Annotated in this window: 63 protein-coding genes (2 of these 63 running past the window's edge); 35 read left to right on the top strand and 28 right to left on the bottom strand. The window is 62.8% G+C overall.

The features are described from left to right. A protein-coding gene (locus tag I554_RS0108760) for a DMT family protein (protein WP_024577776.1) crosses the window boundary here: on the bottom strand, positions 1-319 show its 5' portion. 38 nt of this gene lie to the left of the window's left edge; the window shows 319 of its 357 coding nt (coding positions 1-319); it begins with the start codon at positions 317-319; its stop codon lies beyond the left edge, outside the window. A gap of 422 nt (positions 320-741) precedes the next feature. On the opposite strand from I554_RS0108760, the gene I554_RS0108755 reads away from it, so the two are divergent. The 3 genes from I554_RS0108755 (at position 742) to I554_RS26310 (ending at position 2,978) form a co-directional block, all read left to right on the top strand. Beyond that, positions 742-1,587: a lysophospholipid acyltransferase family protein gene (locus tag I554_RS0108755; protein ID WP_024577775.1), complete on the top strand. Its 846-nt coding sequence runs from the start codon at positions 742-744 to the stop codon at positions 1,585-1,587. Positions 1,588-1,598: 11 nt separating this feature from the next. After that, complete coding sequence (locus I554_RS0108750) at positions 1,599-2,540, top strand: aldo/keto reductase (protein ID WP_024577774.1); 942 nt, start codon at positions 1,599-1,601, stop codon at positions 2,538-2,540. A 153-nt stretch (positions 2,541-2,693) separates the two neighbouring features. Continuing rightward, complete coding sequence (locus tag I554_RS26310; protein WP_244432733.1) at positions 2,694-2,978, top strand: DUF559 domain-containing protein; 285 nt, start codon at positions 2,694-2,696, stop codon at positions 2,976-2,978. Between the two features lie 46 nt (positions 2,979-3,024). Here the strand turns inward: I554_RS26310 and I554_RS0108740 are convergent, their stop codons facing one another. Both I554_RS0108740 and I554_RS0108735 read right to left on the bottom strand, forming a co-directional pair. Beyond that, positions 3,025-4,266, bottom strand: a complete 1,242-nt coding sequence (locus I554_RS0108740) for a DUF1501 domain-containing protein (protein ID WP_024577773.1) — start codon at positions 4,264-4,266, stop codon at positions 3,025-3,027. A gap of 2 nt (positions 4,267-4,268) precedes the next feature. Further along, the gene (locus I554_RS0108735; protein WP_024577772.1) at positions 4,269-5,768 is read right to left on the bottom strand and encodes a DUF1800 family protein; all 1,500 of its coding nucleotides are present in this window, start codon (positions 5,766-5,768) and stop codon (positions 4,269-4,271) included. Between the two features lie 100 nt (positions 5,769-5,868). On the opposite strand from I554_RS0108735, the gene I554_RS27570 reads away from it, so the two are divergent. Beyond that, positions 5,869-6,078, top strand: coding sequence for a cysteine-rich CWC family protein (locus tag I554_RS27570; RefSeq protein WP_081710754.1), 210 nt, complete (start codon positions 5,869-5,871; stop codon positions 6,076-6,078). Positions 6,079-6,180: 102 nt separating this feature from the next. Here I554_RS27570 and I554_RS0108730 read toward each other — a convergent pair whose 3' ends face one another. Both I554_RS0108730 and I554_RS0108725 read right to left on the bottom strand, forming a co-directional pair. After that, entirely contained in the window at positions 6,181-6,882 is a 702-nt protein-coding gene (locus tag I554_RS0108730) for a glutathione S-transferase family protein (protein WP_024577771.1), read from the bottom strand. A 4-nt stretch (positions 6,883-6,886) separates the two neighbouring features. Next, positions 6,887-7,591, bottom strand: a complete 705-nt coding sequence (locus tag I554_RS0108725) for a glutathione binding-like protein (RefSeq protein ID WP_024577770.1) — start codon at positions 7,589-7,591, stop codon at positions 6,887-6,889. Positions 7,592-7,831: 240 nt separating this feature from the next. On the opposite strand from I554_RS0108725, the gene I554_RS0108720 reads away from it, so the two are divergent. From I554_RS0108720 to I554_RS0108710, 3 genes are all read left to right on the top strand, one after another. Beyond that, entirely contained in the window at positions 7,832-8,944 is a 1,113-nt protein-coding gene (locus I554_RS0108720; protein ID WP_024577769.1) for an MBL fold metallo-hydrolase, read from the top strand. Positions 8,945-8,991: 47 nt separating this feature from the next. Further along, entirely contained in the window at positions 8,992-9,594 is a 603-nt protein-coding gene (locus I554_RS0108715) for an SCO family protein (protein ID WP_029659770.1), read from the top strand. Between the two features lie 95 nt (positions 9,595-9,689). Next, entirely contained in the window at positions 9,690-9,917 is a 228-nt protein-coding gene (locus I554_RS0108710; RefSeq protein WP_024577767.1) for a hypothetical protein, read from the top strand. Between the two features lie 91 nt (positions 9,918-10,008). Here the strand turns inward: I554_RS0108710 and I554_RS0108705 are convergent, their stop codons facing one another. Further along, positions 10,009-11,991, bottom strand: a complete 1,983-nt coding sequence (locus I554_RS0108705) for an alkyl sulfatase dimerization domain-containing protein (protein ID WP_024577766.1) — start codon at positions 11,989-11,991, stop codon at positions 10,009-10,011. Positions 11,992-12,143: 152 nt separating this feature from the next. Between I554_RS0108705 and uvrB the strand changes: the two genes are divergently transcribed. From uvrB to I554_RS0108685, 4 genes are all read left to right on the top strand, one after another. Next, positions 12,144-14,990 (top strand): excinuclease ABC subunit UvrB, encoded by a 2,847-nt coding sequence (uvrB, locus tag I554_RS0108700; RefSeq protein ID WP_029659771.1) that lies wholly within the window; start codon positions 12,144-12,146, stop codon positions 14,988-14,990. 137 nt (positions 14,991-15,127) lie between these two features. Further along, positions 15,128-16,108, top strand: a complete 981-nt coding sequence (locus I554_RS0108695; protein ID WP_029659772.1) for an LLM class flavin-dependent oxidoreductase — start codon at positions 15,128-15,130, stop codon at positions 16,106-16,108. A 105-nt stretch (positions 16,109-16,213) separates the two neighbouring features. Next, on the top strand, positions 16,214-16,570 hold the full coding sequence (locus I554_RS0108690; RefSeq protein WP_029659773.1) for a hypothetical protein: 357 nt from the start codon (positions 16,214-16,216) through the stop codon (positions 16,568-16,570). 402 nt (positions 16,571-16,972) lie between these two features. After that, positions 16,973-17,332: a tRNA-binding protein gene (locus tag I554_RS0108685; protein ID WP_024577764.1), complete on the top strand. Its 360-nt coding sequence runs from the start codon at positions 16,973-16,975 to the stop codon at positions 17,330-17,332. A 14-nt stretch (positions 17,333-17,346) separates the two neighbouring features. Here the strand turns inward: I554_RS0108685 and I554_RS0108680 are convergent, their stop codons facing one another. Then, complete coding sequence (locus I554_RS0108680) at positions 17,347-18,318, bottom strand: ATP-dependent 6-phosphofructokinase (protein ID WP_024577763.1); 972 nt, start codon at positions 18,316-18,318, stop codon at positions 17,347-17,349. Between the two features lie 295 nt (positions 18,319-18,613). Between I554_RS0108680 and I554_RS0108675 the strand changes: the two genes are divergently transcribed. Together I554_RS0108675 and I554_RS0108670 are read left to right on the top strand one after the other, a co-directional pair. Further along, on the top strand, positions 18,614-19,285 hold the full coding sequence (locus tag I554_RS0108675) for a hypothetical protein (protein ID WP_244432732.1): 672 nt from the start codon (positions 18,614-18,616) through the stop codon (positions 19,283-19,285). Between the two features lie 153 nt (positions 19,286-19,438). Next, positions 19,439-19,894 (top strand): nuclear transport factor 2 family protein, encoded by a 456-nt coding sequence (locus I554_RS0108670; protein ID WP_024577761.1) that lies wholly within the window; start codon positions 19,439-19,441, stop codon positions 19,892-19,894. A gap of 17 nt (positions 19,895-19,911) precedes the next feature. On the opposite strand, the gene I554_RS0108665 is transcribed toward I554_RS0108670, so the two are convergent. Further along, positions 19,912-21,183 (bottom strand): serine hydrolase, encoded by a 1,272-nt coding sequence (locus tag I554_RS0108665; RefSeq protein ID WP_024577760.1) that lies wholly within the window; start codon positions 21,181-21,183, stop codon positions 19,912-19,914. Between the two features lie 165 nt (positions 21,184-21,348). Here I554_RS0108665 and I554_RS0108660 point away from each other — a divergent pair, with 165 nt between their 5' ends. The 4 genes from I554_RS0108660 to I554_RS0108645 all read left to right on the top strand — a co-directional run bounded on the left by I554_RS0108660 (position 21,349) and on the right by I554_RS0108645 (position 23,978). Continuing rightward, the gene (locus I554_RS0108660; protein WP_024577759.1) at positions 21,349-21,594 is read left to right on the top strand and encodes a hypothetical protein; all 246 of its coding nucleotides are present in this window, start codon (positions 21,349-21,351) and stop codon (positions 21,592-21,594) included. Positions 21,595-21,835: 241 nt separating this feature from the next. Beyond that, positions 21,836-22,267, top strand: coding sequence for a nuclear transport factor 2 family protein (locus tag I554_RS0108655; protein WP_024577758.1), 432 nt, complete (start codon positions 21,836-21,838; stop codon positions 22,265-22,267). Between the two features lie 230 nt (positions 22,268-22,497). Continuing rightward, entirely contained in the window at positions 22,498-23,388 is an 891-nt protein-coding gene (locus tag I554_RS0108650) for a hypothetical protein (RefSeq protein WP_024577757.1), read from the top strand. Positions 23,389-23,561: 173 nt separating this feature from the next. Then, the gene (locus I554_RS0108645; protein WP_024577756.1) at positions 23,562-23,978 is read left to right on the top strand and encodes a hypothetical protein; all 417 of its coding nucleotides are present in this window, start codon (positions 23,562-23,564) and stop codon (positions 23,976-23,978) included. An 88-nt stretch (positions 23,979-24,066) separates the two neighbouring features. Here the strand turns inward: I554_RS0108645 and I554_RS0108640 are convergent, their stop codons facing one another. Together I554_RS0108640 and I554_RS0108635 are read right to left on the bottom strand one after the other, a co-directional pair. Further along, positions 24,067-24,546 (bottom strand): MaoC family dehydratase, encoded by a 480-nt coding sequence (locus I554_RS0108640; protein WP_024577755.1) that lies wholly within the window; start codon positions 24,544-24,546, stop codon positions 24,067-24,069. A gap of 9 nt (positions 24,547-24,555) precedes the next feature. Next, on the bottom strand, positions 24,556-25,014 hold the full coding sequence (locus I554_RS0108635; protein ID WP_024577754.1) for a MaoC family dehydratase: 459 nt from the start codon (positions 25,012-25,014) through the stop codon (positions 24,556-24,558). Between the two features lie 186 nt (positions 25,015-25,200). Between I554_RS0108635 and I554_RS0108630 the strand changes: the two genes are divergently transcribed. Next, positions 25,201-25,500 carry a DUF4282 domain-containing protein gene (locus I554_RS0108630; RefSeq protein WP_024577753.1) on the top strand — a complete coding sequence of 100 codons (300 nt, stop codon included), beginning with the start codon at positions 25,201-25,203 and terminating at the stop codon, positions 25,498-25,500. A 131-nt stretch (positions 25,501-25,631) separates the two neighbouring features. On the opposite strand, the gene ychF is transcribed toward I554_RS0108630, so the two are convergent. From ychF to I554_RS0108610, 4 genes are all read right to left on the bottom strand, one after another. Next, positions 25,632-26,729 (bottom strand): redox-regulated ATPase YchF, encoded by a 1,098-nt coding sequence (gene ychF / locus I554_RS0108625; RefSeq protein ID WP_024577752.1) that lies wholly within the window; start codon positions 26,727-26,729, stop codon positions 25,632-25,634. 122 nt (positions 26,730-26,851) lie between these two features. Then, positions 26,852-27,466 (bottom strand): aminoacyl-tRNA hydrolase, encoded by a 615-nt coding sequence (pth, locus tag I554_RS0108620; RefSeq protein WP_024577751.1) that lies wholly within the window; start codon positions 27,464-27,466, stop codon positions 26,852-26,854. Between the two features lie 21 nt (positions 27,467-27,487). Beyond that, on the bottom strand, positions 27,488-28,219 hold the full coding sequence (locus I554_RS0108615) for a 50S ribosomal protein L25/general stress protein Ctc (RefSeq protein WP_024577750.1): 732 nt from the start codon (positions 28,217-28,219) through the stop codon (positions 27,488-27,490). 185 nt (positions 28,220-28,404) lie between these two features. After that, positions 28,405-28,596, bottom strand: coding sequence for a hypothetical protein (locus I554_RS0108610; protein ID WP_024577749.1), 192 nt, complete (start codon positions 28,594-28,596; stop codon positions 28,405-28,407). A gap of 218 nt (positions 28,597-28,814) precedes the next feature. On the opposite strand from I554_RS0108610, the gene I554_RS0108605 reads away from it, so the two are divergent. Further along, positions 28,815-29,060, top strand: a complete 246-nt coding sequence (locus I554_RS0108605) for a hypothetical protein (RefSeq protein ID WP_024577748.1) — start codon at positions 28,815-28,817, stop codon at positions 29,058-29,060. Between the two features lie 196 nt (positions 29,061-29,256). After that, the gene (zigA, locus tag I554_RS0108600; RefSeq protein WP_024577747.1) at positions 29,257-30,471 is read left to right on the top strand and encodes a zinc metallochaperone GTPase ZigA; all 1,215 of its coding nucleotides are present in this window, start codon (positions 29,257-29,259) and stop codon (positions 30,469-30,471) included. Positions 30,472-30,477: 6 nt separating this feature from the next. Here the strand turns inward: zigA and I554_RS0108595 are convergent, their stop codons facing one another. Continuing rightward, the gene (locus I554_RS0108595; RefSeq protein WP_024577746.1) at positions 30,478-31,533 is read right to left on the bottom strand and encodes an acyltransferase; all 1,056 of its coding nucleotides are present in this window, start codon (positions 31,531-31,533) and stop codon (positions 30,478-30,480) included. Between the two features lie 194 nt (positions 31,534-31,727). Here I554_RS0108595 and I554_RS0108590 point away from each other — a divergent pair, with 194 nt between their 5' ends. Together I554_RS0108590 and I554_RS0108585 are read left to right on the top strand one after the other, a co-directional pair. Further along, a complete protein-coding gene (locus I554_RS0108590) occupies positions 31,728-32,822 on the top strand; it encodes an HD domain-containing phosphohydrolase (RefSeq protein ID WP_024577745.1) in 1,095 nt (364 codons plus the stop codon). 159 nt (positions 32,823-32,981) lie between these two features. Next, positions 32,982-33,989: a tripartite tricarboxylate transporter substrate binding protein gene (locus I554_RS0108585; protein ID WP_024577744.1), complete on the top strand. Its 1,008-nt coding sequence runs from the start codon at positions 32,982-32,984 to the stop codon at positions 33,987-33,989. On the opposite strand, the gene I554_RS0108580 is transcribed toward I554_RS0108585, so the two are convergent. Continuing rightward, positions 33,976-34,557 carry a TetR-like C-terminal domain-containing protein gene (locus I554_RS0108580; RefSeq protein WP_024577743.1) on the bottom strand — a complete coding sequence of 194 codons (582 nt, stop codon included), beginning with the start codon at positions 34,555-34,557 and terminating at the stop codon, positions 33,976-33,978. The genes I554_RS0108585 and I554_RS0108580 overlap by 14 nt on opposite strands. Positions 34,558-34,655: 98 nt before the next feature. Beyond that, the gene (locus I554_RS0108575) at positions 34,656-35,105 is read right to left on the bottom strand and encodes a tautomerase family protein (RefSeq protein ID WP_024577742.1); all 450 of its coding nucleotides are present in this window, start codon (positions 35,103-35,105) and stop codon (positions 34,656-34,658) included. 123 nt (positions 35,106-35,228) lie between these two features. On the opposite strand from I554_RS0108575, the gene I554_RS25495 reads away from it, so the two are divergent. Both I554_RS25495 and I554_RS0108565 read left to right on the top strand, forming a co-directional pair. After that, positions 35,229-35,714, top strand: a complete 486-nt coding sequence (locus tag I554_RS25495) for a MarR family winged helix-turn-helix transcriptional regulator (protein ID WP_051358585.1) — start codon at positions 35,229-35,231, stop codon at positions 35,712-35,714. Positions 35,715-35,763: 49 nt separating this feature from the next. Further along, on the top strand, positions 35,764-36,144 hold the full coding sequence (locus I554_RS0108565) for a tautomerase family protein (protein WP_024577740.1): 381 nt from the start codon (positions 35,764-35,766) through the stop codon (positions 36,142-36,144). A gap of 11 nt (positions 36,145-36,155) precedes the next feature. Here I554_RS0108565 and I554_RS0108560 read toward each other — a convergent pair whose 3' ends face one another. After that, positions 36,156-36,419 (bottom strand): accessory factor UbiK family protein, encoded by a 264-nt coding sequence (locus I554_RS0108560; protein ID WP_024577739.1) that lies wholly within the window; start codon positions 36,417-36,419, stop codon positions 36,156-36,158. A 175-nt stretch (positions 36,420-36,594) separates the two neighbouring features. On the opposite strand from I554_RS0108560, the gene lgt reads away from it, so the two are divergent. From lgt to proC, 8 genes are all read left to right on the top strand, one after another. Beyond that, complete coding sequence (gene lgt, locus I554_RS0108555; protein WP_024577738.1) at positions 36,595-37,449, top strand: prolipoprotein diacylglyceryl transferase; 855 nt, start codon at positions 36,595-36,597, stop codon at positions 37,447-37,449. A 51-nt stretch (positions 37,450-37,500) separates the two neighbouring features. Next, the gene (locus I554_RS0108550) at positions 37,501-38,610 is read left to right on the top strand and encodes an SAM-dependent methyltransferase (RefSeq protein ID WP_024577737.1); all 1,110 of its coding nucleotides are present in this window, start codon (positions 37,501-37,503) and stop codon (positions 38,608-38,610) included. Continuing rightward, a complete protein-coding gene (pgeF, locus tag I554_RS0108545; RefSeq protein ID WP_024577736.1) occupies positions 38,607-39,374 on the top strand; it encodes a peptidoglycan editing factor PgeF in 768 nt (255 codons plus the stop codon). Before I554_RS0108550 ends, pgeF begins: the two co-directional genes overlap by 4 nt. Before the next feature lie 95 nt (positions 39,375-39,469). Further along, entirely contained in the window at positions 39,470-40,399 is a 930-nt protein-coding gene (locus I554_RS0108540; protein WP_024577735.1) for a MerR family transcriptional regulator, read from the top strand. 164 nt (positions 40,400-40,563) lie between these two features. Further along, positions 40,564-41,181 (top strand): hypothetical protein, encoded by a 618-nt coding sequence (locus I554_RS0108535; RefSeq protein WP_024577734.1) that lies wholly within the window; start codon positions 40,564-40,566, stop codon positions 41,179-41,181. A 173-nt stretch (positions 41,182-41,354) separates the two neighbouring features. Further along, a complete protein-coding gene (locus I554_RS0108530; RefSeq protein WP_024577733.1) occupies positions 41,355-42,308 on the top strand; it encodes a ribose-phosphate pyrophosphokinase in 954 nt (317 codons plus the stop codon). Positions 42,309-42,724: 416 nt separating this feature from the next. Beyond that, entirely contained in the window at positions 42,725-43,225 is a 501-nt protein-coding gene (locus I554_RS0108525) for a YbjN domain-containing protein (RefSeq protein ID WP_024577732.1), read from the top strand. 164 nt (positions 43,226-43,389) lie between these two features. Next, the gene (proC, locus tag I554_RS0108520; protein WP_024577731.1) at positions 43,390-44,226 is read left to right on the top strand and encodes a pyrroline-5-carboxylate reductase; all 837 of its coding nucleotides are present in this window, start codon (positions 43,390-43,392) and stop codon (positions 44,224-44,226) included. A 136-nt stretch (positions 44,227-44,362) separates the two neighbouring features. Here the strand turns inward: proC and I554_RS0108515 are convergent, their stop codons facing one another. From I554_RS0108515 to I554_RS0108505, 3 genes are read right to left on the bottom strand one after another with little or no spacing between them, the layout of a single operon-like run. Continuing rightward, positions 44,363-45,751, bottom strand: coding sequence for an ATP-binding protein (locus I554_RS0108515; RefSeq protein WP_024577730.1), 1,389 nt, complete (start codon positions 45,749-45,751; stop codon positions 44,363-44,365). A 19-nt stretch (positions 45,752-45,770) separates the two neighbouring features. After that, the gene (locus I554_RS0108510) at positions 45,771-46,496 is read right to left on the bottom strand and encodes a response regulator transcription factor (protein ID WP_024577729.1); all 726 of its coding nucleotides are present in this window, start codon (positions 46,494-46,496) and stop codon (positions 45,771-45,773) included. After that, complete coding sequence (locus tag I554_RS0108505; RefSeq protein WP_051358583.1) at positions 46,493-47,029, bottom strand: MarR family transcriptional regulator; 537 nt, start codon at positions 47,027-47,029, stop codon at positions 46,493-46,495. The genes I554_RS0108510 and I554_RS0108505 overlap by 4 nt, the downstream gene beginning before the upstream one ends. Before the next feature lie 311 nt (positions 47,030-47,340). Between I554_RS0108505 and I554_RS0108495 the strand changes: the two genes are divergently transcribed. Continuing rightward, positions 47,341-48,462 (top strand): branched-chain amino acid aminotransferase, encoded by a 1,122-nt coding sequence (locus I554_RS0108495; RefSeq protein ID WP_024577726.1) that lies wholly within the window; start codon positions 47,341-47,343, stop codon positions 48,460-48,462. Positions 48,463-48,476: 14 nt separating this feature from the next. Here I554_RS0108495 and I554_RS0108490 read toward each other — a convergent pair whose 3' ends face one another. Beyond that, positions 48,477-49,394 carry a LysR family transcriptional regulator gene (locus tag I554_RS0108490; RefSeq protein ID WP_024577725.1) on the bottom strand — a complete coding sequence of 306 codons (918 nt, stop codon included), beginning with the start codon at positions 49,392-49,394 and terminating at the stop codon, positions 48,477-48,479. Positions 49,395-49,508: 114 nt separating this feature from the next. Between I554_RS0108490 and I554_RS0108485 the strand changes: the two genes are divergently transcribed. Both I554_RS0108485 and I554_RS0108480 read left to right on the top strand, forming a co-directional pair. Continuing rightward, complete coding sequence (locus tag I554_RS0108485) at positions 49,509-50,378, top strand: pirin family protein (RefSeq protein ID WP_024577724.1); 870 nt, start codon at positions 49,509-49,511, stop codon at positions 50,376-50,378. A gap of 149 nt (positions 50,379-50,527) precedes the next feature. Beyond that, complete coding sequence (locus I554_RS0108480) at positions 50,528-51,181, top strand: hydrolase (RefSeq protein ID WP_024577723.1); 654 nt, start codon at positions 50,528-50,530, stop codon at positions 51,179-51,181. Between the two features lie 34 nt (positions 51,182-51,215). Here the strand turns inward: I554_RS0108480 and I554_RS0108475 are convergent, their stop codons facing one another. The 6 genes from I554_RS0108475 to uvrC form a co-directional block, all read right to left on the bottom strand. Next, entirely contained in the window at positions 51,216-51,680 is a 465-nt protein-coding gene (locus tag I554_RS0108475) for a nucleoside deaminase (RefSeq protein WP_024577722.1), read from the bottom strand. Positions 51,681-51,691: 11 nt separating this feature from the next. Further along, a complete protein-coding gene (gene prmB / locus I554_RS0108470) occupies positions 51,692-52,702 on the bottom strand; it encodes a 50S ribosomal protein L3 N(5)-glutamine methyltransferase (protein WP_024577721.1) in 1,011 nt (336 codons plus the stop codon). Beyond that, positions 52,702-53,169 (bottom strand): molybdenum cofactor biosynthesis protein MoaE, encoded by a 468-nt coding sequence (locus I554_RS0108465; RefSeq protein WP_024577720.1) that lies wholly within the window; start codon positions 53,167-53,169, stop codon positions 52,702-52,704. The genes prmB and I554_RS0108465 overlap by 1 nt, the downstream gene beginning before the upstream one ends. 7 nt (positions 53,170-53,176) lie before the next feature. Continuing rightward, positions 53,177-53,428: a molybdopterin converting factor subunit 1 gene (moaD, locus tag I554_RS0108460; RefSeq protein ID WP_024577719.1), complete on the bottom strand. Its 252-nt coding sequence runs from the start codon at positions 53,426-53,428 to the stop codon at positions 53,177-53,179. Continuing rightward, positions 53,425-54,039 (bottom strand): CDP-diacylglycerol--glycerol-3-phosphate 3-phosphatidyltransferase, encoded by a 615-nt coding sequence (gene pgsA, locus I554_RS0108455; protein ID WP_024577718.1) that lies wholly within the window; start codon positions 54,037-54,039, stop codon positions 53,425-53,427. The genes moaD and pgsA overlap by 4 nt, the downstream gene beginning before the upstream one ends. Before the next feature lie 87 nt (positions 54,040-54,126). Further along, positions 54,127-54,443: the 3' portion of an excinuclease ABC subunit UvrC gene (gene uvrC, locus I554_RS0108450; protein ID WP_024577717.1), read on the bottom strand. 1,750 nt of this gene lie beyond the right edge of the window; only the last 317 of its 2,067 coding nucleotides appear in the window; its start codon lies off the right edge, out of view; the stop codon is at positions 54,127-54,129.

The following is a 54,443-nucleotide window of genomic DNA, read 5'->3' as shown; positions in this document are numbered from 1 at the left end:
CGATGAAGGCGAAGCCGATCGCGTGATTCCAGCCAAGCGGCTCCTTCAGGTACAGGACCGAAAAGCCGGCGAACACCACCAGCGTAATGACTTCCTGCATCGTCTTGAGCTGCGCCGCCGAATAGACCGCGCTGCCCCAGCGATTGGCCGGCACCGCAAGCCAGTACTCGAAGAAGGCGATGCCCCAGCTCACCATGATGACCAGCGGCAGCGAATGCTCCTTGAACTTCAAGTGGCCGTACCAGGCGAAGGTCATGAAAATGTTGGAGGCGAGCAACATCAGGATCGGCAGAAGAAACGGCGAAACCGTCGTGGGCATGGGTATCCTTTCGAAACAAACGTCCATATCGCCCGCGAAAGCGGGGAACCATCATTCCTGAAGCATACGTTGGCGATCACGTTTTCACCAACGCCGCCCTGTGGTTCTGGGTCCCCGCCTTCGGCAGGGACGCCACCGCTGTTGAGCACGCTGGCAGCCCTGCCTGTGGACAATTGGCGCTGTCATAGCGCTGTTACGGTCGGCCCCTAGCCTGCGGATGCGTGTGGTCCGGCCCCCGTCATCGATCACGCGTTCGAGCGGTCCCCGGTCGCGTAAATCCCCTCTGCGCTATATCCGGCCGGGGCCGCGCCTTTTTTGTCCGAACTGCCGCCGGTCTGTTGTTCGCTTTCGCGGTTTGCGATGCGCCCGCTATGATATGATCAATACCTCGTCACGATTTCCCTGAGACCGATACGCACCTCATGATCCGCACCATCTGCACCGGCACCCTGCTGGTTCTCATCGCCCTTCTGCTGCTGCCGTTCCAGCTCGCGGGAATCCTGCTCAACAGCCGGCTCCAGCGCATCGTGCCGAACCTGTTTCATCGCGCGACCTGCGCGATCATCGGCATCCGGATCACACAGGTCGGCGAGCGCACGCGCGAAACCCCGGTGCTGATCCTGTCGAACCACGCCTCGTGGCTCGACATCACCGTGCTCGGCGCGGTCGCGCCGGTGGTGTTTGTCGCAAAGTCCGAAGTCGCGAACTGGCCGCTGTTCGGCCAGTTGGCGAAACTGCAACGCACGGTTTTTGTCGAGCGCGAACGCCGCCACAAGACCGGCGATGCCGCGCGCGCCATGGGCGACCGCCTGCTCGGGGGCGACGCCGTCGTGCTGTTTCCCGAAGGCACCTCGAGCGACGGCATCCGTATCCTGCCGTTCCGGTCCGCGCTGATCGGCGCGGTGCATCACGCTATCGGCGATTCCACCCATCATGACCGCGTCACCGTGCAGCCGGTCTCGATCGCCTATGTCCGCTTTGGCGGCGTGCCGGTCGGCCGCGCGCTGCGCGACAAGGTGGCGTGGTACGGCGAGGCTGAACTCGTGCCGCATCTGCTGAATGTGCTGGCGTCCGGCGCGGTCGACGTGACTTTGAGTTGGGGCGAAGCCGTCGGCTACGGCATGACTGCGAACCGCAAGGAGATCGCGCGGGATGCCGAAACCGCGGTGCGGCGCATGACGGCGCGCGCTTTGCGCTCGCCTCCGGCGCAGCCGTCAGGTACGGAAGAAGGACTGCCTCCTGCCGTCCCGGCTTTCGACCAAACCTGACAGGTAAGATCATGGAAATCAGAAATCTCGGCGGCTCCGGCCTGCGCGTGTCGGCTGTCGGCCTCGGCTGCAACAATTTCGGCCAGCGCACCGATCTGGAGACCTCGCGCAAGGTGATCCACAAGGCGATCGATCTCGGCATCACGCTGTTCGACACCGCCGACATCTATGCCGGACGCGGCGGCTCGGAGACCGTGCTGGGCGAAGTGCTCGGCGACCGCCGCAAGGACATCGTGCTCGCCACGAAGTACTCCAAGGCGATGAGCGACGACGGCACCCGGCAGGGCGCGTCGCGCCGCTACATCATGAGCGCGGTGGAAGACAGCCTGCGCCGCCTGAAGACCGATTACATCGACCTTTACCAGCAGCACGATTTCGATCCTCTGACCCCGATTGAAGAAACACTGCGCGCGCTGGAAGATCTGATCCGTCAGGGCAAGGTGCGCTACATCGGCTGCTCGAATTTTCCGGCATGGCGTGTCGCCGAAGCACAGTTCACCGCGCGCGGCATCAACACCCACGCTTTCGTATCATGCCAGGACGAATACAGCCTGATCGTGCGCGACCACGAGAAGGAACTGTTTCCGGCCGCGCAGGCCTACAATCTCGGCATCCTGCCGTTCTTCCCGCTGGCGAGCGGACTGCTTACCGGAAAATACAAGCGCGGCGAAGCGGCGCCCGCCGATACCCGCTTCGCCAAGATGCAATATCTCAGCGACCGCTACATGACCGACAAGAATCTCGACGTCGTGCAGAAGCTTCAGGATTTCGTGAATGCGCGCGGAAAGGCCATGCTGGAGCTGGCGTTCTCGTGGCTCGCGGCGCGGCCGCAGGTGTCGAGCGTGATTGCCGGCGCAACTCGCGTCGAGCAGATCGAGCAGAATGTCAAAGCTATCGGCTGGAAGCTAACGCCGGAGGAGATGGCGGAGATCGATCAGATCACGAAGGGCTAAGTTTAAGTTATGATCGACCCGCCGGGTTATCCCTCCCCTTGATGGGGAGGGTGGCTGACCGAAGGTCAGCCGGGTGGGGTGACCGACATAATGTCCAATGAGCGAGCCAGAGAACTCCGAAAGCGGTTGACGCCCTAAGAGGTGAAACTTTGGGTGAAACTACGCGGTCTGAGGCCGTTAGGCTTTCACTTCCGCCGCCAGGCACCTATCGGCCCATTCATCGTCGATTTTGTCTGCTTCCAACATCACGTGATTGTCGAGGCGGATGGCGGGCAGCATGGCTATGCCCAGCATCTTTCACGAGATGCCCGGCGTGATCAATTTCTGGAATCGCAGGGTTTTCGCGTTCTCAGATTCTGGAATTCTGAGATCGACCATTCTCTTGATGGAGTCATCGAGACGATCGTACTCGAATTGCCCCCCACCCCGACCGGCTGAAGCCGGTCGAACCTCCCCACAAGGGGGAGCAGCGCCGGCGCTATAGCTACACCACCAATCCCCCCACCGCCTTCGCATTCACGCTGTCCGGAAACACCGCGTCCGCCAGCACGCGCTCGCCGAGGCCGAGGTGATCGCGCAGCACGCCCTTGATCACACCGCGCAGATCGGTGGTGGGCTTGAGATCGCGGCCCTCATAAAGATTCGCCAGCTTCAGTCCCGGCCAGTCCGAAATCACCCGTCCGCCGTTGACCGCGCCGCCCGCAAGCAGCGCAATCGTGCCGGTGCCATGATCGGTGCCGTCGGTGCCGTTAATCCGCGCGGTACGGCCGAATTCGGTGGCGACCACGATCACGGTGTCGCGCCAGCGCTCGCCGAGAACGGTCTCGAATTCCGCCAGTGCTCCGTCGAGTCCGCCCAGCAATTGCGCCAGCCGTCCCACCGCCCCGCCTTCATTGGCGTGGGTGTCCCAGCCGTCGAATGCGAGCGCCGCAATGCGCGGGCCATCGTCCGCCGCCATCAGCCGCGCCGCGCCCTTGGCCGCGAGCCGCATCGCGCCTGCGCCGTTCATGCCCGGCTTCGGCTTCATGGCATCGTCGCGCGCCGCGATCTTGTCGATCTGCAAGCCCTGTGACAACGCCGCCGCCAGTGCCGGATCGCGGTGGGTGTAGAGATTCATCAGGCGCATCGCGGTGTCGTCGGCGGCCTGCGGCAGGTACGGCGGCACCCAGCCGACCGTCGGGGCGGCACTGCGCAGCACCAGCGGCGTTGTGGGGCCGACCGCCAGTCCGCTCATCACGCGCTCGCCGCGCGGCAATGCCTCCAGCGCGCGGTTGAGCCAGCCGCTTTGCACGCGGCCCGGTCCGCCGAAGCCGCTTTCCAGCACATCCTGCCCGTCGAAATGCGAGCGCTCGCGGTAGGGCGTCGCCACCGCATGAACCACGGCGGCTTTCTTGTCCTTATACATCCGCGCGAATTCCGGCATCGACGGATGCAGCGCGAAGAATGAATCCAGCGCGGTCGCGGCATGCGCGCCATCGAGCGAGAGCGCAATCGATCCATGCAGCGCGGCGTAATCGGGATCGCCGACCGGCGCGACGGTGGCGAGGCCGTCGAGCGCGCCGCGCAGGATGATGGTGACGAAGCGCGGATCGCGGCCGTCCTTCGCGCGCGCGAATTTCGGCAGGTAGGCCCAGGCCGCGAAGGTCGCCGATCCGAGCAGCAGCGAACGCCGCGTCAGCCCGCGCGCGGTATGGCTTTCGCAGCAATCATCGGGAAAGCTGGACATGCTCATCTCCTCTGGAATTCGGGCGACATCAGCAGCAGCGCGAACGCCTGCTGCTTCGATTCCGCCCGCTCGATGGTTTGCCGCGTCTCGGCCGAAGCAGCGTCCCCGGCGACCACATCGAGCAGCGCGCGCGGATCGATGCTGTCGGCGATCCGCGACGAAATCTGCGACGCGATGTCGAGCCGCAGCTTGATGCCTTCAGGCGCAGCCCAGGCCGCATTGGTGTCGGCAAAACCATTCGGTCCGGCGGGCGTCCACAGCGGCTGGCCGAGAACATTCAATCCACCGAGATAACGCTGCGGGTCTTCCGGGATGCGTCCCATCATCCGCCCGGCCGCCACGAGATATTCGTACGGCATGCGGATCTTGGTCATCGGCGCCCGCCACGCCTCATCCGCATCGACCAGCGCCAGCGTCATCGCATGCAGATCGCCGCCGGTTTTCCTGAACGTGCTTTCGAGCTTCGCCACCAGCGCGGGCGGCGGGTCGTCGGCTACGAAATGGCGCGCGAATTTCGTGGCGATGAATTTTGCCGTCGCCGGATGCCGCGCGATGTCGGCAAGCGCCGCCTCGCCCTGCGCGAGGCCGGTGTCTTCATAGACCTTGCCGAGCAGCTTTTGCGGTCCCGGCTCATTGGCGTTGAAGATGAAGGTGCCGGGCGCGCCCAGCTTTGCCTGCCGTCCTGCGAAGGTCCAGCCGGTGAAGATGCGCGCCAGCGACGTCACGTCGGCCTGGGTGTAGCCGCCGTTCACGCCGAGCGTATGAAGCTCCATGATCTCGCGGGCGAGATTCTCGTTCAGGCCCTTCTTGCGGTTTTGCCCCGCGCGCGAGTCCGGCCCGATCGACTGCTGGTTGTCGAGGAAGAACAGCATCGCCGGATGCTGCTCGACCGCGCGGAGCATCTCGCCGAAGTTACCAAGCACATGCGGACGGATCGCCTCGCGCTCGAACGCCCCGGCCCACATCCGCGCCAGTTCGCCCTTGTTGGCGGAGGTGCAGAAATGATTGGACCAGAACGTCACCAGCCGTTCGACAAATCCGCACTCAGCCATGGTTGCGCGCTGAAGCCGCGCCAGCGCCTCGGCCCGGAACGTCTTCTGGATGATGTTGAGCGGCTTCGGCGGCTCCTTGGCCGGCGCGGCGTTCGGCATCGCCGGCTGCATGGCGTCGGGCGGCATCATTGCCTTGGCAGGATCGGGCTTCATATCCGTTTCGGCGGCTTTCGCCTCCCCCGGCGCAGAGGCCATCGCCTGTGCGGTTTTCGCCGCCGCTTCGCGCTGCTGCTTCACGTCCTTCTGATAATCGAACACCGCCTGTGCCAGCGCGGGCGTCGGTTGCAAACCGGGCGCATCGAGCAGCGCCGCGTTGGGCCGTCCCAGTTCCGCCTTCACGAAGCCGCGCGGATCGGAAGCTGCACTGGAAAAGTCGCTGGCCGCGCCGCCGCGCGCGCCAAATCCGAACCGGTTGAGTGCGATGAGAGCGCCTTGCGGATCACGCGCCATTGCTGGAACTCACGATTGATCTCAGAGATCGGTTAGCCGAATATGATGCGAAGTATGCGCCATGGGCGCCTAAACGTCACATGAAGGATTCGGCAGAATCGTGAACGAGACCGTGACCAAGCCACCAGTTGATCCTGCCGGGCAGCGGACGGTGAGTTGCGCGCGGTGCGGAACGGCGTTCACCTGCAACCTGTCCGGCCCCTGCTGGTGCTCGGACGAGACAGCGAAACTGCCGCTGCCCGCCGAGGGCGAGGACTGTTTGTGTCAGGCGTGTTTGCGGGCGGCGGCGGAGCGGCACGCAGCGACCTGATTCACGTCATTGCGAGCGAAGCGAAGCAATCCATTCAAATTCTCGATACAAAAGATGGATTGCTTCGTCGCCAACGCTCCTCGCAATGACGATCTTTCTGCACTACACCGCATACCCGGGCGAATTCCGCGCCATGCCACTGAAGGCATCGAGCAGCTTTTCGCGCCAGGCGTAGACCGGATCGTCTTCCTTCAGCAGCTTGAACGGGCTGGTGGCGCGTGCCCACTGGAACGGGCCGAAGACGATGTAGTCGGCATAATTCGGCGAGGTGCCACCGAGATAAGGCTGCGTCTTGAGCGTGAGCCGCATCGGATTCAGCGCGTTGCGGAATCCCTCGACCGCCTGATCGCGGTTGGATGCCGCGTCTTCCAACGTCTTGCCGAGACGCGCCTCACGGGTCTTGCGGAAATACGCCTGATCGGCCGGCCGCAGATGGGCATGAATGTCGACGGCGATCATCGGAAAAATGCCGCCAAGGACAACCGTATCGCCCCACCAGTTCAGCATCCGCCCCATGGCGCGGCCGCCCTCGCCGCCGAACAGCGACGGACGATCGGGATAGGTGTCCTCGAGATAATTCGCGATCGCCCATGAGTCGGCGACGGAGGTCTCCCCGTCGATGAACACCGGTACCTTGTCCGACTGATGCGGCGCGATGGCGTCCTTTTCGCTGAACCGCCACGGAATCGTTTCGGCCTTGATGTCCTTGTGCGCCAGCGCCATGCGCGTGCGCCAGCAGAACGGGCTGAACACACGCTCGGTTTCGGTGCCGCAGAGTTCGAACAGTTTTCGCGACGCAGCCATCGCCTCAGACCTTAACGACTGCGGCGGTCTGGCCGAACAGCACCTTCTTCTGCTCGTCGGTGAAGGTTTTGCCAAGGCTGGGGTTCACCGTCGGGCCGACCGCGTAGGCGCGCACCGTCGCGGGCCGGGCGCGGATTGCCTCGAACCAGCGCTTGAGATGCGGGAAGTCCTCGAGCTTCTGGCCCTGCCGCTCATACGGCACGATCCAGGGATAGGCGGCCATGTCCGCGATGGAATAATCGCCCGCGACAAACTCGCGATCCGCAAGCCGCTTGTTGAGCACGCCGTAAAGCCTGTTGGTTTCGTTGACATAGCGATCGATGGCGTAAGGAATTTTCTCGGGCGCATAGTTGCTGAAATGATGGTTCTGGCCGGCCATCGGGCCGAGACCGCCCATCTGCCACATCAGCCACTGGATCACATCGAAGCGCTTGCGCAGATCGGACGGCATGAACTTGCCGGTCTTCTCCGCCAGATAGATCAGGATCGCACCGGATTCGAAGATCTTCACCGGCGCGCCGCCGTCGGCGGGCTCCTGATCGATGATCGCTGGCATGCGGTTGTTCGGCGAGAATGCAAGAAACTCCGGCTTGAACTGGTCACCGGTGCCGATGTTGATCGGGTAGATCTTGTAGGCGAGGCCCGTTTCCTCGAGAAACATCGTGATCTTGTGGCCATTCGGCGTCGGCCAGTAATAGAGGTCGATCATCTTGCTATCCTTGAAATGGCGGCGTGAGGCAGTCTCGCAAAGTTAATGCGATTGCATGAACCTTGCGCTTCGCGCCTGCGAAGTCAATGCCGCGCCGCGGATATCAAGTAAATTTCATTGCCCGGAGCCGAGGCTCGTGAAAGATTTTCATCGCTTCACTCCAAACAAGAAACAGTCCCTCTCACGTCCTGACGATAGAGTTCCGGGAAAATCCCGACTCGGGATCAAGAAAGGTCGAAAATGACGAAAGAATTCGCACGGCGTGATTTCCTGAAACTTTCCACCGCAATGGGTCTCGCCGCGACAGGCGGCTTCTCATGCATGGGCATTGCGAGCGCGGCGCCGATCCAGGTGCCGACCATCGACAAGCTGTCGATCCGCGTGCTTGTCGACCAGCAGCACGACCAGTTCCTGAAAGGCTCGACCGTGAACGGCGTCGTGCACGAGGGTCCAGGCGGCGGCCGCAGTGCCGACGCACGCAATGTCCTGCACAACGAATGGGGCCTGTCGCTGTTCCTGGAATCGCAGCGCGAACAGGAACAGCGCAACATCCTGCTGGACTTCGGCTACACCTCACCCGCGATCATCAACAATATCGGCCTGCTCAAGGTCGATCCCGCGAAAATCAACGCACTGATCGTCAGCCACGGCCATATCGATCACTATGGCGGCCTGATCGGCTTTCTCGAGAAATATCGCAGCGTGCTGCCCGCCGACGTGAAGCTCTATGCCGGCGGCGAGGACAATTTCTGTCACCGCGTCAGCCGCGCATCCACTGGCCAGTTCGGCGAAGGCGGCGTGCTGGACCGCAAGCAGATCACGGCGCAGAAAGTCCAGACGGTGCTCTGCGAAACCCCGACCGTGATCGAAGGCCACGCCTTCACCACCGGCAAGATCAAGCGGAGCAGCGTCGAGAAAATCCTGCCGAACACCTTTGTCGACTACAAGCCGGAGAGCGCTGGCTGCGATTACGGCCACTACACCGCCGCCGAACTGCAAGGCAACTTCGTTCCAGACGAGCATGTCCACGAGCATGCCACCTGCTTCAACATTCGCGGCAAGGGCCTTGTGGTGATCTCATCCTGCGGCCATGTCGGCATCGTCAATTCGGTGCGGCAGGCGCAGGAAATCTCGGGCGTGCAGAAGGTTCATGCCGTGGTCGGCGGCTTCCATCTGGGGCCGGCCCCTGCGGACTACCTCAAGCAGATCGTCGGCGAGATCAAGGCGCTTCAGCCGGATGTGGTGATCCCGATGCATTGCAGCGGGTTGAACTTCCTGCTCGAAGCACGCGCGCAGATGCCGGACAGCGTGATCAACGTCTCGACCGGCAGCCGCCTGATCTTCAGCGCGTGAGCGCGCGCAGCCTCTCAGCGACATGGCGCAGGACCGGCGCGGCCATCATGGCCGCGCTGCTGTGCGGCTTTTGGGCTGCGTCTCCCGCATCGGCGCAAGGCTCAACACGCTCCGCCGCCGAGCTGATGGACGCGGTGATGTGGAATCGCGAGCCGATCGGCGGCGCGTTCACACTGAAGGACCAGACCGGAAAAATCCGCACCGATGCCGACTTCCGCGGCCAGCTCATGCTGGTCTATTTCGGTTTCACCTATTGCCCCGACATCTGCCCCACGGATCTGCAGCAGATCGGGCTGGCGATGGAGCAACTCGGCGACGACGCCAAGAACGTGCAGCCGCTGTTCATCACGCTCGATCCCGAACGCGACACGGTCGAGCATCTCGCGCAATACGTTCCGCTGTTTCATCCGCGCCTGCTCGGACTCACCGGCAGGGTCAAGGACGTGTCGCAGGCCGCAGACGCCTATAGGGTCTACTACACGCGCGTCTCAACGGGACCGAAGCCGGACGACTACACCGTCGACCATTCCGCGTTCATCTATCTGATCGACCGTGACGGAAAATATCTCGGCTTTTTTCCGCCGGGCACCGACGCCGCGAAAATGGCCGGGATGATCCGCCCGCATCTGGCCGGAAAGCCCGTGCGATAACGCGGTTCCGGAAACCCGCCTCTCCTTTCCAACAGGAACAACTGGCTTTCTCGAAGGTTCAATGCCGGGGACACATACCAACCGGAGGAACCATCATGAGGAAATTTGTTGTTTTGTTTGGTGCTGTAGCGATGCTGGCCAGCGCAACCTACGCGCAGGCGGCGGAATTCTATGTCGTTCAGGACACGTCCACAAAGAAATGCACCATCGTGGACAAGAAGCCGACAACGACAACGACGGTCGTCGTTGGCGATGGCAAGGTGTTCACGACTCGCACCGAGGCAGAGGCGGGCATGAAGACCATCAAGGTCTGCACGAACTGATCTTTTTCCGGAAGGGGACATGTGTCCCCTTCCTTTTTCCTCGAGCGAACGCGCGCCAGGACCGCAGGTGGCGCCGCTGAGGTGTGACGTCCTATTCCACCGCCGCCTTCTTCGGCTCCACGACCTCGAAGCCGGTGGAGAATTCATCGAGCATCCCGAACAGTTCGCGCAGCTTCAGCGGATTGCCGCCGACCGACACATCTCCCGTCAAAATGCTGCCGAGGAAGGTCCGTTGTTTGAGCGTGATGGCGTCGAGCGCTGCGCGGGTCAGCGTGACGCTGGCGTCGGCCTTGTCGGAGAGCTTGCCCGCTGTGTGCGTCAGCGCGGAGTTCTCCAGATTCATCACATAGGTCTGGTCGAGATCGGTGAAGGTCCAGTTGATCACGATGGTCTTGCCTTCGGCCTTCGTCGCGTTCAGCCGCACGCCCAGGAAATCGAACGCCAGATCGATGGAAATGCCTTTCAGCAATTCGGCATTCACCAGCGCGGGCGGCTGCGGGCCGACGCCACCGCGCAATTCCAGCGCGCCCAGCAGATAGGCGTTACGCCAGGTCGCCGCCTCGCTCTGATAGCCGAGCTGTTCGAGCGCATCGGCGCCGAGTTCGCGCGCGTCCCTGTTGGCGGGATCGGCGAACACCACCTTGCTCATGACGCTGGCGACCCAGCGATACTGGCCGGCCTTGTAGTCCTCGCGCGCACGTTTGATGGTCGCCTCCGCGCCGCCCATATACTCCACCTGCTTCCTGGCTTCTTCCGCACGCGGCAACGGATTGAGATCGGCAGGATTGGCATCGTACCAGCCGAGATAGAACTGATAGACCGCCTTGGCGTTGTGGCTCAGCGTGCCGTAGTAGCCGCGCGCGGCCCAGTCATTGGCCAGTGATGGCGGCAGCTTCAACTGCTCGGCGACCTCGGTCGGCGTCAGGCCGTGGTTGAGCAGACGCACGGTCTGGTCGTGGATAAACTTGTAGAGATCGCGCTGCTTTTTCAGGAACGCGACGATGCGCTCGTTCCCCCACATCGGCCAGTGATGCTGCGCGATCACCGCATCGGTCTTGTCGCCATAGCGGTCGATGGCATCGTTGATATAGCGCGACCACAGACGGCCATCGCGAATCTCCGCACCGCGGATGGTGTAGAGATTGTGCATGTTGTGGGTGGCGTCTTCCGCCATGTTCAGCAATTTGAACTGCGGAAAGTACATGATCATCTCGGACGGGGCTTCCGAGCCCGGCACCAGATGAAACTCGATCTCGACGCCATCGACCTTGCGCGTCTCGTAAGCCTGCTTGATCACATCGTTCGGCGGAATCAGCGAAATCGAGCCGCGCGCCAGCGCCTTGCCCAACCCGGTGTCGATCTGTGCCCGGTCGCCGACCGGCAACGCGCTGCCGAACTGATACTGCGCGCGGCGTGACATGGCGTTGCCGGCGATGACGTTCTCGGCCACCGCATGCTCCATGAAGCCGTCCGGCGCGATCACCTTCACCTTGCCGGTCTTGGCATCCTCCTCGGTAATGACGCCCTTGGCGCCGCCGAAGTGATCGGCATGGCTGTGGGTGTAGATCACCGCCGCGACCGGCTTCGCCGGCCGGTTCTTCAGATACAGATCGAGCGCGGCCTTCGCGGTCTCGTTGGACAGCAGCGGATCGATCAGGATCAGGCCGCTGTCGCCTTCGATGATGGTCATATTGGCGATGTCGAGCCCGCGCACCTGATAGACACGCTCGGTCACCTTGAAGAGGCCGTTGATGGCGTTGAGCTGCGCCTGCCGCCACAGGCTGGGGTTGACCGTGGCCGGGACCTGATCGCTTTTCAGGAAATCGTATTGTTTTGTGTTGAACGCCGGCTTGTCGCCGAGGCCGGGGACTATGCCATCCGGCAGTGTCGCGATGAAACCGCGCTTCGCATCCTCAAAATCCGCGCGGTCATTGAAGGGCAGCGTCTTGAGGAAGGTGTCGTTGACGGCGCGGCTGGCGGGTTCGGCATCCTTGGACTGAGCGAGCGACGGCGAAGTCGGCGCAATGGCGAACAACGCGGCAGCCAGCAGGCTGGCGGTGCATTTATACGGCATGTGACCTCCCGGACTGTCACGCGGTTCTCGGCACTGCCCGCGCGTTAGTTCCAGCCTATCAGGGGACATGCGTAAGTTTCATCGCAAACTTCATCCCATGCGCCGAAGAAAATGCCCTTTTCTCTCCGCACTCCGCGCCCCATATTCCGCTCATGGCGAAGAACCCCGATTCCGCGAAGCCTCCCAAAACCCCGAAATCGAAAGCCCATCGTCCCGATGTGCAGCCGATCGGCCCTGCGCTGGCGGAGCTTTTGAACCCGGCGATCAACCGCGGCGATGCGGGCATGGGATCGGGCACCGGCTTGCAGCCGCCGCCGGACAATTCCAAGGACCGCCGTTCCGGCGGCGAGGCGGCGATCCATCGCGCGCGCAAATCGACGCCGAAGGATTTCGTCGAGGGCGAGCCCCGCCCGACCCCGCTCCAGCCCGCTCCGCAGCCACCCGGTGCGAGCCGCGGATTCGACGAAGCCCCGCAGGCCAATTACGGCACCAGCGCGCCGATCCCGACCCTCGATCCCGAACTGGCAAAGCAGCTCGGCTACGATGTCGACGATGACGACTCGTTCCGCCCCGCGCGCAACAAGATGGAATCGCTGGGTGTGCAGGCGACCGCCGACGCGCTGGAAAACCTGATCCGCGACGGCCGTCCCGAATTTCGCAAGAATGACGGCTCGCTGAAGGTCTGGACACCGCATCGCCCGCCCCGCCCGGAGAAATCCGAAGGCGGCGTGCGCTTTGAACTCAAGTCCGCCTATGAGCCGAAGGGCGACCAGCCGACCGCGATCAAGGAACTGGTCGAAGGCATCCAGCGCAACGACCGCACCCAGGTGCTGCTCGGCGTCACCGGCTCGGGCAAGACCTACACCATGGCGAAGGTGATCGAGGCCACGCAGCGCCCCGCGATCATCCTTGCGCCCAACAAGACGCTGGCGGCGCAGCTCTACGGCGAGTTCAAGAACTTCTTCCCCGACAACGCGGTGGAGTACTTCGTCTCGTACTACGACTACTACCAGCCCGAGGCCTACGTGCCGCGCACCGACACCTATATCGAGAAAGATTCCTCGATCAATGAGCAGATCGACCGGATGCGCCACTCGGCGACGCGCGCGCTGCTGGAGCGCGACGACGTCATCATCGTCGCCTCGGTGTCATGCATCTACGGTATCGGCTCGGTCGAGACCTACACCGCGATGACTTTCGCGATGAAGCGCGGCGAGCGGATCGACCAGCGCCAGCTCATCGCCGATCTCGTGGCACTTCAATACAAGCGCACCTCGGCGGATTTCACCCGCGGCACCTTCCGCGTGCGCGGCGACACGCTCGACATTTTCCCGGCGCACTACGAAGACCGCGCCTGGCGCGTGAACATGTTCGGCGACACCATCGAGAGCATCGAGGAGTTCGATCCGCTCACCGGCCACAAGCAGGACGAGCTTGAGTTCATCAAGATCTACGCCAACTCGCACTATGTCACGCCGCGGCCGACGCTGATCCAGGCCATCAAGGGCATCAAGAGCGAGCTGAAATGGCGGCTCGACCAGTTGAACGCGCAGGGCCGTCTGCTCGAAGCGCAGCGCCTCGAACAACGCACCACCTTCGATCTGGAAATGATGGAAGCGACCGGAAGCTGCGCCGGCATCGAAAACTATTCGCGCTATCTCACCGGCCGCAAGCCGGGCGAGCCGCCGCCGACGCTGTTTGAATATGTGCCGGACAACGCGCTGGTGTTCGCGGACGAAAGCCATGTCAGCGTGCCGCAGATCGGCGCGATGTTCAAAGGCGACTTCCGCCGCAAGGCGACGCTGGCCGAATACGGCTTCCGCCTGCCCTCCTGCATGGACAACCGCCCGCTGCGCTTTGAAGAGTGGGACATGATGCGCCCCCAATCGATCGCGGTGTCGGCGACGCCAGGCTCGTGGGAATTGAACGAGAGCGGCGGCGTGTTCGTCGAACAGGTGATCCGGCCGACCGGACTCATTGACCCGCCGGTCAATATCCGCCCCGCCCGCACGCAGGTGGACGATCTGGTCGGCGAGGTCCGCGCAACCGCGCAGGCCGGCTATCGCTCGCTGATCACCGTGCTGACCAAACGCATGGCGGAAGATCTCACCGAATACCTCCACGAGCAGGGCATCCGTGTCCGCTACATGCACTCGGATATCGACACCATCGAGCGCATCGAGATCATCCGCGATCTTCGCTTGGGTGCGTTCGACGCGCTGGTCGGCATCAATCTGCTGCGCGAAGGTCTCGACATTCCCGAATGCGCGCTTGTCGCGATCCTCGATGCCGACAAGGAAGGCTTCCTTCGTTCGGAAACATCGCTGATCCAGACCATCGGCCGCGCCGCGCGCAATGTCGACGGCAAGGTCATTCTCTACGCCGACCAGATCACCGGCTCGATGGAGCGCGCCATCGCCGAGACCGACCGCCGCCGCGAGAAGCAGGTCGAATACAACACCGCCCACGGCATCACGCCGGAGAGCATCAAGCGCGACATTGGCGACATTCTCGGAAGCGTCTATGAGCGCGACCATGTACTGGTGGAAATCGGCGACGGCGGCATGGCCGACGACGCTGTCGCCATCGGCCATAACTTCGAGGCGGTGCTGGCCGATCTCGAAACCCGGATGCGCGAAGCTGCCGCCGACCTCAACTTCGAGGAAGCCGCGCGTTTGCGCGACGAGGTCAAGCGCCTGCGCGCCACTGAGCTGGCCGTGGTGGACGATCCGACCATCAAGCAGCGCGGCGTCGCGGCGAAAGCCGGCGCCTACGCCGGCAAGAAAAAGTACGGCGACGCCGCGAATTTGCCGGCGCAACTTGACAAGGCGGCGGCGAAAATGAAATCGCGCGCGCGAAAGCCGACGCTGGACGAGATGGGTCCGGGGATGGAAAGCAAGATTTTCCAGCCCACCAACTCACGCCAGTCCGGGCCCGAATTCTCAGGCCGCTCCACCGGCGGCGCGCCGGGCAAGCGCGGCGGATGGAAGAAGCGGTAGTGAACTTCGCGCACTGCGGCGGCATGGCGGTTGCGGGTTCCATCTCCATATAAGCGGCACCATCCCGCCTGCCTGTCGCGCTGGACGCTGCTCCGGCGCATCCTTCCCGACCGCCCGCTTCCAGTCCGAGAGTCCCAATGACACCTCTGTCCATCCTCGACCTTGTGCGCGTCACCGAAGAAACCGACGCGCGCGGCGCGCTCGATAACGCCCGCGATCTCGCGTCACACGCCGAGAGATGGGGTTATCGCCGCATCTGGGTCGCGGAGCATCACAACATGGCCGGAATTGCCAGCGCGGCAACTTCGGTCGTGCTGGCCCATATTGCCGCCGGAACGAAGACCATCCGCGTCGGCGCAGGCGGCATCATGCTGCCGAACCATGCGCCCTATGTCATCGCCGAGCAGTTCGGAACACTGGAGCGGCTGTTTCCCGGACGCATCGATCTTGGGCTCGGCCGTGCGCCGGGGACCGATCAACTCACGCTGCGCGCGTTGCGGCGCTCGCCCGAAGCTGCCGACAATTTTCCGCAGGACGTGCTGGAGGTGCAGGCCTTTTTAGCGCCGGCCGGTCCGGGCCAGCGCATCCAGGCGGTGCCCGCAGCCGGCACGAACGTGCCGCTGTGGATTCTCGGGTCGAGCCATTTCGGCGCGATGCTCGCCGCCGAACTCGGGCTGCCTTATGCGTTCGCGTCCCATTTCGCGCCCGGCGAATTGCTCCCCGCGCTGGAGATTTACCGCAGCCGCTTCAAGCCGTCCGAACAGCTCGACCGGCCGTACGCCATGGTCGGTGTCAACGTGATCGCAGCCGAGAGCGACGGTGAAGCACGGCGGCTCGCCACGACACAGCAGATGTCCTTCACCAATCTCCTGCGCGGCACCCGCAGCCTCAGCCAGCCGCCCATCGACGACATCGAGACCTATTGGTCGCCGCCTGAAAAGGCGCAGGCCATGCGGATGCTGGCGCGCTCGATCGTCGGATCACCTGCGACGGTCCGCAGCGGGATCGATGCGCTGGTGAAAGAAACCGCCGCCGACGAGCTGATCGTCGTCTCCGACATCTATGACCATCCAACACGCCTGAGGTCGTTTGAGATGATCGCCGAAGCAACCCGTTAACGCCCATCCGATCGCAGATTTGCAATCCCCCCTCAGCGCCTGCTAGGTCATCATCCAGATTTTCTGCATGTGACCTATCTGAGTAAGACCTGGGGGACTGACCAAATGGCCGACGCCGATCTGGATGCGATCATCCGGCAGCTTGCGAAGCAGCAGCAAAAGACTCTGACCGCCGCCGTGAAGAAGCAGCGGGACCATTACGCCGCCCGCGCCGCCAAGGCGAAGGACGGGACGGCGAAGCAGCTCAACAGGCAGCTTGCGAAGGACGCGCTGGAGATCGGCACGGCGACCGTGAAGCGGCTGCAGATGTCGGCGGACAACGCCGCCTACAGCCACGCGCGGTCGATGCGCCAGGCCACCGAAGCGGCCAAGGCTGTCGCTGCGAAAGCGGCAAAAGAGGTGAAGGCAGACAAGCCAAAGAAATCTTCGAAGAAGACGGCAAAGAAACCATCGGTGAAATGAAAGAGCCGGGGAAATCCCCGGCCTCAGCACCTGCGCCAGACATCACAAATTACGCCGCCGACGTTTTCGTCGCCACGCTTTTTTGTTTCGTCTTCAGTTCGCACCGCGTCATCGCGGGCTCTCCGAGAAATCTCGGTGCGCCGGACTGGACGTCTTGAAGCGATCATGCTGTCTCTGGTTAAGGACAGCGGTCCCTTCGTCCCGTCGGGAGCTGGAGTGATACTAGCACCGGACGCAATTCTGTCTATCCCGAACGTCGATGCGCTCGCCGTCAGGCAGCGACAACCTTGCTGACCTGAATTGTCTCATCTAGACAACAGGCTGTCGCAGCGGCGCTGCGTGTTCCCTCTGCCGCGCTGAAGACACGACGCATCATTTCCGCCAAAGCACGAACGCAAATCGATGAATGTGATTTCCTCCATTACTTATGACGACTTCGCCAAGGTCGATCTCCGCGTCGGGCGTGTTCTTGAGGTTCAGCCGTTTCCAAAGGCGCGCAATCCGTCGTGGAAGGTACGCGTCGATCTCGGTGAGCTTGGCGAGAAATGGTCGAGCGCGCAGATCACAAATTACACGGCGGAGCAGTTGACTGGTTCGCTGGTGGTTTGCGTCTGCAACTTTCCTCCGCGCAACATTGCGGGCTTCATGTCCGAGGTGCTGATCCTCGGCGCACCGGATGCCGGCGGCAAGATCATCCTGCTGTCGCCGCGCAGGGACGACTCCGGCCACGGCATCGTCTCGCCCGGCGCGAAGGTGTACTGACGCGCATGGCGCGCCTACTTCGCCAGCACGCGCGCGAGTTCGATCAGATTGGTTGAGATCGGCTTGGTGCGTCCGGCAATCTCGGCCAGCGGCGTGCGCGCGATCTCCCCGCGCTGCTCGCCGATCAGCACGCCCGACACGCCTTCCGCCAGCGACGTCAGCGCCGCGACGCCAAGCCGCGTCGCCAGCAGCCGGTCGAACGCCGTGGGCGGCGCGCCACGCACGACATGGCCGAGCACGGTGGCGCGCAGTTCGAATCCGGCCATACCCCGGTTGCTTTCGAAGTACGTCAGGATATGCGCGGCATTCTCCTTGACGCCTTCGGCGATCACCACGATCGCATGGGTCTTGCCGCGTTCATAAGCCGCCCGCAGCCGTTCCGCGATCTCGAACGACGACACTTCGAATTCCGGTGTCGAGATCACCTCGGCGCCGCCGGCGAGGCCCGCCATCATGGCGAGATAGCCGCAGTTGCGCCCCATGGTCTCGACCAGGAACGCGCGGGTGTGCGACGAGCCCGTGGTGCGCAGATTGTCGATCGCGCCCACCGTGACGTTGATCGCGGTGTCGCAGCCGATGGTGACATCGGTGCCGTAAAGATCATTGTCGATGGTCGAGGCGATGCCGACCACGGGAAAGCCGAGGCCATGCAGCGCGGCGGAGCCGGTCTGGGAGCCGTTGCCGCCGATCACCACCAGCGCATCGATGCCCCGCGTCGCCAGATTGCGCAGCGCTTTCGAACGGCCGCCTTCCTCGCGGAATTCCTTCGAGCGGGCACTGCCGAGAAATGTCCCGCCGATCTGGATGATGCCGCCGACATCGCGCGCGCTGAGCCGGGTCATGCGATCGTCGATCAGGCCCTGCCAGCCTTCACGCACACCGTAGACCGCGATGTCGCGATTGAGCGCGCTGCGCGTCACCGCACGGATCGCCGCATTCATGCCGGGGGCGTCGCCGCCGCTGGTCAGGATCGCAATTGCTTTCATGAAATGTGCCCCGTGAACCGGATCACGCGAACTTATGATGCCATCGGCGGAACGTCCATCCATGCGGCTATGGACGTGAGGCTGGATGTCCCTGCTCTCATGCCGGCCTGCGCCTGCTGGCGTTCTTGTTTGCGTGATCGCCCTCCGGAACAGGCGGAATGGCGTCGGTCATGCGATCCTCCTTTAGGAGGACAATGCACGTTGCGGGCAACCGTTCCTGATTTTCCAGTTCCGTAGTAAGGTCAGACCGCCCAGACGAGACATCACGGTCCGAACAATGACACTCATGAGATTCATGTCCGGCGTTCTGCTGATCTGCGCTCTGGCCGTTACCAGCGCCAACGCCGCAAAGAAGGCCGACAAGCCCGCCAGACCGGCGGAGCCGATGGCGCAGGATACCTCGCTCAACAATGTGAAGGAGGCACCCGCCGCCCCGTCGCTAGCCTGCGAAGGATCGTTCGCGAAGGACGCGACGCATGCGAAGCTGGTCACCGAGTTCGGCACGAAGCACGTCGCATTCAAGGACGTCGAGGTCACGAGCGGTGTCCTGACCAAGGCAACCGTCATTTTCGACGATGATCCAACCCGGCGCCTGGTGATCTACTGGAAGGACGACAAGACCCGCTCCAGACCCGCGTCCATCGTTGTCGAAGCACCCTCGACGTGGACCGGTCCGGGTGGCGTACGCAATGGCCTGTGGTTGAAAGACCTCGAGAAGCTCAACGGCGATGCCTTCAGCGTGACCGGCTTTGGCGGTATCGGCGGCGGCGAAGCATCGAAACTCGGCGGTCCGTTCGTCAACCTGCCGGGAGACTGCACGCTGACGATCCGTTTCGAGCCCGGCATTGCCCGTCCGCTGCCGCCACGCTTCGCGTCGGTGACGGGCGACCAGCTCATTGTCTCGAAAAATCTGATCCTGCGCCGGGTGCGTCCACAGGTTTCGCAGTGGAGCGTGAACTACCGGTAAATTCCGGATGCCGCGGCCGTCAGCACGCCGCGGATACCGTTGCGAAAATCGTCGGCACATTGGAGAGACTTCGTTAAACCTCGCATCGCATGCGGCTTGATCCTCATCGGGTTCCCTCTTACGGAACCCGCCAGCTTGGGGGAGAGAAACGCAATGAACAGTCAACAGTCCGAACAATGTGTGCGGACTTTCATCGACGCCTTCTATGCCGGTGACGCGGCACGTATGGAGCAATGCTGCGACGACGCGTTTACATCCCTCACCCACGCGCCGGTCGAGGTTTTTCCGCATCTCGGCCTCAAGCAGGGCAAGGCATGGATCGCGAAGGCCATCCAGATCCAGCACGAGCGCTATTCCAGCAGGCGCCACATCATCGATTTTGTCGTCGCGAATGAAACGCACGGCGCTGCCTTCGTGCAGGCGACGCTTACCAAGCGCAGCGATCAGCGCATCGTGCGGCTCAACGTCGGCGAGTTCTTCAAGCTCCGCGAAGGCCGCATCGTCGAATATCACTCGCTGTTCGATTCCTTCGACCTGGTGCAGCAGTTGATCGGCGACGATCTGACCGGCGAGTTCGCCGTCCGGGTCAAAAACGCGATGCGGCAATAGTCGGCCGCCGCGCGGGCTCACCGCGCCGCCGAGACGCCGAGCTCCCGCACCAGCCCGAACCACAGCGCGGTCAGTTCGCGCGCCGCAGGGTCCTTGTTCGGCTTCAGCCGGACGGCGGTGTGCACCAGCACGAGCTTCGACGCCGGATCGACGAAGATCGCCTGACCGTTGGTTCCGAGCATCGCGAACATCCGGCGCTTGGCCGGCATGATCCAGGTCTGGTAGCCATAACCATAGAACGGCGTCGCCACGCGCGGCGCACGAAACGAACCTTCAGGCGCAGTGGTCGCTTCGATCACCCATGCTTCCGGAATGACACCGCCGCCGTCCCTGGCGAGCAGAAGGCCGAAGCGCGCATAGTCGCGCAGCCGCGCGGCAAGACAGCAATAGGCCTGCTCCTGGTTGTGGCCGTCGACCGTCCAGCTTGCCTCGTCCTCCGCGCCCATCGGCTTCCAGATTTTCTCGGACAGATAATCGGACAGGCGCTTGCCGGTTGCCGCCATCAGCACGAGGCCGAGGGTTTCGGTTTGCGATCCGGCATAGGCGAATTTCGTTTCAGGCGGCGCAGCGCGGGTGTTGTAACGGCGCAGCAGGTTGGCGGCGTCCGGCAGGTCGGACCGGCGCAGGTCGCGGCTGAAAGCGAAGGCATCGTCGGTGCCGTCGTATCGTTCCGAAAACTCGACGCCCGCACTCATGGTCAGAAGCGCGCGCAGCGTGGTCTGGCCGTAGGCGCTGCCCTTCATCGCCGGCACATAGTCCTGCGCCTTGTCTTCGATGGAGCGGATCTTGCCCTCCTTGATGGCGATCCCCACCAGCATCGCCACCATGGTTTTCACCATCGAGTTCGACAGCAGCCGATCGGTGTCGCGCCGTCCGTACTGATAGCGCTCCAACAGGATGGTCGAATCCCGCGCGATCAGCAGCCCCGTTGTGGGATGCCGCGCAAGGTACTGGTCGATGGTGCGGCGCTCGCCGTCGAAGTCATAGGACCACGAAGCGCGATCGCAATCGCGCGCCAGTGGCGAAGGGGTCGCGGGCGGCAAGACCGCGTGAGCCGGGAGCAGTTTGTCGAAATTGCTGAAGGTCGCGACCATGCGGTCCTGCCGCCGGCGGTCGGCGATGGTGCCGAGGGGATAGTTCTCGGCGGCGCCATAGGCTTCGGCATCCGGGCCCGAACGGGAGAACGACGGCTCGCAGGCGGCCTTCGCCGACCCTGCCGCGCCAATAACCAGCAGCGTACACACACATGCGGCCGCACGCAGCCGATCCAGAGCGGATGAAAATCTCATCGGTCTTCCGAAGGTTTGCTGAAAAGTCCTTGGTGCTTATGCGCCGAGGATGGCGCGGGACGGTCCGGCGTTCAAGCCGGTGATCCGGCGTTGCGGATGAACCCGCCAGCCCTTGCGAGCGACGAACCGATATCCGGGACCTGGCCCCGGATCACGGGGGACATGATGAAGACAATTATTCTCGCGGCTTTGGGGACGGTGGTCGGCCTCGTTCTGGGCGTCGCCGCAGGTATTCTGGCCGGCATCGGCTGGGTCAGCATCTTCAAGACCAGCGACTTTGAGGGCTACAGCGGGATGCTGGTGTTCTTTACCTTTGCCCCGGCTGGCGCCCTGCTCGGCGGACTGACCGGTGCGATATGGGCCGCTTATGCCGCGTCCCGCACCCGCCTTCGGATGGAAAATGACACCTGAGGCCGGATTTGCGTCCTCGAGATCCTGATGACGTTTTGTGCTTTTTACACGCGGCGATTGAAATTTGAGCTGAACCCGCGTTTTCGGCATTTGTGCATTGCAATATCGCAAGTTGTCAAACGGCCGAAATCCACTATGTCCCGTACCATCAGATGAGAATTCCAGCATTTTGGCGAGAGCGTCATCGACGACGCCTTGGAGCCCTTTGCTGTTTGGCTAAGCGACATTTCAGGACTTCAAAATGACAGAGCATAGTCTCTGGCGTGTATCGCGCGCATTTCACCGCGCACTGAGCGAACGTCAGACCGATCAGCTTGAATCCGTCCTCGATGACAACGTGGACTGGGCGATTTACGGCCCGATCGACATGTTTGCCTTTTTCGGCCCCCGGCGCGGCAAGCGGGCGGTGATCGACGTCGTCCGCGAGATTTCCAGCATCGTGACACTCCACCGCTCCGACCGTGAATCCATTATGCTCGGAGAGGACTCGGCGGCTTCGATGATGCGGTATTCTCTGATGCCGGAAGCGTCCGGTAACCCGATCAGCGTCCGCGTCGCTCTCTTCGTCCAGTTCAAGGCGGGACGCCTGACCAGTCTCCGCGCCGTCATCGACACCTTCGACCTCGTCGAACAAACCCTTGGCCGCCAGATTCATCTGCCGAAGATCGCGTAACCGGCCTATGACCGCACGGTGACATGCCGCTGCCCGAAGCCCCGCTTGCGCGGGGCTTTTTATTTGGGCATGCGCGGCGATCACGGCGGCTTGAACCCGCGCAACACAATTGCGACAAACACAATTGAAAGATGATCGCCGGAAGCCGCGACTGCTGCGTCGAAAGACGATATTAACCCGCATAGCGCCTGATCAGCCGTGATCGACTTGCGAATGCCGGACGCGATGCAATGACGCCGAGAATGCCGCAGCTTGCGAACTCCCCAAACCGGATTGTAACCGCACTGGCGATGGCCTGCGGCCTCTGGGCTGCCGCTGCGGGTCATACACAGGCGGAAGACGGCACACCTGCGGAAACCGGCGAGACCACCGCACCGGAGTTTGTCGAACCGGCGGATATCGACTGGAGCATACTCAACAGCGATCCAAGATCGCTTTATGAGGCGCCCTCTGCGGTCGGACACGCGTCAATCGTAAAGCCGATCGAAGATCCGTGGTCCTGGACCCGCTCCGACAAGCCGGACGGATCTTCCGCCGTCGCGATCAAGCAGCCGATCACGCCCTTCTGGGACACCCGCGTCGGCGCCGATCTCAACGTCACGACGAAGATGCCGACCACCTCGTCGGAAGTCCTCGCGGAAAAAATGGCGCACAACAATCAAATCTCGCAATCGTCGGGCAGCGCGTGGGCCGCGATGACCGCGCCGGGCCTCGGCTCGATCTGGGACAAGACCGCCGTCGAAGCGCGCACCGATCCGGCGCAGGAGCAAAGCAGGTTCGGAACGTCGCTGAGCAAGTCGCTGCCGTTCGGCGGCGATCAATACGCGCTGACCTTGCAGCACGGATACAATGTCACGCAGCAAACGCTGGTGCCGGTGTTCGGCCTCGGTGCATCGTCGCGCATTTACGAAATCGATCAGTCCGCGAAGCTCGGTATCGCGGAAACCGGCACCAGTTTCATCGCGGGCCAGACGCATTCCAGCGCCGACGACAAATGGCTGCGCCGGATCGGCGCGGAGCAGAAGCTGTTCGGCGGCGTCACCGTCACCGGATCGGTCAGCGAGACCCCGAGCGGGATCGCCAACGGCAGCCTGACCGCGGGCTTCAAGACGCGCTGGTAGGTTCCGCTTAACCGGATAGCTACCATTCCGGCCTTTCCCGTTTTGTCCACTGTATGAATCCGACCTCGCCGCATCCTCGCCGCGTTTCGGTCACGATCGGCTGCACTCATGTACCCGTACTCGTCGTGCGGGGGACTCCGCGCTCGCTCAACCTGCGAAACAAGGAACAGCCGATGAACGCTTTGCCAGCAGAAAAATCCGAAATGACCGAAGAGGACAAGAACCTCGCCGCCGTCAACGACGTCGAAGCCGGCATTCGCGATTTCGTCCGCAAGGATGTCGCCTATCTTCGGCGCGCTCCGGCAGCTCCGGGCACTGACGCGCCTGCTGCGGATGCATCCGCTGATGCCGCTGTCGGCAGCGTCAACAACCTGATCAATCGCGTAGCAGGTGCTTCGCTCAGCGAAATCGAGACGCTGATTGCGGAGCTCGAAGGTCTGCGCACGCTGATGCACAACGAAGGTCAGCGCATTCAGCGTGAACTGGCCGGCTACGCCCAGCTCGGACAGACCGCGATGAAGTCGACGCGGATGATCGCCGACAATCTGGCGCAGTGGAAGCGCACCGCGCCCGAGCCGCGTCAGGACTGAACGATCCTCTGACCGCGGCATCCAGACCGTGCCGCGGTCACCTCCCTGAGACTTGCCGCCCCTCGACAGAGCGGGCGGCATTTTTCTGTCAGGTGGCGGGACGGCGCGGCGCGAACACCGAACCCAGGAATGAGAACGCCAGTTCGCCGCGCTGATTGACGCCGGTGTTGTAGAAGCCGACGAAGCCGAATTGCGGACGCGACTCCAGCGGGCGCTTCGACGTGATCTCGGAGACGTAGGTCAGCGTATCGCCCGCCAGCACGGGCTTGAGCCATTTCAGTTCGCGAAATCCCGGCGACGGCCCCGACACGATCGGCTTCTCGCCCCGCGCCGCCTGTTCAGCGGCTTCACGCTGGAAGCTCGCCACCGTGAGCCGCATGTACGTCGCCGCCACATGCCAGCCCGAAGCGGCGAGACCGCCGAACACGGAATTGCGCCCGGCTTCCTCGTCGAGGTGAAACGGCTGCGGATCGAACTTCGCGGCGAACTTCTTGATGTCCTCCGCAAGGAACGTAAACGAGCCCAGCTCGCGGCGATCGCCGATCTTGATGTCTTCGAAATATGGCATGGACTGTCCCTACCTCACGCCGGCCGCGGCGCGGCGCAACACCATCAGAGGCAACGTCGCCAGCATCAGCGTCTGCCCCGATGCGTTGCGCATGTCGTTCTTGATGTAAACGAACCCGACATCGGAACGGCTCTTGGATTCACGCGTCGAGACCACGTCGACGGATATCGTGAGATCGTCGCCCGGCCGCAGCGGCGAAACCCACCGCACCTCGTCGACGCCTGGCGACCCTGCCGAGGCGATGTTGTGGATGAATCCATCCCAGCAGATCCGCATCAGCAGCGAGCACATGTGCCAGCCCGAGCCTGACAGACCCTTGAGGATGGTGCGGCTGGCCGCCTCCTCGTCCAGATGCATCGGCTGCGGATCGAACTCGGAGGCGAAGGCGATAATGTCGTCGCGGGAAACATGGTGCGGCCCGAACGTGCCGAAATGGCCGAGCTTGAAGTCTTCGAAAGTGAGTTTCATCGTTTCAATCGCGTTGTGGATAGGCGCAGTTTGGCCGTTATTTCAGGACACCTCAAGCGGTGCGTTGCGTGGCCGCCTTCCGTCTTTTCCGGCGATATGCGACAACCCTGGCCATCCGGAGCGGTTCGGTCCGTCGCTGATTCGCCCACCGTATTCTGTCTTTTTCGGCTCATCTGGAGAAAGCCCATGTTTCATTTCCAGGATCTCTTCCAGTGGGACAGGTTCATCACACCCACCATCATCAAGGCCTTCTACTGGCTGGTGATCGCGCTGATCATCCTGTTCGGGATCGCAGGCATATTCTCGGCCCTGACCGTGATGGCGATCAGCCCGTTCGGCGGGTTCATCCAGTTGCTGTCGGCGCTGGCCGGCGTGGTGGTCGGGATTATCTTCTCACGCATCAGCGCCGAACTGATCCTGATCGTCTTCCGGATCAACGAGCATCTCGGTGCGATCCGCGACCAGGGCCGCGACCGTCAGATGTAAGGACACGCAACGCCCTCCATGAGATATGTCGTGCGCTAGCTTGACCCGCGCATCCAGCTTAAGAAAGCAATTCTCAAAAGATGGATTGCCGGGTCAAAGCCCGGCAATGACGAATGTGAACCGTCGGTGCCTCAGGTATTGAACCTGAAATGCATCACGTCGCCGTCGGCGACGACGTATTCCTTGCCTTCCAGCCGCAGCTTGCCGGTATCGCGCGCGCCGGACTCGCCACCATTCGCGATGTAGTCGTCATAGGCGATGGTCTCGGCGCGGATGAAGCCCTTCTCGAAATCGGTATGGATCACGCCGGCCGCCGCGGGCGCCTTGGTGCCCTTGGTGATGGTCCAGGCACGGGCTTCCTTCGGGCCAACGGTGAAATACGTGATGAGATGCAGCAGTTCGTAACCGGCGCGGATCAGGCGGTCGAGACCCGCTTCTTCGAGTCCCAGGGTGTCGAGAAAGTCGGCACGCTCCTCGCGTGACAGCGTCGCGATCTCGGATTCGATCTTGGCGGAAATCGCCACCGCAACCGCGCCTTCCTTTTTGGCGTGCTCAAACACCTGCTGCGAAAACGAGTTGCCGGCGGCGGCAGCGCCTTCCTCGACATTGCAGACATAGAGAACAGGCTTGGACGTCAGCAGACCGAGCATGCGGAACGCACGCTCCTCCTCCGCCTTGCGCTCGAGGAAACGCGCCGGCTTGCCATCGCGCAGCAGCTTCAGGGCGCGATCGACCAGTTCGAGCTGCTCCCTGGAATCCTTGTCGCCGCCCTTGGCCTTCTTGGTCAGATTGTCGACGCGTTTCTCGAGGCTGTCGAGATCGGCGAGCATCAGCTCGGTCTCGATGGTCTCGATGTCGGCCAGCGGCGCGATCTTGCCTTCGACATGGGTGATGTCGGAATCCTCAAAACAGCGGACCACATGCGCCACCGCATCGACTTCGCGAATGGTGGCGAGAAACTGGTTGCCGAGGCCTTCGCCCTTCGACGCGCCCTTGACCAGACCCGCGATGTCCACGAACGTCAGTTGCGTCGGGATGATCTGCTGCGACTTCGCGATCGCCGACAGCTTGTCGAGCCGCGGATCGGGTACCGCCACCGCGCCGACATTCGGCTCGATGGTGCAGAACGGATAGTTCGCCGCCTGCGCTGCCGCCGTTTCCGTCAGCGCGTTGAACAGTGTGGACTTGCCGACGTTGGGCAGTCCGACGATGCCGCATTTGAAACCCATAATCTTCTTTCGACTTTGACGTACGGTGACCGCTTCGATTTCATTTCGTCATACGCGGGCTTGCCCCGCGTATCCATCTTCTTTGGAAAGATGGATCGCCGGATCAAGTCCGGCGATGACAATCATTTTTTGGGCGACGGTTCGCTGTCGTCCTTCGATGTGAATCCCTTTGCATCCATCGCAAGATGCACCTTGTTTGCAAACGACGCGTCCTGCCCGGTGACGATAAACGCTGCGTTGTCGGCAATCGCCTCGCACAGCGCGGTGACCCAAGGCATTTCGCTTTTGGCGAAATCGGACAGAACGTGCTGATGCACCAGATCCTTGACGCCGGGATGCCCGACTCCGAGCCTCACGCGGCGATAATCGTTGCCGACATGCGCGGAGATGGAGCGAAGTCCGTTGTGTCCCGCAATGCCGCCGCCGATCTTGACGCGCAGTTTCGCGGGCGGCAGTTCGATCTCGTCGTGAAACACCGTGATGTCGCCGACGCTCATCTTGAAGAACTTCGTCGCTTCGCCGACCGCGTTGCCCGACTCGTTCATATAAGTCGTGGGCTTCAGCAGAATGACGCGCCCATTGCCGAGATTGCCTTCGGAGGTCTCCCCCTGAAAGCGACGGCGCCACGGACCAAATCCGTGACGCCGTGCGATCTCGTCGACAGCCATGAACCCGATGTTGTGCCGGTTGCCCTGATACTTCGCGCCGGGATTCCCCAGTCCGACGAACAGGCGCATGGCACGGGCTCTCCCGGCCGCTTACTTCTTCTTGTCGGCAGCAGGCGCCTTGGCGGCAGCAGCCGCGGGAGCCTTCGCAGCACCAGCCGCAGGAGCAGCCGCCGCAGCGCCGGCCGCAGGAGCAGCACCGGCCGCAGGCGCAGCACCACCGGCAGCAGCAGCCGCAGCAGCCTTCAGTTCTTCGTTGTAGCCTGACGGCGGAACGATGGTGACCAGCGTCGCGTCTTCGCGGGTAAACAGCTTCACGCCGTTCGGCAGCTTGATGTCGGTGATGTGCAGCGAGCTGCCGATGTCGAGCTTGCCCACGTCAGCTTCGAGATACTGCGGAATGTTGTCCGCCGGCACCTCAAGGTCGATGTTGTGGGTCACGATGTTGACCGTGCCGCCGCGCTTCACGCCTGGCGAGGTTTCCGAATTCAGCACGTGCAGCGGAACGCTGACGCGGATCTTGGAGCCTTCGCCGAGACGCAGGAAGTCCACGTGCAGCGGGAAGTCGCGCACCGGATCGAGGCTGAAGTCGCGCGGAATCACGCGGTGCTTTTTGCCGTCGAGTTCGATGTCGTGAATTGTGGTCAGAAAACGCCCGGCCTGAATGCGCAGGCGCAGTTCAGCATCGTCGAGCGAGATGGTCAGCGGGGGCTGGTTGTTGCCATAGATCACTGCCGGGATACGGCCAGCGCGACGTTCAGCCCGGGCGGCCCCCTTGCCGGCCTTCGGACGAGCGGTCGCCTTCAATTCCTTGACGGTCGCCATTGTTCAGTTCCTCAAGATTTAAAAGTGAAGGGCCGCAAAGCGGCCCGGTTTTACATCGCGGCAAGCCTCCAGGGGTGCGGGGGCCGCTGACGTGGCGGGTTCTTAGCCCCAAAGGGCCAGAAATACAAGGAAATGAGCGGATTTTAGAGCGGCTTTTTCCGACGCCGGGATCAGGCCATCAGCCCTCAGATTGAGGAAATTGCCGGCGTTCCACCTGGCGACAGCCCTGCCAGCCAGTCTTCAGAGTCTGCCAAGGCACGCAGCGCATCGCGCTTGCGGATCAGGTCCGCGCGCTCGTTTTCGCTGGTCGCCGATGCAGCCATCTTCTCACAGCGAGCTGCCCATTCGCGCAGTTCGGCGGAATTATTGTTGAGCATCGAAATATCCAATCAGAAGTGAGCGCCCCTCCTGAGCCAATATCGCACCGAACGAACCATGTCGCAAGACATAACTTATTGAAATAAAAGGAGTTTTTTACTAATTTTGGGATTCCGTAGCGGAGTGGGGAACTTTGTTCACGTGAGTGAATTGAGTAATTTACTAACCCATCGTCTGGCAAAGACCTTGGCAGCAAACGCCCCCACAGGAGGCTAAAATGAGCGATTTGCGCGGCGAACGCCTGCAGATCATGCTTTCGCCTGAGGAATTATCCGCGATCGACGATTTCCGCTTCAAGCACCGGATGCCGACCCGGGCCGCCGCGGTGCGGGAACTTCTCAAGCTAGGTCTGGCGTCTGCCGAGATCGTGACCGGCACGGGACTGAAATCCGCCAATTATGGCGTCCTCGGCCGCAGTCCAAATGGACGCAATGCCGACGATAAGGGCGACGGCGCCGAATAGCGCCCACCTACATTTATCGCTCCCGGCACTTTGAACGGGTCGTCCGTCCCTCTCCTAAAAATTTCATCTCCGCGATCGGTCTTGCCTTGCCGGATCTTGGATGCATTTGTTATGTTATAACATAACAATCATAGCGAGCGCTTCATGCCGCCCCGCCGCCTCTCCCGCATCGCATTGAAAAGGCTGTTCGATTCCCATGAAAAAACTGCCCGTCACCGTGCTCTCCGGCTTCCTCGGCTCTGGGAAGACGACCCTGATGAACCATGTGCTGAACAACCGGCAGGGTCTGCGGGTTGCCGTGATCGTGAACGACATGAGCGAGGTGAACATCGACGCCGACCTCATTCGCAATGGCGGTGCGGACCTGTCGCGGACGAATGAAACCCTGGTCGAGATGACCAACGGCTGCATCTGCTGCACGCTGCGCGACGACCTGCTCAAGGAAGTCAGCAGACTCGCTCACGACGGACGTTTCGATTACCTGCTGATCGAATCTACCGGCATCTCCGAGCCCCTGCCGGTCGCGACCACCTTCGATTTCCGCGACGAGGACGGCGTGAGTCTCAGCGACGTGGCGAAGCTCGACACCATGGTGACCGTTGTGGACGCGGTGAACCTGCTGCGGGATTACGCCTCGCACGATTTCCTGCGCGACCGCGGCGAGTCGCTCGGCGACGACGACAAGCGCACGCTGGTCGATCTCCTGGTCGACCAGATCGAGTTCGCCGACGTCATCGTGCTCAACAAGATCGGCGACGCCTCGCCCGCCCAGTGCGAAGCCGCACGACGCATCTTGATCGCGCTCAATCCCGAAGCGGAGATCATCGAGACCAGCTTTTCCAAGGTGCCGCTGGAAAAAATTCTCAACACCGGGCGCTTCGATTTTGAAAAAGCACAGCAGCATCCGGTCTGGTTCAAGGAACTGTACGGCTTCGCCAACCATGTGCCGGAGACGGAGGAATACGGCGTGACGAATTTCGTCTATCGCGCGCGCCGGCCGTTCGATCCGCAGAAGTTTCACGCCTTCATCACCTCAAGCTGGCCAGGCGTGATCCGCGCCAAGGGGCACTTCTGGCTGGCGACGCGGCCGCAATGGGTCGGCGAACTCAGCCAGGCCGGCGCGATCGTGCGCAACGAAGCGATGGGATTCTGGTGGGCGGCAATCCCGGAGGAGCGCTGGCCCGATCATCCGGAATGGCGCGCGGCCATCGCGAAGAGCTGGTCGGAGGTGTGGGGCGATCGCCGGCAGGAAATCGTCTTCATCGGCACCGGCATGGACACCGCCGAACTGACGCGACGGCTCGATGCGTGCCTTGTGGCGATCTCCGGCAAGGACGCGATGAACACCGCAGCGTGGGCGAAACTCCGCGATCCTTTTCCGGTCTGGCGCCGCGCCGATGAGGCAGCGTGAGGGGTGTCAGGTCGGCCGGTGCGCGGCGACCGCGGCCGGCCGCCGAACCACCGCGGCCAGATTCTTGCAGATCGCAACCAATGGCATTTCGATCATCCGGTAGACCAGAACGCCGCCCACCACGCTCGCCAGGCACCCAACGAGAATGAACCCGCCGGCCAGCAGTGACGGCGCACCGTTGCCCGAGAAGACGACCGCGTTCTTCGCGGCAGAGAGTACGACGCCGTGGGTGAGATAAATCGAATAGGATGCGTCGCCCAGCAACATCGGCAGGCGCCAATCCTTCAACTTCGGTTCGAGCGCGAGCGCGCCGGTGACGATCAGGAATGCTGGAAGCCCCCAATGAAAAAAGCGCGAAGCAGAAATGTTGGCTGCCGACAGCACGCCTGACGTCAGCAGCAGGCCACATCCAGTGGCGAGCAGGAACACGGCGACAGCCGGGCGCGGCAACGCCTTGCGCTCATACATGACACCCAGCAGACATCCGATCATGAACTCGATCAGCAGCGGGCTGGTGTAGGTGAGCGCGACCGGCCCCGACGGTGGAACAAATAACGTGGATACGACCAGCGCGCTCAGGACAGTGCAAACGAACACCGCCCGGTGCCGTCTCGCAATCAGAAGCGCAAGGGCGAACACCGCATAGAAGAACATCTCGAAATTCAGCGTCCATCCGGCGATCAGCAACGGCTGGATTTCTCCCGTTCGCGGCGAAACGAACGGGATGAACAGCAGGGACCGGACGAGATTCCACAGCGAGGGCACTGTCGCCGGATCGCGAAAGATCAGCCAGCCGCCGTAAAGCAGCACTGTCATCGTCCAGTAGAGCGGCACGATACGGATGATCCTGTTCACCGCGAAGGATGCCGGCGTGGTCCGCTCCGACGCCGTGGTGATCCACATGATGAATCCGCTGATGACGAAGAAGATATCGACGCCGGCCGCGCCGAACGGCAGCCGTTGAAAATGGAAGTATTCCTGCGCCATGCCGTCGGCATGGAAAAACACCACCATCAGGGCGGCGGCGGCGCGCAGGTACTGGATCGACAGAATCTTTGGCATGGCCGGCGGCTGCGCTCTTTTACCCAATCGTTACTATTGCGATTCAGCTTTGATTAAAGATGCAGCCGGCGGAAGGCACGGTTGCGTGACGAGAGCCGGTAACCGCCGTTAAGGATAACTGTTAAGAGTTGGGAACCTGTTTTTCGCTACATCTGTGGAGTTGATACCTACCGAACGCCCCGCAGAGGACGGACATGGCCGCTTTGGCAGAACTTCCGCAGACGTCGCGACGTCTGCTTCTCGCATCGGATTGTGAGGACCAAAGCGAAGAACTCGCCCGCATTCTGAGGAATGCAGGCAGCGTGGAAACGATCTCCATTTTCGATCTGCCCGATCACCCGGCCAGCGACTTCGCCGGCGTCGTCATCGATATCGATCTCACCTCGGCCGCGGCTGTGCAGCGCGTGCGCAGCAAGCTCACCGGCAAGGACTATCAGCCGCTGCCCCGGCTGTTCGTGCTCGCTGATGCGCTTCATCACGGCTCGGCGCAGGCCTGGGCGCTCGGCGCGACCGATACCATCCAGCGGCCGTTTCATCCGGAAAGCATCCTGCACCGGATTCGCCAGGTGTTTCCGGAAACACCGGAAGACGAACACACCACCGACGCGCGCATCCTGAGCACCGGCGTCACCGCCGCGCTGGTCGTGATGTCGAAGATTTTCCGGCGGCTTCCCGCCGGCATTCCGCTTTCGTTCGACGATGTGATGCAGGCAGAAACGCAGATTCTGCGCGCGCTCAAACGCTGCTCGCTGCGGCAGTGGCTGATCGCGGTCAACAAGCATCACAACAAGAGCTATCGCCACACCCTGCACGTCACCGGTTATGCGGTTGCCTTCGCCCATCATCTCGGCATGCGCGAAGACGACCAGCGCCGCCTGACCCGCGCGGCTCTGCTCCACGATGTGGGCAAGGCGTTCATTCCCGTTCCGATTCTCGAAAAGATCGGCAGGCTGACCGACGAGGAGAACGCTATTCTCGCGCAGCACTCCCAACTCGGTTACAACGCGCTGAAAGAGCAGCGCGGATTTCCCGGCGAGGTGCTCGACGTGGTGCTTCATCATCACGAGATGCTCGACGGCAGCGGTTATCCCGAAGGACTTCAGGGACAGCAGATCAGCGACATCGTCCGCATCATGACGCTGGTGGACACCTACGCCTCGCTGCTCGAACCCGACGCCGAAACATCCGCGATGACACCCGAGCAGGCATTCGGGATCATGGAATTGATGGGCGGCAAGCTCGATGGCGCACTGCGCCAGGCCTTCCGCCCCGTGGCGCTCGGGACCTAAGAAACCGCGAATAGCCTTCAGGGTCATCCCCGCCTTCGCCGGGACGACGCTTTTGCTTGCCTCAGCAATATTGCTTTTGGCTCGTTCTCGCGATTGGATGCAGCTGCAACCAATTCAGGACGCGTGCCGGCACCGCATCGGCCGCGCAGGAGGACGCCCATGCCGACCGAGACGCTGACCCGCCGTTCATTCATGACCACCGCCGCGGCCTTCGGCGCGGGTCTGGCTGTGCCCTCTGGTCTGGCTGCGCCGGCCTGGGCACAGGCCTCCTACCCAGCACGGCCGGTTCACCTCATCGTCCCCTATGCAGCCGGCGGCGGCACGGATTTCTTTGCGCGGCTGGTGGCGGCGTCCATGAGCACAACCCTCGGTCAGCAGCTCGTGGTGGAGAATCGCCCCGGCGCCGGAACGCAGATCGGGGCCGAAGCCGCGTCCAAGGCCGAACCCGACGGCTACACCTTCCTCCTTGGCGACACCTCGACCTACGCCTCCAACAGAAGCCTGTACCAGAAGCTGCCCTACGATCCGCAGAAGGACTTCGCGCCGATCTCCCTGACCGGACGCTTCGCCATCGTGCTGCTGGTCAACACCGACAAGCTCAACGTCAATTCGGTGCAGGCCCTGATCGACGCCGCGAAGAAGGCGCCGGGCGCGATCGACTATGCGAGCGCCGGCGTGGGCTCGCCGTTCCATCTCGCCGCTGAACTGTTCGCGCAGTCCGCAGGCATCAAGCTCAATCACGTGCCCTACAAGGGCGCTGGCCCGGCCCTTCAGGATCTCGCCGGCGGGCAGATCGGCATGATGTTCGTCGATTTCGCCACCGCGCGCTCGCAGCTCAACCTGAAGTCGATCAAGGCCATCGGCGTGTGCTCGCCGGGCGAGTTCTACGGCTTGCCGGGCGTGCCGGCCGTTGCCGCCACGGTGCCGGGCTTCGAGGCGTGGGCGTGGCAGGGCTTCGCCGCGCCGGCGAAAGTCTCGCCCGACATCATTGCCAAGCTGCGCGAGGCTTATCTCAAGGCGGTCAACGATCCCACGATCAAACAGAAGCTGATCGACGCCGGGATCGATCCGCTGCAAAGCACGCCGCAGGAGATGGCGGCCTATGTCGCCTCCGAAACCGCGAAGTGGGAGAAGGTCATCAAAACCGCGGGGATCAAACTGGACTGACGCGGTCGGCTTCCTTGGCGTCCCGAAGCTCGCTCAAACCGCGAACGAACATCTCGACCGCGAAAACGTAGCTCTTTTGATATTCGATCGGGCGGGCGACCGGTGCCGACATTTCGTTGATGACGAAGCCGCGAACCAGGCTCTTGAGAATGCGGATCGCGTGTCTGGCAGCCTCGCCGCTGACGCCTGCGTCGGCAAAAACGCGCAGCACGACCAGAGCCAGTTGCCCCGCCGCCTTCTGATACTCGGGATTGTCGACATCCGGGTCGCGAAACGACGCAATGGCCAGGCCGGGACTTCCAAGCGAAAAACTACGCATCGCATGCGCCATCGCACGGATCGCATCCAGGCGCGTCTTGCCTTTGACCGCCTGTTCAATCTGCCGCTGAAGTCCCTGATAGCCCGCGATCGCCAGCGCCTGCTTCATCTGCGGGATGGTATCCACCTTGCCGAAGAAGGCCTCCATTTCAGTGACAAGGTCGGCGGCGATCTTCTTGTCCCATCGCGGTGAAGGCGCCTTGATGACGCGTTCAACCTCGGAGAAATGTGTACGATCGAACGGAGTCACAGCTAAGCCTCGCAACCAAACCGCGATCCTGGACCGGATTGGTCAACGTCGTTGGCGCAAAGCCGGAGCGTTTCGATTCAAATGGTCGGCATGAGCCGTCACAAGACCCTGACCCCTGCTTTCCCAAGCTGTGACTGCTTCTCAGGCGTGATGGCCTTTCGCCATGCGTCTTCCGCGCCCGGTTCGGGAAGGAAGCGGCCGAATTCGATCATCTGCGGTGCGTCGATGTCCTGGATGTAGAACCAGACATCCTCCGCGCCAACGCCCGCAGCCCCTCGCACCTTGTCGGCCGCCTCGCCCATCAGCTTCTGTTTCACATCGATTCCTCGCCCCGAACGGATCATGCCGTGGACGAAAACGTGCGGATGCGCGTTAGGCTTGCCGCCGATGAAATGTTCGCCATTCTCGAGGGCGCGGAAAATCACCTGCGCAAAGAACGCCGGCGCGCCGGTTGCGGCATGATGGGCCGCGGTGATCGCCTCGGCGATCTGCCCTTTCTGGGCGGCTGAGAGCGTCAGGTTTGCCGTCGTCACAGTATAGGTCGGCATCGGTTCCTCCGGATTTATGCAACATCCCTTCTGCCGGCGGAAAGTGACCCCATATAGATGCATATGCAAGCTTTATTTATTGTATATGCATCTAATATCGCATAGGCTGAGCCCAGACTAAGGATGCCGATGTTCACCGATTGCTACTGCACCCAGTTTCGCCGTTCCTCGCGGGCCTTGACGCGCCTCTATGATGCCGCGCTCAAGGATCACGGCATCCGCATCACCCAGTTCTCGCTGCTGCGCGCACTGCGCCGCCTCGGTGGCGCGGCGACGTTCAGCGAACTCGCCGATGAGGTCGTCCTCGACACCACCACCATTTCCCGGAACGTGAAAGTTCTCGCGGCCAACGGCTGGGTCAGCTTTCAAAACACCGACGACGGCCGCGAGAAAAAGATCCGCCTGAGCAGCGCCGGCGGCAGGAAGATCGATACCGCGACATCAAGCTGGCAGGTCGCACAGGACCGGATCCTTGGGTCCGCCAAGGAAATCTTCGCCGCCCGCAAGGGCGATCCGCTGATCGACACACTTGAAAAGCTTCAGGCGCTCTCTGGCGCAACCGATTCAGAAGGGCCGGTTGTCGAGCGCAAAACGCACAAGAAAGCCTGACTCCACCCGTCGGGCACGGATTCATCGTTCAAGATAAGGAATAAGCCTCATGCCGCTCGTACGCATCGATCTTGCGAAGGGAAAGCCGGCCGGACATCGCAAGGCCATCGGCGAGATCATCTACAAGGCGATGACCGAAACCATCAACGTGCCAGCCGATGACAAGTTTCAGGTCATCACCGAACATGCACCGGAAGACCTGAATTTTCCGAAGAACTATCTTGGCATCGAATACAGCAAGGACATCGTCTTCATCCAGGTTACGCTGAACGGGGGCCGAACGGTGGACATGAAGAAGGCGTTCTACAGGCGCATCGCCGACGACCTGCACATGCAACTGAACATCCGCCGCGAGGACGTGTTCATCAATCTGGTGGAAGTCGCGAAGGAAAACTGGTCGTTCGGCAATGGCGTCGCGCAATACGCGTGACGCGTTCAGCCTCAGGTTTCGGCGACGGGACCGAGCTTCTTCTCCAGCGCGGCGATGCGCGTCTTCAGCGCCTCGTTTTCCTCGCGTGCGAGGCGCGCCATATCCTTCACCGCCTCGAATTCCTCCCGCTTGACGAGATCGAGATCGCGCAGGATGCGCTCGGCCTGGCTGCGCACGACGGTTTCAATCTCGCGCTTCACGCCCGAGGCGGCCCCGGCGGCGTCATTCATCAAGCGCGCGATCTCGTCGAAGAAACGGTTGCTGGTCTGGGTCATCATCACACTCCGAAGGGCCCCGGTTACCGCAGTTGACGTGCCCAGACAATGGTGATGGCCTTGCCGGGACGCAAGATGTAAGAAACACGTGAATTGTTAAACGCGCATTCTTGTCGCAAACCGGGGCTAAATTTCGCGGAATCAACGTCAGGATTCGCGCCCCGCCGGACATCGCCTGCCCATGTTTCTGACCATCGCGTTCCCCGTCTTCGACCCCATCGCCATCGCCATCGGGCCGATTGCGATCCGCTGGTACGCGCTGGCCTATATCGGCGGCATCGTGCTGGGCTGGCTCTATGCCCGCAGGATCATCCGCAGCGAACGGCTGTGGGGCGGCAAGGCGCCGTTCACGGTCACGGATTTCGACGATTTCATCCTGTGGGTGACGCTCGGCATCATCCTCGGCGGACGCACCGGCTATGTGCTGTTCTACAATCTCGGCTTCTTCGCGCAGCATCCCGCCGAGATCTTCAAGCTCTGGACCGGCGGCATGTCGTTCCACGGCGGGTTCATGGGCTGCGTGATCGCAGTGCTGCTGTTCGGCTGGAAGCGGAAGATCTCGGTGCTGTCGCTGGGCGACGTGACCTGCGCGGTCGGCCCGATCGGCCTGCTGCTCGGACGTCTGGCGAACTTCATCAACAGCGAACTGTGGGGCCGTCACGCCGATGCCAGCGTGCCGTGGGCGATGGTATTCCCGAACGGCGGGCCGCTGCCGCGGCATCCAAGCCAGCTTTATGAAGCGGGACTCGAAGGCATTGCTCTTTTCATCATCCTGGCGCTGCTGATCCGCGGCGGCGCGCTCAAGCGCCCCGGCCTGATCATCGGCGCATTCGCCGCGCTCTATGGCGTAGCCCGCATCATCAGCGAGTTTTTCCGCGAACCCGATCCGCAGCTCGGCTTCCTTTGGGGCGGACTGACCATGGGCATGATCCTGTCGGTCCCGATGATCATTGCTGGCCTGGCCTTTATCGGCGCGGCATGGCGGCGCGGACCGCGCACGGCGGGTGACGGCGCGGCCAAAGCGGCTTAATAACGTAAGATCATACTTAAATTAGCGATTCCCGATTTTTGAAAGTTCGCCGTGTCCGATTATTCGCCGCTGGAAACCCTGATCAGAAAGCAGATCACCGCGAATGGCCCGATGCCGGTGTCGCGGTATATGCAGATCTGCTTGACGCATCCGGAATACGGCTACTACCTCAAGCGCGATCCGCTCGGCCGCGACGGCGATTTCATCACCGCCCCCGAAGTCAGCCAGATGTTCGGCGAACTGGTCGGACTGTGGGCGGCATCGGTGTGGAATGCGATGGGCATGCCGCAGGAGGTCAAGTTCATCGAACTCGGACCGGGCCGCGGCACCATGATGGCGGACGCGCTGCGCGCGGTGCGGATTCTGCCGGCGTTTCATGATGCGATCACCGTGCATCTGGTCGAGGCCAGCGAGCGGCTGCGCGACAAGCAGCGCGAGAAGCTGGCCGATGCGGCCTATGTGGAATGGTACGACCGGATCGAGGACGTTCCGGAAGGCCCCGCGATCATTCTCGCCAACGAGTTCTTCGATGCGCTGCCGGTCCATCAGGCGGTCAAGCAGGACACCGGATGGCATGAGCGCGTCATCGAGATCGATGACGACATTCTCGCCTACGGCATCGCCAAGGACCCGATCCCGCGATTCGAGGTGCTGCTGCCGCCGCTGGTGCGCGCCGCGCCCAATGGCGCGATCTTCGAATGGCGGCCCGACAACGAGATCATGACCATCGCGCGCCGGCTCCGCGATCAGGGCGGCGCCGCGCTGATCATGGACTACGGCCATCTGCGCAGCGATGCCGGGGATACCTTCCAGGCGGTCGCCCGCCATAACTACACCAACCCGCTGCGCAATGCGGGTCTCGCCGATCTGACCGCGCATGTGGATTTTCAGGCGCTGGCCCGCGCCGCCGAGGATGTCGGCGCACGCGCCCACGGTCCAGTCGAGCAAGGCGTGTTCCTCAAGAGTCTGGGCATCGAGACCCGCGCGCAGGCGCTGATGAAAAACGCGACCGAAGACGGCCAGAAGCTGATCACCGCAGGACTGGCCCGCCTCACCGGCCCGAGCCCGGAAGGCATGGGCTCGCTGTTCAAGGTGCTCGGCATTTCGCATCCCGCGATCGAGACACTGGCCGCGCTGTCCGAACAGGACACGAAATCATGACATTCACGTCGTCGCTGTTGTCGGCTGTGCCGGGTCTGCGCCACGCGTTCTTTTCGCGCGAGGGCGGCGTCTCGGCAGGCATCTATGAGAGCCTCAACGGCGGCATCGGCTCGCATGACGATCCGGCGCATGTCATCGAAAACCGCCGGCGCATGGCCGAGCATCTCGGTGTGACGCCGCCGCAATTCCTCACCGTATTCCAGATTCACTCGCCCGATGTCGCGGTTGCCACCACGCCGTGGGACACGGCATCGCGACCGAAGGCCGATGCGATGGTGACGAACGTGCCGGGACTGGCGCTCGGCGTCACCGCCGCCGACTGCGGGCCTATCCTGTTTGTCGATCCGGACAAGCGCGTGATCGGCGCAGCGCATTCCGGCTGGAAAGGCGCCATCGGCGGCGTGCTTGAGAACACGATTACGGCGATGGAAGGCCTCGGCGCATCGCGCGCAAACATCATCGCCGCGATCGGCCCGCTGATCCGGCAACAGAGCTACGAGGTCGGCGCGGAATTCGTCGCGCGCTTTTCGGATGGCGCGCCCGGCAACGCGCGTTTCTTCATTCCCTCGACGCGCGCGGACCACGCGATGTTCGATCTCGCCGGCTATATCCGCCAGCGGCTGGAGCGCGCGGGCATCCTGATGATCGACGATGTCGGGGTCGATACCTACGCAGACGAGCGGTTCTTCAGCTACCGCCGCACCACGCACCGCAAGGAACCGGACTACGGCCGCAACATCCACGCCATCGTGCTGGACGGCTAGCGCGCACCCCTGCGACATTATCGAACGTCGTGACCGGGATTTGTTTCAGCGACCAGCCTTGACTCTCCACCCGGTGGAAGCCCCACAACGCTTCCATGACACATCGCACCTACACCATTGGAGAGGCCGCGCGCCTGAGCGGCGTTTCGGTCCGCCGGCTGCGCTTCTATTCCGACAAGGGATTGTTGCCGCCCGCCGGGCGGACCGAAAGCGGCTATCGCGTCTTCACTGACGAGGAACTCGTCCGTCTCGATCTTATTCGCTGCCTGCGCGACGCCGGCGTCGGCCTCGACGCCATTCGCGAGGTGCTGTCGCACGAACTGTCGCTGACCGACGCGCTGAAGCTGCGGCTTCGCGCACTCGAGGCCGAGATCGCCTCGCAGCGCCGCGTGGCATCCGCGCTGCGCGCCGCACTCCGCTCCCCCGAACTCACCGAAGCAGACCTGAGGAGATTCTGGACCATGACCAATCTGTCCCGCCTTGAACGCCGCAACGTGATCGAACGCTTCTACAGCCAGGTGTCGCAGGACGTCCGCATCGATCCCGAATGGATGCGCCAGATGATCGAGGCCAGCACGCCGGAACTGCCGGACAATCCGACGCCCGAGCAGTGCGACGCCTGGATCGAACTGTCCGCCATCCTCGATGATCCGGAATTCGTCGCCACCATGCGCGCCAATGCGAAGGAAGTCTGGAACAAGAACGACTTCGATCTCTCCGCCTGGCAGGCCGCGGGCGATCCGTTCGTGGCGAAAGCAAAGGCCGCCATCGAGCAAGGGTTTGGACCGGAATCGGAAAGAGCCCGCGAGCTTGCGCAGGAGTGGCTGGAAACCTCCGCACGTGTGATGGGCCGCGTGCCGGATGACGATTACAGGGCGTGGCTACGCACCCGATACGCTGCGCATGATGCCCGCGCGGTGCGTTACTGGGAGCTTGTGGCGATCATGAAAGGCCAGCCGCCGCAGACCAGCCCGAACCGGGAGTGGACCTGGATCATCGACGCCATGAAGCATCACCTGGCCTGACAATCCGCACGCCATTCGGATTTGGCTCAAATGCCGGCAGCCATGGTCGCCGATTGCAAACCCTGCCCACAGCCCGCCCTAGACGTTAACGCTTATTAACGATATCGCTGGACCGAACCCCGCCGTGCAGGGCACAACCCTGCCGGCGAGACATCGGGGCGGGCATGAATTTCAGAGGGCGAACAATCACTTGGGCGGTGCCGCAGGTTGTGCGGACATCGCTGCTGATGGCCCTGTTGAGCCTGACCGCCGCCTGCACCACCAATGGGTCCGGACCGGTTGCATCCACCGCGAGCTTCGGCCCCACCGTCGCCTTTGAATCCGTGGACGGTCCGCCGCCGCAGGTGTTCGACCGGCTGGTCCGCGCGCTGGAAACCGAGTCCACCGCCCGCAGTTTCACCATCGTGTCCCGCGAGGCGCAGGCCTCCTACCGGGTCCGCAGCTATCTGTCGGCGCAGGTCCGGCACGGCAAGACCACCATCGCCTGGGTCTGGGATGTCTACGACCGGGATCAGGAACGCGCCGTTCGCCTCAGCGGCGAGGAGCCCGCCGGCAAGGGCGGCCGCGACGCCTGGGCCACCGCCGATGACCAGCTGATGCGCCGAATCGCGTTCGCCGGGCTGAACGGCCTCAACGGGCTGATCAGCGGGACCGCCCCGGCGCAGGACTCCCCTGCCCCGGCCGCGCCCCGGTCATCGGGTCCCGCGATCGCACAGATCGACGGGAATCGGCCTGAATCGGCCCCGGGACAAATGCAGACGCTGGCCTTCAGCGCCCAATAGGGATACGGGCCTGTCCGCACGCGGGTTTTTGCAGGAAAACACCAAGGGCTATATTGCCAGCCTTGTTCTGTCCTTGTTATCACGCGCCTGCAAAATGCTGGATCACCCAGGTTCCATAGGCAGCGGCTGACATGTTGAAAAGCGTTTCCCCCACGTCAAAAGGAGATGCTGCGATTTCAGCGAAGAATGGCTCCATCAAGCTGGTGGCCGGCAATTCGAACCCGGAATTGGCCGCCGAGATTTCCTCGGTGCTCGGCGTCCCGCTGACCAAGGCGAGCGTGCGCCGCTTCGCCGACATGGAAATCTTCGTCGAGATTCAGGAAAACGTCCGCGGCTCCGACGTCTTCATTATCCAGTCGACGTCGTTTCCGACCAACGACCACCTGATGGAATTGCTCATCATCACCGATGCGCTGCGCCGCGCCTCCGCGCGCCGCATCACCGCCGTGATCCCCTATTTCGGCTACGCGCGACAGGACCGCAAAGCCGGCGGACGCACCCCGATTTCGGCCAAGCTGGTGGCCAACATGATCACCCATGCCGGCGCCGACCGCGTGATGACGCTCGATCTTCATGCCGGGCAGATCCAGGGTTTCTTCGATATCCCGACCGACAACCTTTATGCCTCGCCGCTGATGGTGCGCGACATCAAGGAGAAGTTCGACCTCGCCAACGTGATGGTGGTGTCGCCGGACGTCGGCGGCGTGGCCCGCGCACGCGGCCTCGCCAAGCGGATCAACGCGCCGCTGGCCATCGTCGACAAGCGCCGCGAACGCGCCGGTGAATCCGAAGTCATGAACGTGATCGGCGATGTCGCCGGCTACAACTGTATCCTGATCGACGACATCGTCGATTCCGGCGGCACGCTGGTGAATGCCGCCGACGCGCTGCTCAAGTACGGCGCCAAGGAAGTCTCGGCCTATCTCACCCATGGCGTTCTGTCGGGCGGCGCGGTCGCGCGCGTCACCTCATCGCGGCTCAAGGAACTGGTCATCACCGACTCGATCCAGCCGACTGATGCGGTGCGCAAGGCGCCGAACATCCGCGTGCTCTCGGTCGCGACCCTGATCGCCGAAGCCATCGGCCGCACCGCGTCGGAAGAGTCGGTGTCGAGCCTGTTCGACTGAACGGCTCAATCTCAAAAATATTTTTTCTCGCCCCGCACGCGCAATGACTCCGCGCGACTCGCGCCGCGCGAATCCGATTCCGTTTTGTTCTCACGTCCGAACACAAGTCATTCGGACGTAAACTCATGCGCTGACTCATGAATTGGCGCGCAAGCGCGGTTCATCGCCACATCTCGCGCTTGCCTGTTGAAGAGACAGCAAATTAGCCCTTTGCCTGTGGACGGGATTCGCGGTGACATTGCGCGCTTTGCGCAAATCACCGATCAATCTTGTCACAAGGTTGCCGTTGCGGCGCACGATCCGAAAGCCGGGTTGTCATGATCGTAAACGGAGAACTTGCAGCGACAGTTCTCGCTCGTTCTTTGCGTTTCGTTCAGGCGTTTCACATCCCACACCAAGCAGAGGGTGAAGGCAGCATGTCCCATCTGGACATCATAACGGATTCGCAGAGCAGCCCGCTTTCGGTCGTCGAGGAGATCGCGTCCTCCAACGACTGGTCGTTCGAACGCTCGGGCCACGACGAGATCACCATTCTCACGCAGGGACAGTGGACCGATTATCAGCTCTCCTTCACCTGGATGGGCGACATCGATGCGCTGCATCTGGCCTGCACGTTCGACATGAAAATTCCGGAGGCACGGCGCGGCGAAGTGCAGCGCCTGATCGCCGCGATCAACGAGCAATTGTGGATCGGTCATTTCGACGTCTGGCTCACCACCGGATCGATCATGTACCGGCAGGCGCTGATCCTGCCAGGCGGCATGACCGCCACGCAGGCGCAGTGCGAACTGATGCTCGAAGGCGCGCTGCATGCCTGCGAGCGCTACTATCCGGCGCTGCAATTCGTGGTCTGGGCCGGCAAGACCGCCGCGGAGGCCATGAGCGCCGCCATGTTCGATACCGCAGGCGAGGCGTAAGGCTTCACAGGGCGCGCAACACCCGAGATGTCGTCCCCGCGAAAGCGGGGACCTATCCTTCGATCCGCGCACGCTGCGACAGCTTGTTGCGCCCCCGCTCATTCAATAGAACTCTGTGGTTATGGGTCCCCGCTTTCGCGGGGACGACCCGAGTGGATTGAGTCATGGCAACATCAACTTCCTCCGACGCGCTGAAGAACTTCACAGGCTCACTCGTGCTCGCGGGCGCGGGCAAGATGGGCGGCGCGATGCTGTCCGGCTGGCTCGACGGAGGACTCGACGCCAAACGCGTGACCATCATCGAGCCATATCCGTCGGACGACACCCGCGCCTTTGTTGCCCGTGGCGCGCGGCTCAATCCCGAGACAAAGGACATCGGCACCGCCGACGTGCTGGTGCTTGCGGTGAAGCCGCAGATGTTTCGCGATGCCGGACCGCAACTGCGGCCGCTGGTCGGCACATCCACCCTCGTGGTCTCGATCATGGCGGGAACCACCATCGCAGGGCTTACCGAGGTTTGCGGCGGCAAGGTGATCCGCGCCATGCCCAACACACCCGCTGCGATCGGACGCGGCATCACCGTCGCGGTCCCGGCCAACGGTGTCACACCGGGTCAGCGCGCTGTCGCGGATGCGCTGCTGCGCGCCACCGGCGGCGTCGAGTGGGTCGAGGACGAAGCGCTGATGGATGCCGTCACCGCCGTGTCCGGCTCGGGTCCGGCTTATGTGTTCCTGCTCGCGGAAGAACTCGCGCGCGCCGGCGTCGCGGCCGGACTCCCCGAAGCGCTGGCGACAACACTGGCGCGGGCAACCGTGTCAGGCTCCGGCGAGCTGCTGCGCTTGTCGGATCTCGATAGCGCTACGTTGCGCAAGAATGTCACCTCGCCCGGCGGCACCACAGCAGCCGCACTTGAAGTGCTGATGGGCGCAGACGGATTCCAGCCGCTGCTGACCCGCGCGATTGCCGCCGCGACGAAGCGGTCAAAGGAACTGGCGAAGTAATCCCCTCCCTCTCCCCGCCTGCGGGGAGAGGGCCGGGGTGAGGGGCAAACTTCGCAACAAGTCGAGATCATAAAGCCCCTCACCCGGATCGCTTGGCGATCCGACCTCTCCCCGTAAACGGGGAGAGGTGAAAGCCTTACACCGGCACACGCACCGTCGCGCGCAGGCCGCCCATCGGGCTGTCACCGAGCGTGATGTCGCCGCCATGGGAGCGCGCGATATCGCGCGCAATGGCAAGGCCGAGACCGGTGCCGCCCTCGTCCTGATTGCGCGCATCGTCGAGCCGCAGGAACGGCTTGAACACTTCCTCGCGCATCTCCGGCGGAATGCCCGGACCGTCATCGTCCACCGTCACCGTCAGATAGCGATGATCGCGATGACCGGTGATCGCAATTGCGTTGGCATGACGGCCCGCGTTCGACACCAGGTTCGCGACGCAGCGCTTGAACGCAGCGGGCTTCACGATCACCACCGGCATGCCGTGGAACACAACGGTCGCGGCGTGGCCGTGGCGCTCGGCGTCGCTGCGCAGTTCCTCGAGCGCCTGCTCCATGTCGGTCGGCCGGGCCTGCTCACCGCTGTCGCCGCGCGCGAAGGACAGATACGCCTCCAGCATGCCGCTCATCTCGTCGACGTCCTTGCGCATGCCCTCGACTTCCGGGCTGTCGCCGATCAGCGCCATTTCCAGCTTGAAACGCGTCAGGATGGTGCGCAGATCGTGGCTGACGCCGGCCAGCATCGCGGTGCGCTGTTCGATACTGCGCTCGACGCGCGATTTCATCTCAAGGAAGGCATAAGCGGCCCGGCGAACCTCGCGCGCGCCGCGCGGGCGGAAGTCCGGCACCTCGCGGCCCTTGCCGAAACTCTCCGCGGCATCCGCCAGCCGCAGGATCGGCTTGATCTGGTTGCGCAGGAACAGCACCGCCACGATCAGCAGGATCGACGACGTGCCCAGCATCCAGAAGATGAAGATTTCCGAGTTCGACGCATAGGCCGCGCTGCGCTGCGCGAAGATGCGCATCACCGTATCGTCGAGCTTGATCCGGATTTCCACCAGCGACGAACGCCCGACGGTGTCGATCCAGAACGGGCGCGCGATCTGGCGGCTGAGCTGCACCGACAACGTCTGGTCGAGCAGCGAGAAGAACGGCTTCGGTCCTGGCGCCGGCATGTCGTTGACGGGAAGAAAATCCACCACCAGCCCAAGCCGCTGCTGCGCGATGCGCTTGATCTGCGTGCGGTCCTTGTCCTGCGGATAGGTCCGGTAGACGTCGATCAGCGCGGAGATGTCCTGCACCACGGCGGCGGACAGACGCCGCGTCACCGTATTCCAGTGCCGCTCCATGAATACGAAGGCGACCACCGACTGCAGGATCACCATCGGCACGATGATGATCAGCAGCGCGCGGGCATAGAGCCCCTTCGGCATCAGCTCCTTGAACCAGCGGCCCAGCCATTCGCTGGCGCTGGACACACGTCGCGACGCGGTGCGGATGAAAGTGAGGCCAGTGTCGAGCGTACTCATAACAACGCGTCCGGCCCGGTCACGGCGACGCCACGAGACGATAGCCGATGCCGCGCACCGCTTGCAGGAACAGCGGATTGGCCGGGTCGCGCTCGATCTTGCGCCGCAGCCGGTTGATCTGAACGTCCACCGCGCGCTCGTTGACCGAGCCGTCGCCGCCGGTCAGCGCCCCGCGCGGCACGGTCTCGCCCGGCGTCGCGCTGAGAATACGCAGCATGTCGCGTTCGCGGTCGGTGAGATGGATGACCTTGTCGCCATCCCGCAATTCGCCCCGCTCGAGATGATAGACGTAGGGCCCGAACGCGACCGACTCGATCGCAGGCGCAACCGCCGGCGCGGCGCGCTTGAGAATATTGGCAATCCGCAGCACCAGTTCGCGCGGCTCGAACGGTTTGGCGACATAGTCGTCGGCGCCGATCTGCAAACCTTCGATGCGGCTCTCGGCCTCGTGCCGTGCGGTGAGCATGATGATCGGCACCGCCGAGGAGGTGCGGATCGAGCGCGCGAGATCGAAACCGGTTTCGCCCGGCATCATCACGTCAAGGATCAGGAGATCGAAATGCAGCCCGCTCAGCTTGGCGCGCGCGTCGGCGGCGCTCATGGCCGTGGTGACGCGATAGCCCTCGCCGGCCAGAAAGCGGGACAGCAGATCGCGGATGCGGCGGTCGTCGTCCACCAGCAGCAGATGCGGCGCGTCATCGGCCGGCTGGCGGCCGGTTCGCTCCTGTATCGAGATCGCTGTCACCTTGAATCCTTCGCCGTCTGGCGGCTGCCTCGGAGAATTTCCTCCAGCACCTTGTCGGGATCGGTGTGGTCGATCATGCCCAGCAAAAACCGCCGCACGGTGTCGGCGCTTTCCGGCCCGATCGCTTCAAGCGCCCGCGTGATGCGTGCGGTCTGCAATCCCGCAAGCTTCGCCACAAGGGCCTCGCCCTTCGCCGTGGCGAAAAGAAGACGCTGCCGCCGGTCGTTGTCGCCGGCCTTCTGGACGATATAGCCCTCGTCGAGCAACTGCTTCAGAACGCGACCGAGCGACTGCTTGGTGATCCGCAGCACGTCGAGCAGATCGGCGACTTTCAAACCCGGATAGCGGGTCACGAAATGCACCACCCGGTGATGGGCGCGGCCGAAACCGAACTCTTCCAGCACGTGATCCGCATCGCCGACGAAGTCCCGGTAGGCAAAAAACAGCAGCTCGATGATGTCCCAGCGCAAAGAACCACCCCCCGGTACGGTGGAACCGGCGGCGACGTCAGGGGTATGAGCTCCTGTCTTCATAAATTTTATGTCAGCCATATTGACGTATATAGGTCTCAATGTTACAAAAACTGCAATGACGACGAAATATTAGTTCGTTTCGTCGCTCATCCTTGGTCCTTAAGTTCGCAGAGACGCCTGCAGTGGCGACAGGTCCAGGACGCAATTTCTTTCAACGTGCGATTGTCGAGCGGCATTTCGGCAAACATACTGGACTTCGCGCCTTCCGCCAAAGCGGAAACCGGCCCTCGGGCCGGCGGGGCCTGGTCCAAGACCTGAACCAACCAGCCCGCCGCCGCGTGGACTGCAATCAAGAGCCGGGAGAAGACCCCATGGGAATTTCGGGAGTTTCATTCGACAAGATCGACGGCGAGATCCTGCTGGAATTCGAAACGCAGCCTGCGTCGAATCCGACATCCGACAAGGACCGCGCGGCGAAACTCGTTGACCCTGGCTTCGGGCGGGTTTTCACCGACCATATGGCTGTGGTCCGCTACAGCCAAGGCAAGGGCTGGCATGGCGCGCGCGTCGAATCCCGCGCGAACTTCGCGCTCGATCCGGCAACAGCCGTCCTGCACTACGCTCAGGAAATTTTCGAAGGCCTCAAGGCGTACAGGCGCGACGATGGCGGCGTGAACCTGTTCCGTCCCGACGCCAATGCCAAACGCTTCCGCAGTTCAGCCGAGCGGATGGCGATGGCGCCGCTGCCCGAGCCTGTGTTCATCGAGGCGGTCGAGCGGCTCGTGCGCATCGACCGCGACTGGATTCCCGGCGGCGAAGGCAGCCTCTACCTGCGCCCCTTCATGATCGCCAACGAAGTCTTCCTCGGGGTGAAGCCGTCCGCCGAATACATCTTCGCGGTGATCGCGTCGCCGGTCGGCTCCTATTTCAAGGGCGGCCCTGCGCCGGTGTCGATCTGGGTGTCGGAGAACTACACGCGCGCCGCGATCGGCGGCACCGGCGCCGTCAAGTGCGGCGGCAATTACGCCGCAAGCCTGCGTGCGCAGGCGGAAGCTATCGATCACGGCTGCGATCAGGTGGTCTTCCTGGATGCGGTGGAGCGCCGCTACATCGAAGAACTCGGCGGCATGAACGTGTTCTTCGTGTTCGACGACGGCTCGCTGCTGACGCCGCCGCTCGGCACCATCCTGCCGGGCATCACGCGGGACTCAATTATCGCGCTCGCGAAGGAAACCGGCACGCGCGTGCGCGAGGAAACCTACACGATCGACCAGTGGCGCGCGGACGCGGCCAGCGGCAAGCTGAAGGAAGCCTTCGCCTGCGGTACGGCAGCGGTCATCTCGCCGATCGGCAAGGTGCGTTCCGCGAGCGGCGATTTCATTATCAACGGCGGCGCTGCCGGCCCGGTTGCAATGGGGCTGCGCAAGCAGCTGGTCGACATCCAGTACGGCCGCGCGGCCGATGAGCATAACTGGATCAGAAAGGTTCTGTGACCGGCGGCGGCGCGCTATCCCATTGTGACCGCGTGCCGCCGTGCATCACACTGACTCACCATGAAGTCCACCAGCGCGCGCACCGAGGGCAGCAATCCGCGTCGCGACGGAAACACCGCGTGAATGATCCCGCTCTTGGGAATCCATTGCGGCAGGACGGGAACGAGTCGTCCCGCCTGGACATCCTGCCAGACCATCATGGTCGGCAGCTGCACAATGCCGACGCCCTTGATCGCGGCCTCGCGCAGCGCCGCCATATCGTCCGTCACGAGTCGCGGATCGTGAGGAACGGTTGCCGCCGTTCCGTCGGAATGGTCGAGCGACCAGCTGTGCTCGCGATGCGGTGGCCCGAGATCGAGACTGGGCAAGCCATGCAGGTCGGCCGGACTTTTCAGCTGCTTTCGCTCCTTTAACAACGAAGGGCTGGCGACGAGACACTGGGTGCTCTCGTCAAGCCGGCGCATCACCAGTTCGGTATGCTCAAGCGGCGGAAACCGCACCCTGATCGCAATATCGAATCCTTCGCCGATCACATCGACCCGCCGGTTGGTGCTCTCCAGATGAATCTCGACGTGCGGATTGGCGATCATGAATCGCGCAATCATCTCGCCGAACTGAAAATTGATCAGCGCAGTCGGACACGCCATCCGGATCACGCCCCGCGGCTCCGAGCGGACGCGTTCGATCACCGACTGCGCGGCTTCGGCCTCGACCAGCACGGCCACGCAGCGCTCGTAATACTCCTGTCCAATCTCGGTCACAGAGAATCGCCGCGTGGAACGCTGGATCAGCCGCACGCCGAGCCGCTCTTCGAGCAGCGCGATCCTGCGGCTCAGCTTCGATTTCTGAATCCCCAGCGCACGCCCCGCGGCGGCAAAGCCGCCGCGATCGACCACCTGGACGAAATAATAGAGATCGTTGAGGTCCTGCATTGTCCTATTTATAGGACACAGAGTGCATTCTCGCAATCTTCTGGCGTGACTGTTCCGATAATACAACCAGTGCATCAGCAATCGGGGATCGCCCCGATGCCCAGGAGATCCATCATGAAGAAGGTTCTTGGCACTTACAGCAATCCCAACATGCACTGGATCGGCGACGGTTTTCCGGTCCGCTCGCTGTTTTCCTATGACAGCCTCGGAGAGCATGTCAGTCCGTTCCTGCTGCTCGATCAGGCCGGACCGTACAGTTTCGGGCCCGCATTCAAACCGCGTGGCGTCGGTCAGCACCCGCATCGCGGCTTCGAGACCGTGACAGTCGTCTACGACGGTGAGGTTGAACACCGGGATTCCACCGGCAAGGGCGGCGTGATCGGCCCCGGCGACGTGCAGTGGATGACCGCGGCCGGCGGCATCCTGCACGAGGAGTTTCACTCGAAGGGTTTCACGCGGAGCGGCGGGCCATTTCGCATGATCCAGCTCTGGGTGAATCTCCCCGCGAAGGACAAGATGAGCAAGCCGGGCTATCAGACGATTACGGATAGCGACATCCCCGTGGTCGATCTGCCCGGCAACGCGGGGCGGGTGCGGGTGATTGCGGGGGCCTTAGACGGCCGCAAGGGACCGGCGCGGACGTTCACGCCGATCAATCTCTGGGACGTGAGAGTGAACCGCGACGCGGCCGTCACCCTCGATCTTCCCGAGGGTCACACGACCATGCTTGTCGTTGTCGCCGGCCGGATCACCGTCAACGGCACGCAGGACGCCGGCGAGGCCGAAATGGTGATGCTCGACCGCAACGGCAGCAGTGCGACCATCGACGCAAGCAGCGATGCGATCGTGCTGGTGCTGACAGGCGAACCGATCGATGAGCCGATCGTCGGCTACGGCCCGTTCGTGATGAACAGCGAGGCTGAAATCCGTCAGGCCGTTGACGATTTCAACTCGGGCCGTTTCGGCGAGATCGCACGCGCGTAAACCAATGCTCCGGCCTGACTGACCAGGCCGGAGCATTTTTTTCGAAAACATCCCATCAGCGGCGGAGCGCTCGCCCCGCCCGACCGGCGGAGGCGTGGCCTGCGCGCGGCACCCTTGCGAGCATCTCAAAGAAGGAAGGAAAAACTATCATGACCAGCGAAGCCATCCGCGATCCGGCCAAGGATCATCTGCTCACGCCGCAAAACTCGGCATTCATCGTTATCGACTATCAGCCCGTTCAGGTGAACTCGATCGCCTCGATGGACCGCCCGGCTCTCGTCAAGAACATCGTCGGCACCGCGAAAACCGCGATCGCCTACGGTCTTCCCGTCGTCCACTCCACGGTCAACGTGAAGACCGGCCTCAACAAACCGCCGATCCCTCAGCTCGCGAAGGTGCTGGCGGACTATCCCACCTACGACCGCACCACGATCAATTCATGGGAAGACGTCGAATTCCTGAAGGCGGTGAAGGCCACCGGCCGCAAGAAACTGATCATGACCGCGCTGTGGACCGAAGCGTGCCTGACGTTCCCCGCGCTCGACGCACTCAAGGAAGGCTACGAAGTCTATGTCGTGGTCGATGCGGTCGGCGGCACCTCAGCCCTCTCGCACGAGATGGCGCTGCGCCGGATCGAGCAGGCGGGCGGCAAGATGATTACCCTCGTGCAGCTGCTCTGCGAGCTTCAGCGCGACTGGAAACGCACCGACACCGTGCCCGCATTCCTCGATATCAACATCGAGCTGGGCGGCACCGCCGGTCTCCAGTTTGCCTGGGACCAGGCTGAGCGCGCAAAGAAGTAAGCGCCCGGAGCGGAATCGCAATACAGGCGCGCCGCTACCCAGCGGCCGCCTTCCACATCTTATAAATGTCTTCCGCGCCTTCCGGCCGCACCGGCACATACGCCACCTTGAGTGTCCGATGTTCTGCAACCGGCCGCGCCATCTCCGCATAGATCGCCGCCGTCGACAGCCCGTAGGGCTCGCCGTCCTCGTTGGAATAGGCGTAAGTCACTTCGGTGATGCCGGTGAGATGCATCGCCGCGAGGCACATCGGGCACGGATGGCCGCTCGCATAAATGACGCAGCCGTCAAGGCGCGGCGAACCGAGTGCGCGGCTCGCTGCGCGGATCGCCTGCAATTCTGCGTGTGTCGTCGGATCGCCGGTGGCTCCAATTTCATTCACGCCCGTTGCAATCACTTTGCCGTCCTTCACCAGCACGGCGCCAAACGGCCGGCCGCCGCGACGGACGTTGTCACGCGCAAGATCGATCGCCTCGCATAGAAAGCGTTCAGCCGACATGCCGTCCCTCCTCAGGCCAGCGCCTCTGCCGGAATCCAGAACACCTCGCCGTCAGAGTCCTCGGTGTCGAGCCACAGCAGCGGCAGGTTCGGATAGGCATCCCCCAACACATCGCGGCCGCGGCCGATCTCACACAACAGCCCGCCGTCCGGCGTCAGGTGATCCTTCGCCTCATCCAGAATCCTGCGCACGAGATCGAGGCCGTCGTCGCCGCCATCGAAAGCAATCGAGGGTTCATGCAGGCATTCGCGCGGCAGGCCCGCCATGCCTTCCGCATCCACATAGGGCGGATTGGTGATGATGAGGTCGTAGCGCGCATCGCCGATGGCGTCGAACAGATCGCCTTCGTAGAGCGAAATCCGGTCCTCAAGACCGTAATCGGCGACATTGCGCGCGGCGACCGCCAGCGCATCCGGTGAAATGTCCACCGCATCGACGGTCGCGTTGGGAAAGCTCTGACAGGCAAGGATCGCGAGACACCCCGAGCCGGTGCACAGATCGAGCACGCGTGTGATGTTGCCCGGATCGTCGATCAGCGACCCGCCTTCCTCTTCGAGGTCACCACCGAAATGCGAATCCAGCAGTTCGCCGATAAAGGAGCGCGGCACAATGGTGCGCTCGTCGACATAGAACGGCAGGCCGCGCATGTAGATCTTGTTGACGAGATAGGCCGAAGGTTTCCGGGTGGCGATGCGCTTGTCGATCAGCGCAAGAATTTTCGCGGCCTCTTGCGAGGTGACCCGCGCATTGGCGAACATCTCGAACTGGTCGGGATGCAGGTGCAGCGTCTCGCAGACGATGAACGCCGCTTCCGCCACCGGATCGGTGGTACCGTGGGCGAAAACCAGCCCGGCCTCGACGAATCGGCTCACGCCATAGCGCACCAGATCGAGCAGCGTCAGCAACTCACCGGGTGCGGCCTTGAGCGGCTTTGCGGCCTTCAACACCGTCTTCGGCTTTGCGCCCGCGCGCTTCGCAGACGCCTTCTTTTTCGCCGCAACGGATTTCGCTTTCTTCGCCATCACTTCTTCCAGCGCGCTGCTGCGTTGTCGTCATGGGCCTGCGCATCGACCCAGACCGTGTTGTCGTCCGTGCGTTGCTCGGATTTCCAGAACGGCGCGTTGGTCTTGAGATAGTCCATCAGAAATTCCGCGGCCTGAAACGCCGCCTCGCGATGCACCGACGCGGTCAGCACCAGCACGATGTTGTCGCCCGGCACGACGCGGCCAAAACGATGGATCACCGTGACCCCGGTCAGCGGCCAGCGCGCGATCGCCTCAGACACATGCCGTCCGATTTCGGCTTCCGCCATGCCGGGATAATGCTCCAGCGTCATCGCGGCGATGGCCTGATCGCCCTCGCCGCCGCGGCAGATGCCGGAGAAGCTCACCACGGCGCCGATGTCGGTGTTGCCCTTGGTCAGCGCCGCGATTTCCGCGGCGATGTCGAAATCCGCGGACTGGATCCGGATGGTGACGGGGGTCGTCATCGGAGGGTCAGCCGCCGGTCATCGGCGGGAAGAACGCGATCTCGCGCGCACCGGCGATCGCGGTGTCAGGCTTTACATGGGTATGGTCGATGGCGGCGCGGATCGTGCGCGGCGAAGCGAAGGCGCTGGCGTATTCCTCGCCGCGCGCCACCAGCCACTGCATCAGGTCGGATACGGTGTGCACGCTCGCCGGCGGCTCCAGCGTTTCCTCGGCCTTGCCGACGCGTTCGCGCACCCATGCGAAATACAGAACCTTCACCGGTCTTCCTCGGTCAGATGATGGATTCCCGCGCGGAGGTAATCCCATCCGGTGTAGATGGTGAGAATCGCCGAAATCCACAACAGCACGATGCCGATCAGGACGGTCGGCGGCAGGATCATTTCGCCCGCCTCGCCTGCAATCAGGAAGCCGATCGCCACGAGCTGCACGGTCGTCTTCCATTTCGCCAGTTGCGACACCGGTACGCTGATGCGGATGGCCGCGAGGTACTCGCGCAGGCCCGACACCAGAATCTCGCGGCACAGGATCACAATGGCTGCCCACAGCGACCAGCCGCGAATGGTTTCATCCGCCGCCAGCATCAAGAGGCACGACGCCACCAGGAGCTTGTCCGCGATCGGGTCGAGCATCTTGCCCAGCGACGATTGCTGGTCCCAGATCCGGGCGTAATAACCATCGAGAAAATCGGTGACGCCCGCCGCGATGAAGACGAACAGCGCCACCCAGCGCAGCCACAGCGGCGCGCCCATGATGGATTGCGCATACATGCAGCCGATCACCACCGGAATCGCGGCAATCCGGGAGTAAGTCAGGATATTGGGCAAAGACAGCGAGCGCTTTGCTGGCTTCGGGGCGGCGACACTGGTCATGATGTTACCAATACTGCGAAAGTGTCCGCGTCAACAGCCCGTTGGGCGCATTTGGGGTAAGTCTAATTGCTGGCGGCGGGTGTGCGGTCACCCGCTGCCGGGGTGGAAGAAATCGAAGATTTTACGTGCACTTTCAGCGCTCACGCCCGGAACCTTGCCGAGATCGGCCACCGAGGCCCGCTCGATTTCCTTCAAGGTCCCGAAATGATGCAGCAGGGCACGTTTGCGTGACGGGCCGATGCCGGGGATTTCCTGCAGTCCGGCCTCGCGGATGTCCTTCTTGCGCAGCTTGCGGTGCGAGCCGATGACAAAGCGATGCGCCTCGTCGCGCAGCCGCTGGATGAAGTACAGCACCGGATCGCGCGGCTCGAGCTTGATCGACGGCCGGTCCGGCATGAACAGGG

The sequence above is a fragment of the Afipia sp. OHSU_II-C1 genome, assembly GCF_000497575.1.
GTDB lineage: Bacteria > Pseudomonadota > Alphaproteobacteria > Rhizobiales > Xanthobacteraceae > Afipia.
The sequence above is the reverse complement of the archived record's forward strand: the minus strand, read 5'-3'. Positions and strand labels throughout refer to the sequence as shown.

Coding starts and splice junctions, on each gene's coding strand:
- I554_RS0108755 (WP_024577775.1), top strand. CDS start 742: ATGATCCGCACCATCTGCACCGGCACCCTGCTGGTTCTCATCGCCCTT.
- I554_RS0108750 (WP_024577774.1), top strand. CDS start 1,599: ATGGAAATCAGAAATCTCGGCGGCTCCGGCCTGCGCGTGTCGGCTGTC.
- I554_RS0108740 (WP_024577773.1), bottom strand. CDS start 4,266: ATGTCCAGCTTTCCCGATGATTGCTGCGAAAGCCATACCGCGCGCGGG.
- I554_RS0108735 (WP_024577772.1), bottom strand. CDS start 5,768: ATGGCGCGTGATCCGCAAGGCGCTCTCATCGCACTCAACCGGTTCGGA.
- I554_RS0108730 (WP_024577771.1), bottom strand. CDS start 6,882: ATGGCTGCGTCGCGAAAACTGTTCGAACTCTGCGGCACCGAAACCGAG.
- I554_RS0108725 (WP_024577770.1), bottom strand. CDS start 7,591: ATGATCGACCTCTATTACTGGCCGACGCCGAATGGCCACAAGATCACG.
- I554_RS0108720 (WP_024577769.1), top strand. CDS start 7,832: ATGACGAAAGAATTCGCACGGCGTGATTTCCTGAAACTTTCCACCGCA.
- I554_RS0108715 (WP_029659770.1), top strand. CDS start 8,992: ATGGCCGCGCTGCTGTGCGGCTTTTGGGCTGCGTCTCCCGCATCGGCG.
- I554_RS0108710 (WP_024577767.1), top strand. CDS start 9,690: ATGAGGAAATTTGTTGTTTTGTTTGGTGCTGTAGCGATGCTGGCCAGC.
- I554_RS0108705 (WP_024577766.1), bottom strand. CDS start 11,991: ATGCCGTATAAATGCACCGCCAGCCTGCTGGCTGCCGCGTTGTTCGCC.
- uvrB (WP_029659771.1), top strand. CDS start 12,144: ATGGCGAAGAACCCCGATTCCGCGAAGCCTCCCAAAACCCCGAAATCG.
- I554_RS0108695 (WP_029659772.1), top strand. CDS start 15,128: ATGACACCTCTGTCCATCCTCGACCTTGTGCGCGTCACCGAAGAAACC.
- I554_RS0108690 (WP_029659773.1), top strand. CDS start 16,214: ATGGCCGACGCCGATCTGGATGCGATCATCCGGCAGCTTGCGAAGCAG.
- I554_RS0108685 (WP_024577764.1), top strand. CDS start 16,973: ATGAATGTGATTTCCTCCATTACTTATGACGACTTCGCCAAGGTCGAT.
- I554_RS0108680 (WP_024577763.1), bottom strand. CDS start 18,318: ATGAAAGCAATTGCGATCCTGACCAGCGGCGGCGACGCCCCCGGCATG.
- I554_RS0108675 (WP_244432732.1), top strand. CDS start 18,614: ATGTCCGGCGTTCTGCTGATCTGCGCTCTGGCCGTTACCAGCGCCAAC.
- I554_RS0108670 (WP_024577761.1), top strand. CDS start 19,439: ATGAACAGTCAACAGTCCGAACAATGTGTGCGGACTTTCATCGACGCC.
- I554_RS0108665 (WP_024577760.1), bottom strand. CDS start 21,183: ATGAGATTTTCATCCGCTCTGGATCGGCTGCGTGCGGCCGCATGTGTG.
- I554_RS0108660 (WP_024577759.1), top strand. CDS start 21,349: ATGAAGACAATTATTCTCGCGGCTTTGGGGACGGTGGTCGGCCTCGTT.
- I554_RS0108655 (WP_024577758.1), top strand. CDS start 21,836: ATGACAGAGCATAGTCTCTGGCGTGTATCGCGCGCATTTCACCGCGCA.
- I554_RS0108650 (WP_024577757.1), top strand. CDS start 22,498: ATGACGCCGAGAATGCCGCAGCTTGCGAACTCCCCAAACCGGATTGTA.
- I554_RS0108645 (WP_024577756.1), top strand. CDS start 23,562: ATGAACGCTTTGCCAGCAGAAAAATCCGAAATGACCGAAGAGGACAAG.
- I554_RS0108640 (WP_024577755.1), bottom strand. CDS start 24,546: ATGCCATATTTCGAAGACATCAAGATCGGCGATCGCCGCGAGCTGGGC.
- I554_RS0108635 (WP_024577754.1), bottom strand. CDS start 25,014: ATGAAACTCACTTTCGAAGACTTCAAGCTCGGCCATTTCGGCACGTTC.
- I554_RS0108630 (WP_024577753.1), top strand. CDS start 25,201: ATGTTTCATTTCCAGGATCTCTTCCAGTGGGACAGGTTCATCACACCC.
- ychF (WP_024577752.1), bottom strand. CDS start 26,729: ATGGGTTTCAAATGCGGCATCGTCGGACTGCCCAACGTCGGCAAGTCC.
- pth (WP_024577751.1), bottom strand. CDS start 27,466: ATGCGCCTGTTCGTCGGACTGGGGAATCCCGGCGCGAAGTATCAGGGC.
- I554_RS0108615 (WP_024577750.1), bottom strand. CDS start 28,219: ATGGCGACCGTCAAGGAATTGAAGGCGACCGCTCGTCCGAAGGCCGGC.
- I554_RS0108610 (WP_024577749.1), bottom strand. CDS start 28,596: ATGCTCAACAATAATTCCGCCGAACTGCGCGAATGGGCAGCTCGCTGT.
- I554_RS0108605 (WP_024577748.1), top strand. CDS start 28,815: ATGAGCGATTTGCGCGGCGAACGCCTGCAGATCATGCTTTCGCCTGAG.
- zigA (WP_024577747.1), top strand. CDS start 29,257: ATGAAAAAACTGCCCGTCACCGTGCTCTCCGGCTTCCTCGGCTCTGGG.
- I554_RS0108595 (WP_024577746.1), bottom strand. CDS start 31,533: ATGCCAAAGATTCTGTCGATCCAGTACCTGCGCGCCGCCGCCGCCCTG.
- I554_RS0108590 (WP_024577745.1), top strand. CDS start 31,728: ATGGCCGCTTTGGCAGAACTTCCGCAGACGTCGCGACGTCTGCTTCTC.
- I554_RS0108585 (WP_024577744.1), top strand. CDS start 32,982: ATGCCGACCGAGACGCTGACCCGCCGTTCATTCATGACCACCGCCGCG.
- I554_RS0108575 (WP_024577742.1), bottom strand. CDS start 35,105: ATGCCGACCTATACTGTGACGACGGCAAACCTGACGCTCTCAGCCGCC.
- I554_RS25495 (WP_051358585.1), top strand. CDS start 35,229: ATGCCGATGTTCACCGATTGCTACTGCACCCAGTTTCGCCGTTCCTCG.
- I554_RS0108565 (WP_024577740.1), top strand. CDS start 35,764: ATGCCGCTCGTACGCATCGATCTTGCGAAGGGAAAGCCGGCCGGACAT.
- I554_RS0108560 (WP_024577739.1), bottom strand. CDS start 36,419: ATGACCCAGACCAGCAACCGTTTCTTCGACGAGATCGCGCGCTTGATG.
- pgeF (WP_024577736.1), top strand. CDS start 38,607: ATGACATTCACGTCGTCGCTGTTGTCGGCTGTGCCGGGTCTGCGCCAC.
- I554_RS0108540 (WP_024577735.1), top strand. CDS start 39,470: ATGACACATCGCACCTACACCATTGGAGAGGCCGCGCGCCTGAGCGGC.
- I554_RS0108535 (WP_024577734.1), top strand. CDS start 40,564: ATGAATTTCAGAGGGCGAACAATCACTTGGGCGGTGCCGCAGGTTGTG.
- I554_RS0108525 (WP_024577732.1), top strand. CDS start 42,725: ATGTCCCATCTGGACATCATAACGGATTCGCAGAGCAGCCCGCTTTCG.
- proC (WP_024577731.1), top strand. CDS start 43,390: ATGGCAACATCAACTTCCTCCGACGCGCTGAAGAACTTCACAGGCTCA.
- I554_RS0108515 (WP_024577730.1), bottom strand. CDS start 45,751: ATGAGTACGCTCGACACTGGCCTCACTTTCATCCGCACCGCGTCGCGA.
- I554_RS0108505 (WP_051358583.1), bottom strand. CDS start 47,029: ATGAAGACAGGAGCTCATACCCCTGACGTCGCCGCCGGTTCCACCGTA.
- I554_RS0108495 (WP_024577726.1), top strand. CDS start 47,341: ATGGGAATTTCGGGAGTTTCATTCGACAAGATCGACGGCGAGATCCTG.
- I554_RS0108490 (WP_024577725.1), bottom strand. CDS start 49,394: ATGCAGGACCTCAACGATCTCTATTATTTCGTCCAGGTGGTCGATCGC.
- I554_RS0108485 (WP_024577724.1), top strand. CDS start 49,509: ATGAAGAAGGTTCTTGGCACTTACAGCAATCCCAACATGCACTGGATC.
- I554_RS0108480 (WP_024577723.1), top strand. CDS start 50,528: ATGACCAGCGAAGCCATCCGCGATCCGGCCAAGGATCATCTGCTCACG.
- I554_RS0108475 (WP_024577722.1), bottom strand. CDS start 51,680: ATGTCGGCTGAACGCTTTCTATGCGAGGCGATCGATCTTGCGCGTGAC.
- prmB (WP_024577721.1), bottom strand. CDS start 52,702: ATGGCGAAGAAAGCGAAATCCGTTGCGGCGAAAAAGAAGGCGTCTGCG.
- I554_RS0108465 (WP_024577720.1), bottom strand. CDS start 53,169: ATGACGACCCCCGTCACCATCCGGATCCAGTCCGCGGATTTCGACATC.
- pgsA (WP_024577718.1), bottom strand. CDS start 54,039: ATGACCAGTGTCGCCGCCCCGAAGCCAGCAAAGCGCTCGCTGTCTTTG.